Consider the following 42,617-nt stretch of genomic DNA (forward strand, 5'->3'; position numbering starts at 1 on the left):
CAGGAACCGCGCAAATCCTGGCGGATCTCATCGCCGGTCGCCAACCGGCGCATCCCTATCCCTCGCCGCGTTTGCGTTGAGATTCAGTAAGGAATTGGCGTCCAGTCAGGATGCTCGAAGCTTTTTCCGTAACGGTTGAGCGCCTGCACGGCCATCATGTAGCCCAGTCGGCGGGCGGGCAGGTGCGTGGCGTGCGTCATGATGTCGGCGCCATCACCCAGATCTTTCTTGATCTCTGAAAGCGCGATGGCGGCATTGCGGTCGGTATGTGTCGTCGGAAAGGTGGCGAGCCGCTTGAGCATCCAGTCGGCCAGCGCATCGTATTGCGCTTCGGTGCGCTGGTTCTGCTGCAAATCGTGGCCAACGGCGCGCAGCATTTGCGCCATTTCATCGATGGCAGCGCGGAGCGGCGCATCGCTCGTCCAATGGGCGGGGGCCTGGGCCGGCGTCACCGCCGCCGGGGCGTGCTGATCGGCAAGCGCGGGCGGGGCCGCGGCAAAGAGTGTGGCTGCAATCAGAGTGGAGGCAGCAAGAACAGGGCGCATGACGGGACTCTCCGGAAACGAAATATCTTCCACAAAGCCGAATTGTCGCAAAAAAACGGGCGCCGACGGCACCCGTTTTTGCATGGCTCACAGCAGGTTTGACGGTGTCAGTTAGCCGAGGCGACCAATGATTTGACCTTGTCATCCTTGCCGGCCTGCTTGTCGTAGTCACCACGGCCAACCTGAGCGGAATTGAGCGACTGCACGTCGCCAGAGACTTCGCCGCCTTCTTCGATCAGGATCTTGCCATAGCGGATCTTACCGCTGACCCGGCCCGTTGCATGAATGATCAATTGCTTGCGCGCCGTGAGTTCGCCGTCGAACTTGCCGTGGATTTCGGCCACATCGATACCGACCTTGCCGGAAAACGCGCCTTGCTCTGCAATGCGGATCACGCGGCTGTCCATGGTCGCTTCGACCCGGCCTTCGACCACCAGCGTGTCGCAGTCAAGAATCTCTGCACCCTTGAGCTTGACGTCAGGACCGACGATCAGGCGGCTGCCGCTGTCTTCGGTGGCATCGGTACGCGGTGTTTCTGCGGCCTCGGCCGTTGCCGGATTGGCGGTATCAGTCGGGGTCTCGGTCTGGCTACGCATGTGGGCTCCAAATGTTCCGGGTCTGGGGGACGGGCGGGTAGAGGCCGACGTCGGATTGGTCGGCGTGGATGAGTTGAAGGGGGCGGGCGTGGGCTCGGCGGCTTCACGCTTCGGGAACAGTCCGGGTTTGTTGAACATCTCATCTCCTTGACGATCGCGGCTGCGGGCACAACACCCGCTTGGCCCGACTCTTGCAAGTGGCATGCCACACACTGGAAGTCATTGAATCAACGTGGCTTGGCGCCGGTAGACAATGCACTCGATCGCCTGGCTTGTGTCGCACCTGTCGCCAATAACCGACACAGCTTTTGGTAACATTTCTTAAGCGACTGTTTGTGCAGATAATTTCAATGTCGCCGTTCGGCGACGCCGGCGCGCCCTGCGAGCGAGTCAAGGCATTGTCATAGGCGCTCATTTGCATTTGCTTACCGCATCCGAGGGGCGTGTCGCCTACAGTCGACACTGTCACCCAATCCTGTGGGCAGCCCCATGTTTTCCCGAATGTCATTCCGGCAGATGCTGCTCGCCGGCTTTGTACTCATCGCGCTGGTGTTGAGTGCCGCCGCCTTGCAGGGTCTTCGGGTGCTTGAATCCTTTGCGCAACAGAGTCGTGCCGGTGCGGATACCGCCGTGGGACTGACCTCGGCTGCCCAGCAGCTGGCGCAGCGCACCGTCGATATGGAGCGCAGCGCGCGCCAGTTCGTGGTGCTGAATGATCCTGCGCTGCGCAAGCGCTATCGCGACGCACGCGCCGATGCCGAAACCGCGCTGCTGGCCTTTTCCCGCGCCGAGCCGTCCACGCTGGGCGGCGTCGCCGATACCTGGCGCGCCGCCGCTGACGAGGCCGAGGTCGCGATCACCGGTACGCCCGACGATGTTGCCTTGCGCGACGCACTCGATCGGCTGCATCTGATCAATGAACGCTTGAGCATCGAAGCGCGCCAATGGATCGCGGTGCGCAACGCACGCTTGCTCGACACCCTCGAAGCGAACCGCTTGCGCCTCGCCTGGCAGGTGCTGCTTGCGCTGCTGGTCGCCGTGGCCTTGGCAGCCTTTTTTGGGTGGCAGCTGGCGCGGCCAGTCAAGCAGATCGAGGAGGGCATTGCTCGCCTCGGCGACAACCTGCTTGAGATTCCGGTGGATATCGAAGGGCCGGCAGACCTGCGCCAGGTGGGGCAGCGTCTGGACTGGCTTCGCCAGCGTCTGGGCGAGCTGGAATCTGATCGAGCGCGCATGTTGCGGCATGTCTCTCATGAGCTGAAAACCCCGCTGGCAGCGCTGCGCGAGGGTATCGCGCTGCTCGACGACGAAGTCACCGGCCCGCTCGCCGGCGGGCAGCGCGAGGTGGTCGATATCCTTCGCGACAATGCCCACCTGCTACAGGGGCGTATCGAAGATCTGCTCGACTTCAACGCCGCCGTGTTCGATGCGCGGCGCCTGCAACGCAGCACCGTTGAGGTCAAAGCGCTGCTGACCCAGGTGGCCGATGGCCAGCGCTTGCAGGCGAAGTCGCGCGATGTCGAGATCGAGCTCCAGGCCGACCCCGTTTCCGTCGATGGCGATATCGCCAAGCTGGGGGTTGCGGTCGGCAATCTGCTGGCCAATGCGATCTCCTTCAGTGCATCGGGCGGGGTGGTGAGCCTGCGTGCCGCGCGCAGCGCTGGCCATGTGCATATTGATTGCATCGACACCGGCCCAGGCATTGCCGAGGACGATGTTCCCCGTATTTTCGATCCCTTCTTTCAAGGGCGTCGCCAAGGAGCGACACCGCGCTGCGGCAGCGGTGTCGGCTTGTCGATCGTGCGTGAATATGTTCAGGCGCACGGCGGTCGGGTCGTGTTGCTCTCTGGCGAACGCGGCGCGCATTTTCGAATCGAACTCCCACTCGATAGCTGAGACTGATATTGATGATTTTCCGACTCTGCCGCCTGAGCGCACCGGCGTTTGTTCTGGGCCTGCTCGCGGGTTGCGCGCAATTTCCCGTGGCAGGCACCTTGCCCTCCGATGAACCCATCAAGACGGCCGTGCGTCACGACGACGTCACGCCGCGCGCCATTCTTGCCTATGGCCGACATGTGGCCGAGCTCGATGCCGCGGGTTTTGCCAAAGAACTGAAAGCGATCGAAGGGCAGGGGAGCGACCCCATGAGCCAGATGCGGCTGGCGCTATTGCATGCGCAGCCGCGGGCCGACGCCGATCTCGCGCGTGGCCTGGCGTTGCTCGACAAGTTGCTGGCCAATCGCAGCCCCGACGCGGCCAGCCTCCACCCGCTGGCGCGAATCGTGCATGTTCAGTTGGCCACCCGCGCCCGGTTGATGGCCCAGAACGAAGCCTTGCTGTCCGAACAGCAGGCCGGGCGCGAAGCGGTGGCCAACCTGCAACAAAAACTGGACGCGCTGACCGCGATCGAGCGCAGCCTGCCCGCGCCGGCACGCCGTCCTTCGGAGACTTCCCGATGAATCTCGCCCAGCGCGCTGATGTCGCCAACCGCGACGCGCCTGAATCACCCCGCCTGCTGCTGGTCGACGACGACCCCGACCTGCTGCGTCTCTTATCCATGCGGCTGCGCGCCAGCGGCTATCAGGTTGACGCCGTGAGTTCAGCCGAGGCGGCCCTGGCCCACCTTGCTGTGCGCCCGCCCGATCTGGTGCTCAGCGATGTGCGTTTGCCGGGCCGGGACGGCCTGGCCTTGTTTGACGAAATCCGCCGCACCCATCCCGGCCTGCCGGTCATTCTGCTGACCGCCCACGGCAGCATTCCAGACGCCGTCGATGCCACGGCTCGCGGCGTTTTTGGTTATCTGACCAAGCCCTTCGACAGCCGGGTCTTGCTCGACAAAGTCCGTCGGGCGCTTGATGTTTCGGCGCCGCGCGCGCTCAACGTTGGCGAAAACAGCCAAGCCTGGCGCGCCGAGATTGTCAGTCGCAGCGCCTGCATGAACGAGGTGCTCGAAGAAGCGCGCATGGTGGCGGCCGGGGATGCCAGCGTGCTCATTCGCGGCGCCAGCGGCAGCGGCAAGGAGTTGCTCGCGCGCGCGATCCACCGTGCCAGCGTGCGCGCCAACCAGCCCTTTGTGGCCATCAATTGCGGGGCGATCCCCGAAGCCCTGCTGGAGTCAGAACTCTTCGGCCATGTGAAAGGCGCGTTCACCGGCGCCAGCACGGCACATGACGGGCTGTTTCTCAGTGCCGACGGCGGCACGCTGTTTCTCGATGAAATTGGCGACATGCCGCTGCCGCTTCAGGTGAAGCTGCTGCGCGTGCTGCAGGAGCGCGCGGTGCGTCCGGTCGGGGCGACACGGGCGCGTCCGGTCGATGTGCGCATTATTTCGGCAACCCATCGCGACCTGGATGCGGCCATGCACGAAGGCAGCTTTCGCGAAGACCTGTATTACCGGCTCAACGTGGTGCGCCTGACGCTGCCCTCACTCGATGCGCGACGCGAAGACATCCCACTGCTGGCCGGTCATTTCATTCGCAGTCTCTCGGAGAAGTACGGCAAGACCATCCACGGATTTGCGCCCGAAGCGCTCGAAATGCTGGTGGCCGCGGCCTGGCCGGGCAATGTGCGCCAACTCTACAACGTGGTCGAGCAAGTCTGTGCGCTGACCACCACGCCGCTGATTGCCGCCACGCTGGTTCAGCGGGCCTTGCGCACGCCCGCCGTCGAAGTGCTGACCTATGCCGAGGCGCGCCAGCGTTTCGAGCGTGAGTACCTGACGCAGGTCCTGAAGCTGACGGGCGGCAACGTCACCGACGCGGCGCGCTTGGCGGATCGCAATCGCACCGAGTTTTACCGGCTTTTGCAGCGCCATACGCTCACCCCCGCCATGTTCCGGCTGGCCGATGACGCGGACGTTGTCGCAGCGACGGGACGGCCCTAAGCCCTGAGATGGCGGGAGATTGTGTCGAAGTCGCCGTTTTGCTGTTGTCATAAGGCGACAAATATCGGGGCCCGACTCGATGGTTGCGCGGCCGGGGGCTTGTTCTGTTCGCTAAGTCACTGATTTCAATTCGAAATATCAATCTGGCATGAACGCTGCTGTAAGCCCTGTGACGACCCATTCGGCGTCATCACGTGTCTTAAACAGGAGTGACATCATGAAACACGGATTTACCACAGCCAGCCTGATCGCCATCGCCGCCTTGTCCTTCGGTATCGTCCAGCCCGGTCATGCCGCCGACGCACCGGCCGGTGCGGCAAAGCCCGTCCTGAGCGTGTCGGCCGCCGACGCCGCCATCAAGGGCAAGGTTGAGGCCGCGCTGGCTGAAACCACCACGCTGCAAGACGCCAAGATTCGGGTGGATGTCAGCGACGGTGTCATCTTGCTGAGCGGGCAGGTCAGCTCGCCCGCGCAACGCGACGCAGCCGCACAACGCGCGGCCGGAGTGGCGGGTGTCAAGCGGGTGATCAACGAGTTGGCCCCGCCGACCGGCAGCTAACAGGCTGCGTGCCCGACACGTCATCCAGACCTTGTCTTGTCCAGAAAACGGCGTGCTCTCGAGCACGCCGTTTTTGGTTTTGCCGTGCTCAAAGCCGCGTCATCAAAGGCTTGCGACGATCTGTCGCAGCCAGTGTCAGGCGATTCTTGCGGTAGGTCAAACGTGCTAGATCACCATTTTCTTATGCTTCGCCCGGTCCAAATTCAGCTCACACCGCTTCCGGGAGTCCGCCATGACACGAATGAAAATCCTGCCCGCCGCCATCGGCCTGTTGCTCGCCCACGGCGCGCTTGCACAGGGCACTGACACCATCATGGACCATGTGGTGGTTACCGCGCCGGCGATGGCCGAAGCTCTGGTGGTGACGACGGACCCCAAGGCGGCGCGCCAGCCGATTCCAGCGCACGACGGCGCTGACCTGCTGAAGAATATTCCCGGCTTCTCGGTCATCCGCAAGGGCGGCACCGATGGCGATCCGGTGTTCCGTGGCATGGCTGCATCACGTCTGGGCATTCTGCTTGACGGCGAGATGGTGCTCGGTGGCTGCGGCATGCGCATGGACCCGCCCACGGCCTACGTGTTTCCGGAGGCCTACGACAAGGTCACCGTACTGAAGGGCCCGCAAAGCGTCAAATACGGTCCCGGCAACAGCGCAGGCGTGGTGTTGTTCGAGCGCCAGGCGCCGTCCTTCGAAACGGCCGCCGTCAAAGGCGACATGAGCCTGCTGATGGGCAGCGCCGACCGCAACGACCAGGTGCTTACCGGGCAGGCCGGCACGCCCGACTTCTATGCCGACGTTGCCGCCACACGCTCCGACGCCAACAACTACAAGGACGGCGCCGGCAACGAGGTGCACTCGGCCTACACCCGCTGGAGTACCAACCTCGCGTTGGGCTGGACGCCCGACCGCGATACGCGCCTGGAGCTCTCGCTGGCCAAGAGCGACGGCGAAGCGCGCTACGGCGATCGCAGCATGGATGGGGTGAAGTTTGACCGTGAAAACATCGGGCTCAAGTTCGAAAAGTCCAATATCTCGCCTGTCCTGGCCAAAATCGAAGCGCAGATCTATCGCAACTATGTTGACCACGTAATGGACAACTACTCGCTGCGCACCAATACCGGCATGAAATCCGTCAATAATCCTGACCGTGAAACCCAGGGCGGTCGCCTTGCGGCAACGCTTAACCTCAGCGATGCCACCGTGCTCGACGTGGGCGCCGAAGTGCAGAGCAATGAGCACACCCTGCGCAAGGCCAGCAGCATGACCGGCATCCCCAACTATGAGTCACTGTCGCGCACGGCCGACATGCGCTTCTACAGTTATGGCGTGTTCGGCGAGTTGCAGCACATGCTGGCCGACGGGCATCGCGTGATTGGCGGTTTGCGCATTGATCGCAGCCGCGCGGAAGACGAGCGCACGGGCAAAACCACATCGGGCGCAGAGGAAACCGACACGCTGAAAGCCGGGTTCTTGCGCTATGAGCATGACCTGGGCGGCGGCAAGACGCTGTACGCAGGCCTCGGTCATAGCGAACGCGCTGCCGACTACTGGGAGCGCAACAAGAATCCGGCGGCCACGTCGATGATGCTGACCGGCGCCGCCAGCACCTTCGACATCAAGCCTGAGAAGACCACGCAGCTCGACATCGGCGCGCTTCATAACGCCGGTCCGGTGCAGGCGTCGGTGTCGGCATTCTTCGCCAAGCACTCGGACTACATCCTGATCGAGACGCTGCCGGCAGTCAGTACCTGGGCCAGCAATGCCCGCAACGTCGACGCCACCACCTGGGGCGCTGAAGCCGATCTGCGTTATGACTTCACCAGCCACTGGGCCGGCACGGCCACGCTTGCCTGGGTTCGCGGCGAAAACGACACCGACGACACCGCGCTTGGCCAGATCCCGCCACTGGAAGGCCGGCTTGGCATCAACTACAAGGCAGACACCTGGTCGGCCGGGGCGCTGTGGCGTCTGGTATCGGGGCAGGACCGTGTCAGCGTCGGCACCGGTAATATTGTCGGTCAGGACATTGGCGAATCCGGCGGCTTCGGCGTGTTTTCGATCAATGCCAGCTACACGCCGAACAAGCGCACGCTGATCTCGGCGGGTATCGACAACCTGTTCGACAAAACCTACGCGGAGCATATCTCGCGCAGTGGTGCAAACATTTCGGGCTACGACACCACCGAGCGTATCAACGAGCCGGGACGTACACTTTGGCTCAAGCTGAGATTGGCGCTCGACTGAGCGGCACGACCCACAAACATGGGCGATCCGATGAGGGTCGCCCTTTTTTTGGTCGCGCCTGGACATGGCGATTGCAAGTGGTCAACAAAGGTAGTTTCGCGATTATCTCCATGTCATGCTTTCGCGTGACGAATGCATGTTGTATAACCACGGCTTTGATTGCGAAAGAGACCCCGATGGATATCGACGCCCTGATGCGACCACTGACCGGTGCCACCGCACCCTGCGGGCAGGACATGATGTTTTCCGCCGAGTTCGACACCATTCAGGAGGCGCGTCGTCACGACGATCCGTCCTTGGCGCAGGGCGAGTGGATTACCGATGTCAAAGAGGCTGACTGGCCGCGTGTCGTCCAGATCTGCGAAACGCTCCTGGCCAGGCAGACCAAGGACATTCGGGTCGCCGTCTGGCTGACCGAGGCGATGTGCCATACCCGCGGGCTCGATGGCCTGGCGGACGGCTACATCCTGCTGAGTCGAATGTGTGGCCAGTGGTGGGAGGCGCTTCATCCTTTGCCTGAAGACGATGACATGGGGCAACGTATCGGCAGCCTCGACTGGCTGGTCAATCGTTCCGCCCGATTGATTCGTGAATTGCCGCTCACTCAATCATCGAAAGGCCATTACTCGCTGCAAGACCTCGAATCGGCGCGGGCGACGGCATCGACCATGGAGCGCAACCCCGGCCTGGCGGATGAGCTCGCCCGCAAGGCACATCTGACCATGGCCCAGTTCGAGGCGGCCCGAAAAGACTCAGCACCGCAGCATTTTGTCAGCACCCTCGCGTCGGTCGAGCGGGCAAGAACCGCTATAGCGTCATTCAAGGCCGTTATCGATGCGGCACTCTCGGATGAGGCGCCGGCCTTTGGCGCGGTGTTTGATGCATTTGACGATCTCGACGCCCTGTGTCGCCGCTATGCCGCCGATGCCGGCGTTTGGTCAGGCAATACGCCGAAAGCCGACAGCCCGTCCGCTCAGGAGAAAAAGATGCCAACGCAGGATACGGTGCCCGTGGCTGCCGCACGGGAGAGGGGACCGGTTCAGACCCGCGACGAGGCCATTCGGCAACTCAACGACATTGCCGCCTTTTTCAAGCGCACCGAGCCGCACAGCCCGGTCGCCTATCTCGCTGAAAAAGCAGCGCGATGGGGCAACATGTCGCTCCACGAGTGGTTGCGCGCCGTCGTCAAGGACGACGCCGCCCTGTCTCAAATGGAAGATCTGCTCGGGGTTGTGCCGACACCGCACGAGACGAACGACGCCAACTACTGAACCTTGTTCAGCTGCCCGACACCACCGGCGCGTGCTCGCGTCGGCCGTGCGATGTCCTGACAGGGCGTCGTGACCGTGTCGGGCGATTGCGCTTGTTTGAACCTATAAACCGCAGTTGGCCGCTTGTGCCCATGAGCCAGGTATTGAACATGCGAAGCTTGTCGGCTTCGAGGCCGATCAGCCGGTGGGTGATCGCGCTACGCGCCCGATTGCGGTTTCCAAGTTGAAAGCCGTTTTACCACGGTGATCCTAGTTCGCCAGCCGGAACTCGATGCGCCGGTTCTTGGCGCGTCCTTCCTGTGTCTCGTTCGTCGCAATCGGGCGATCCGGCCCCGCGCCCAGGGCGCTCATCGAGGCCTCGGGCACACCTTTGGCGATCAGGTACTCGCGCACGCTATTGGCGCGCGACAGGCTCAACACCACATTGGACATCCGGTCGCCGCTGCTGTCGGTATGCCCGATGATCTGGATGCGGGGTGAGCCGAGTCGTTTGATAGCCGCTTCCATCTCGTCGACGATGGCGGTGCCGGTCGGGGTGAGTGTCGCGGAACTGACCTCGAACTCGATCACACGATTCGACAGGGTCTGGTCCAGCGTCGACTGGGCGCTGGTGCCAACCACCAAGGCGTTGTCGACGGTGTAGGTCGGATTGAGCGCCGTCGCCATGTCGCTCACGATCTTCTGCCGCTGGGCTTCATTGGATACCGTGCCCTTGAGCGCGATTTGCGTTCCATTGACCTGCAATTGGCCAGCGTGAATCTGTTTGAGGTTCGGACCGAGGAGCTTGGACATGTATTCCGTCCAGTTTGGCGGAGGCACGACCCCGCCCACCTCAAGCCGGTCAATGACGGCGTTTGCGCCGTAAACGTCGCGCAAACGGGTGAGTATGGCGCTGCGCGCAGCTTCATCGGGCACAACGCCCGAGGCGAGGACTTCTTTGATCGTATGTGGGGCGCCAATGGTGCTTTGCGCCACGGCGTAGGGGACAAACAGACAGAATGCGGTCAGGATACTGAAACGGAAAATCATGCTCATTCCCCAAGAAAAACTTCGCGAAACGTATTCACTGCAGACTCCAGCGTCGTTTCGCTCTGGTGAAGATAGGACGACAGTTTTGCGATGCCATAGTCATCGAGCAACATGTCGTGTTGTTCGATCCATTCCGGGTCGTCGAGAACAATGACGTGCTCCGGCATGCTCTGAGGAGACATCACGGTCAGCAGCGTACGGGACGATGCGCCATTGAAGCCGATCACCAGGCGCGCGCCGCGCGCATCGCGCGCGATCAGCACTTGCAGCTCGCAGCTCGTCTTTCGCAGGAACGCGGTGACCAGGTACAGCCAGAAACTGGCGGCGAGGTTGCGGTGTTGTTCGCTGTCGGGCAAGGGCAGTACGAGGGCTTTTTCGATGGGGCTTCCACCGCTGCCCAGTACCGGTCGCATCAATAAACCGATCGCCAGAATGATTCGTCGAACCGCATCGGGGGTGGTCTCCGCTGAGATCATTTCAGCAAAACGGGCGATGGAGGTGCCGCGCACGAAGTGCCCCAAGGGGTCAGCCGCCACGGCCACCGCGAAATCGTCGGCGCAGCTCAACGCGGCGAGTTCGGCGAGTGTTTGTGCCAGATCGGTACCGGACAAGGCGCCGCGCGCTACCGCACGAAGCTGACCAAAGGGACGCGACAAACCGGCCGGGCCGCAGCGGAACATGAGCAGATCGTCGCGCTCGATGGTGGCGACGGTCAGGAAGGGGAAGCGTCGCCCCGAGGCATCCTGACTGGGACGCAAGTGACCAATCACCGACAGACGACTGCGCGGGCCGACAAAGGCGAAATCGACCGCTGGTGCTTCGTCATAGGCGATTTTCCAGCGCGGGTCTTCAGAGAGCAGTTCCATGGCGGCGGAGAGCCACCGGTCAAGCATGCGGGTCAGGCTGTGCTGGTTGGGTCCCTTCACGAAATCCCCGCGGCTGGGCAGTTTGCCGAAGCAGGTGGCTGGTGCGGACGCGTGGGTCATTGCGCGGCTCCCGTGCTTGACATGGCCACGGCAGGCGTTGAGACCGGTTCATCGGCAGGCCGGCGGTGCTGTCCGGCGATTTCGGCTGGCAGTACCACACCGCCAAGGCCGCGCTGTGGCGCTTTGCCGTCGCTGGGCGCGGCTTGTGCCTGGGCACTGCTGATGACGCGCAGATCGACACTGACCTCGATGCCATCGCGAGACCACGACAAGCGGAAGCTGTTGTCGGGCTGCCTCTCGCGCTGGGCCGAGTTGATCATTTTCTCCAGGCCAAAGCGACCGGGGAAATTCACCAGTTCGATCGATCGGCCGTCGAAGGCTGTTGAGACGATTCGCGCGCCAGGAAGGCCGGCGGCATTGGGCCACACAAAGTTCGCCCACTGCGCTGGACCGTTGCGGTAGTCGAGTTTCTGACCATCGATCTCGATGACGTAGCCCGTCGCGCCGGGCACGGGCAGCGGTCGGAGCATGAAGACCGTCTGCGGCTGTGCGCTGCCGTCCGCTCCATTGGCGGCCGCGCCGTCAAGCGACGACACCCAGCGCGAGAAACCGGTCATGAAGTCGCTTTGCAAGGCGATGCCCAGATCGCCCCAGGTGCGCGGTGTCACGGTGTTGCCTCGGCGCACGACAAGCGCGCCCATGGTGGTATCCACATACTTGGCGATGGCGCCCTCAGGACCAAAGACCTGTGCAATTTCCTGCGGTGAGGCTTCAATGCCTGCCTTTGCGGAAAACGGGTATTTGATGGCCAGTTTTCGGTTGAAGGGTTCGTAAACCTGAATTCCCCAAGACTTGTTCAACTCGTGCTCGGCGGGTTGAATCACCGCTGAAAAGCTCTGCAACAGCGGGCGCAGCAGCAGTGGCCGTAGCACGGCGCGCTGCTTGTCCGGCATGCCGTTGAGCATCTGTTCATCAACAAATCGCAGGGTGTCGGCCAGTTCGGAGTCGCCGCCGTCGATGGTTTCGCGCAGTAGCTTGATCGCGCCCGGCCCGGGATCCCCCTGGTTTTTAAGTTGATTCAGCCGGGTGCGGACCTTGGACAATTGCTTGAGATAGGTACTCGAAAGCGGTTCGGCGCTGTCTCGCGAAATCATCAACCGACCGAAACCGGCAAACTCTTTTCCGATCGGCCCCATGGCCACCTCAACCGCCTTTGCGCTCATGTTGACGTCGACCTGGACCCGACTTGGCGCCATGCGCAGCACCGAACGTTTGAACCACTCGACAAAACCTTTCTGCGCACGCTCGATGCCCACATTGGCCATCGACGGGTTATCCCAGGAGGTCTGGTCGAAAATCACCTGGATCAAGGTGCCAATCGGTGATGTGGCCGGGTCGCCCAGGCGGTTCATGCCGGCGACCGCGGCAGGGAAGGACTCGAATGCGCTAACACTGATTCCCTGCACAAAGCGTGTCCATTCTTCGGCATAGTCCTGCTTGTACATGGCGACCAGCGATTTCTGAATCTGCTCAGGACTGCCTTCGAGCGTGAGATCGTCCTTGACCGAGGTTTTCAGCACCCAATCGGCGCTGTTGTGTTCGCTGGTGGCCGCTTCCTTGATGGCGCTCTGCACGTAGTCGCGCCATGCGTCGACCGTAAATGCGCCCGACACGACGTAGCTGCCAGAAACGAGATTCGCATTGTCGGCCCCGACAATATTGGACACCGTGAGGGGCGGGAAACGTGTCGATGCGCGCGCCTTGAGTTCGGCATACACGCGCTCTGCGGCAGGCATGCCACGCACAACGCGGCGCAACTTGTCCCGGGTCTGATCGACAATCGCCAGATTGTTGGTGAGCGTGGGCCACTCGGGATGATTGGCGTGTTCGAGGTGGAAGCTCAGAATGCGCTCGGCAGCGCGGATCATCTGTTCGCGGCTCATGGTGCCGCGATTCGCTTCGAGCCAACTGCGCCAGAAGCGGGTGATCTGGTCGGACAAATGCCCCACTTCGATATGATCGTGGCTGGCCAGCATCAGATAGGTCTTGAGCGCGTTGTACGCGTCGTCCACCTCGGTCGGCATGGCCTTCTGATACGCCCCACCCGCTGTGGGTGCGGCAGCGTTCTTGGCGGGCGTTTTCTCGGCTTGATTGTTCACCTCGATCAAAAACGCCTCAAGGCTCTGCTGCACGGGCTTGAGCATGAGGTTGTTGACGCCGGCAAAGTACTCGGTCCTCAGTTTGTCCGCGAGTTGTTCGCCCCGGTAGAGTCCGAACCCGAGTGAAATCGGATGCGTATCGTTGAAGCGTTCGAGTTGTCCGAGCCGGTCCTGAAGAATCGCCAAGGCTTCAAAACGCGATTGCAGATCGAGGCGCCCATCCTGAACGCGGACCGCCTGACGCAGGTCTTGCTCGACATTCATGAGCAATTCCCGATTGTTCAAGAATGACCAGCTCCAGCTCCCCAGCATCAGTCCAAACAGGCACAGGCTGCCGAAGACCGCCGCCTGGCGCCAGCGCATCCGTGATCGACTGGCATACTGACGAACCAGATTCCTGTCGGCAAAGACGACCTTCGAGAAAAGATCCTTCAGGAAGAAGCCATGATTCGATGTGGCCCGAACCGGCATGGGACCATCGCCGACCAGGCCGAATTTATGCGTGATTCGCTCGTTCGCCAGTGGCTTGGTCTCGCCATTCTGAAGTGCTGAGGTGATGTAGAAACCGCGGAATATCGGTTTGAACTGAAAGGGGTTTTCTTCAAACAGCGTGGCCAGAAAGGCTTTCAGCGCGGGTTTGATGCTGGCAAATTCAGACGGAAAGGTGAGTAGCCCCGGTGGCGAGCTTTCACCCAGGCTGCGCGACATCTGGGCGACACTCAGCGCCCTCAGGCCTTCGTAGAGTTCGTCGAATCGTTGATCGAACTGCGCGATGGCGTCTTCGTTCCCGGCGGGGTCGTAGGGGAGGGTGGCGCCCCACACGCGGTCCCGTTCATTCCAGTCGAGGTCATGAAAGAAATCATGAAAGCCCGGAATCAGGTCGGCCTTGCTGAACAGCACATACACCGGCGCAAAGACCGCGAGGTTTTCGGTCAGCTCCTGAACCCGCTGACGCAGATTCTTGGCCAGGGTCATCGCAAAGCTCGGTGAGTTGCCGAGAAGTTCGCCAATGCTGACCGTCACGATGATCCCGTTGATCGGCGCGCGCGGACGGTATTTTTTCAGCAGGCTCAAAAAGCCCAGCCATTCAGCGCGATCTTCTTCGTGAATGGAATACCGGCCGGCGGTATCGAGCAGGATGCCTTCCGTCGTAAAGAACCAGTCGCAGTTGCGCGTGCCGCCAATCCCTTTGATCACGCTGCTGCCACCGTCGTCAAACGGAAACGTCAAGCCAGAGTTGACGATGGCGGTGCTTTTTCCCGCGGCGGGGTTTCCGATGGTCATGTACCACGGCAACTCATACAAGGCGGCAGCGCCGGAGGTTTGACCGAGGCGCGAGCTCTTGATGGTTTTGACCGCCGCGTGCATGCGCTCCTGTAGTGCAGCAATGTCGGATTTGACGGCCTCGTTGGCCGCCGCCTTGGCGTGGTCACCCTGTTGTTCCAGCATGGCGCCAAGATCTTCGGCTGATCGTCGGGCGCGACGTCGGCGAACAAACCAGACGACAAGCCACAACGCAAGGAGCACGCCGCTGGCAATCGCAGCCCAGAACAAGGCAACTTTCAGTGTTTTTGCACCGAGAAAGAAGAAGGCCATGGCCGCGCCGATACCGATGAAGGCGAGAAGCCGGGAGTCGCTGAAAAGGGATCGAAGTCGTGACATGAGAGCGGAATATCGAGTCAAACGGCAGGGGGCATGCCACCAGCCACAAGCGGCATCGGGCGGAGGAGCACGGCTGAGCGCGCCGTGGGATGTTGCTGGCTAATGCAAAGGACAGGCTGTGCAAGCGACAGGGCGTGTTCATGTGCGCAAGCAAGGGCGAGCAGGGCGCCGAAGGGGGGCGTTGCGCCGCACGCGGCGCCGATGCAGGGGCAATCGGCCAGCGGATCGAGCTCGGTAAATGTCTCGCCCAGGGCGTCAAGCAGCTCCCCGACACGACTTTGCCGATGGTCTGCGTCGCTGACAACGGCCTTGATGTCGGCTGGCGCAATGCGGTGAACAGCGAGTAGTCCGGCGATCAGTTGCTCAATCAAGGCACCACTGATCCGGCCGCCGGCGTCGACTGATTTTTCGCGCTCGGCCGCGCTGACACGCGTCAGTTGGACTGGTGTGTCCGCGCTGTCGGGATGACCGAAGAGCAGGCATACCCCGCATTCGCCTGGGATTTGCCCGCTTTGACGGTCGGCCGAGAACAAGCCCTGGCGGCCAGACCATGCCGCTGCGGTGCGTGATCCGATGGATGATGCCGCGGCCAACACGATGGTGAGTTCGTCGTTTGAGGTGCCTGCCGCATCAAGAACCATTCGGTCGATGTGTGCCATGACGTCGGATTCATTGGACGCCGCTCGAAGGCTCAGTGCCCGTTGCGCGGGCTCGAACGCGGCCAGATAGTGTGATTCGAGCCAGGACTGCAAGCGCGGAAAAAGTGTCGGATCGAGACCCGGAGGGATAAGCCACACCAGATTCAGGCGAGATATGGCAGGGCACTGCGTCAGTGCCTCCTGTGCCTGGGCGAGCCCCGCGGGAAGAATCGAATCGACCAGTGCGAGCATTCGTAGATGTTCAGAGCGCCCGATGTCTTCGTTCAGTGAAGCGTCGTGCTGCGCAAGACTTTCGCCGATGCCCTCCATGTCGAGTGCGTCAATGCGCGCCGTAAAGATCGGAAATCCGGCGTCATCGAGAAGTGAATCGTCCGGCGTTGGCCGGACTCCCGCGGCCTGCGCCGCCAGCATGTCCGACGGGCCATCGCCGCTCCCGGAAATGGCGAACGCTCCGACGAGGTTGATCGTGTAGCCACGCTCAATTTCAGCAGTCTGTGTGGCGCCGTTCGCCAACGGGTCGACGCTGTCGCTTGGCGCCGATGTCTGAGAAACCGCCGGCGCTTTGAGATGTTCAATAAAGCCGCGCAGCAATGCATATCCACCGACAATCGCCAAGGGCAGGGCGCCCAAGTAGAGAAACAACTCGGTGGTGGATGGCGTGTGATCATTCCCTTGCCACCAGCCCAGCACCAACGCCCAGATGAGTGCAACAGCAAGAAGACTCGCACCGATTATTTTGAATGCCGACACAATCATGGGGGATGAACGCTGGCTCAATCGGTGGTCAGGGACTGGCTGGCAATCAGTGATGCACCGCAGGCGGTGAGATCGCCGTGGCGTGCTGCGGGCCGACCATCGATCAGCGCCGTCGGGTCACCCGTGGCGATGGTGGTCACGCGACCATGGCCTTTCTTTGGGCAGCTCACCTGGTCGCCGACGCGGGCGATTCCTCGACCACCGCAATCGCTGCTTCCAGACGCACTGATCACCGTTCCGCCGTGGCTGGTTTTGTCTCCCAGCAGAATAAAAGGGCGTGTCATCACAATCTCCACTGACTCAATAGGGGTTCAGGCACCGCGACCGTCAGGACGCTGTGCTGCCCAGCACACCGTCCCGCCGTAATTCCACATGGCCGAAATCACGCATTCGCCATCGACCACCCCAGGTAAGGCCCACGGATTCGGCCAACTCGCCGTAAAGCGCATACCCGCGCATCGCCCATGGATCGTTCTCTGAAATGATCAACTTCCCATCCCGGACAAACGCACAATCTGCCGCCAGTCCGTATTGGTGGTAGCTCATGTAGGCGACTGCCTGCGTTACGCGGGACCCCAATGCGGCCAAACGGGCCTGGCGCTCCGGGCTTCGGTACCCCTCAAGCAGCGCGATCTCATAGCCATGCCGTTCTCGCATGGACTGGATAACGAAGAGCAGGCGACGGGTGAAGTCATCGTCCAGCTGAGACCAGTTGCGGCTGGCATCCATCACATCAGGGCGAATCTGCTCAACCTCGCGCGTCGTAAACACGTCCGGCGGCAAAGGCGGTGGCGGAACCAATTGCTCACCCTGGAGTAGTGCGGCGATCTGGCGGTCGGGCACATAGGCGTTCTCAGAGAAATCAAAAACCGTCGGGCCGCGCAGAAATATTGCCGCAAGCGGTGGGGTAACAATCATCGCCGCGCCGAAGAGGACTGCGGCACGGTGTCGAATGGCCCAGGCAAAAGCGCTTTCAATCCGATCATGCAAGCTGTATCGGGTTGCATCGAACATTGATGCCGCAAGCTTCGACAATTGCCATAAACGCAGCCTCAGCGAGCCCGCTGACTGTCGCCAGCTTGATGCCGCGACAGCTCGCTGCTCAGGAAACATGAGCAGGACGACTGCGCCAAAAATGACGAAGAAATAGACCAGCAAACCCAGCAGGATCACGACGCGTGCTGCCATCCGTTCAAACGGGCGCTCGGCGAAAAATTTGTGCGAGTCGTTCTCAAAAGTTTTTCCGGCACTCAAAAAAGCGCTATCTTACGACATCCGGATATTTTGATTTCTATTTTTTACGACAATGTAATGTCAGAACATACGAAAACGACCTCATCGGCGGCGCCCCGACTCATCGGCGGCTCGCAGTCCAGCCAGTCACATGTCAGCATCCTGAAAGACCTCGATCCGACAAGTCGGGCGTCTCACGCGCCGTCGCGACGACCAGGGTTGCTGATCCCGATGCTTGCGCTTGCCGCAATTACCGGCGGCGTCGTGGCGTCGTTTGCGGCGGGACATTTTTCGTTCGGGAGTCGTTGGACAGACAGTCTCGCGACGGTTTCGCCTATCGTCGTGCAGCCAATGTCGCCCATTGCTGACGTCAAGCACGCCGATGAGATGACAGGTGACAGACCGTTGGTATTGCCTGGGTCATCTACGAACAACACTGCTGCAGTAATTGTTGAGACGCCTCAGCCGCAAACAGAGCCGCTCAGCCAAACGGTGGCGACTCAGGATGGCGAGATCGTGCCATCGAAGCACTCGGTGGCAGAGCCCGTAAGCGCGATTGCCAAATTGCCACCGGAAAATGCCACGGCGCAGATCAAACCACGCGCGAACCGAAAGCCGACCCGCGCCGACAAACGCCGTGCAACGAAATCGGTACGTCAATCCAGCGTGAGTCGTCGCGCGTCAAGCAAGGCCGAGGTCGTTCAAAAGGCCGCGGTTGAACGCGACGTCGATATCATTACAGCAATCGTGAAAGACGTTGGTCGATAGCGCAGAACGTGGCGAGACGTTGGACCCGGCATGACGTGTTCGATCGAAACGCCGTGACTCGGTTGTGGGCCATGGCGTATCGAAATTTTGCGCAATCTCTCACACGGGTAAAACCGCGATAATTTGTATTATGTCAACCGATCTGTGCGTGTTGAGATGCGTGTTTATCGTCACGTTCGGCAACGTGTTCCGAACCCAATGCCCGCTCCTGCGCTGTGGGCATTTCGAGCACGCTACGTCTAACTGCCAGGTTCGACGCAGTTGTCTGGCTGGTACACAATGAACGGTGTCATTTGTACTGGAATCAAACCCATGCATAAGGTTGGCTTGTCTGTCTGGCAGGGAGATATCACCACGCTGGCGCTTGATGCCATCGTGAATGCCGCCAACGAATCCTTGCTTGGCGGCGGTGGCGTTGACGGCGCGATTCATCGTGCTGCGGGGACTGAGCTGCTCGACTGCTGTCGCAAACTGGGCGGATGCCCCACTGGCGAAGCGAGGATTACGCCGGGTTTTCAATTACCGTCTCGGTGGATCATCCATACCGTGGGCCCGGTGTGGCACGGCGGCCAGCACGACGAAGAAGGGCGCTTGAGGGCGTGTTATCGGAATAGCCTGGCATTGGCGGCGCAAAACGGCGTGCAAAGTATCGCCTTCCCCGCCATCAGTTGCGGCGTGTACGGTTTTCCAGCCGAGCTGGCGGCTCGTCTCGCGGTCACGCAGTGCCATGCGGCATTGAAGGCACAAACGGGCCCTGAGCGAATTCTTCTGGTGGCGTTTGATACAAAAATGGCAGCGGTTCTCACGGCTGCCATTCTTGCTTCAAACGAACACTTCTGAACGCATCACGACGCCAGCGCACTCTCACCGCTGCAACGCATGCGGCACGAAACCAAACCTTTTCGCGGACGGAAGGACACACATTGGGTCTTTAGGGACACGTCTTCTGAGAGCTCCGCCTCCTCACCCAGTTCGTAGTGATCAATGTGCGCCAGTTCGAGAAAATGCTCAGCCGATTGGCGGCTGTGGAAAATCGTCAGGCTACCGTCACTGGAGCAGACCCAGCGTCCATTCAATGAGATAGCGTGGCAGGTGCAGTGATGCATGCAGACAGGATGAATCCGGATTGTTGAAGCTGCCCGTGACCAGATCGGTGCTGCCACAACCTCAAGCCATCCCGCCATGCGGTCGGTCGACGCAATCATCTCATTCTCCTCCGTCAATGTTTTCTGGCCAGTCAGGTGGCGCCCTGCGCTACCGAGCCTAGTTGGCCGCGTGGCTTTTTTATGCCACTTGAACTTTGTTTCTAGTCCCGAATTTGCACCGGGTCAACTTCTGACTGACGAGAAAGCCGGTCTTGCCGCCGGCCGTTGGGGTGGCTTGATATACTCGCGGTTTTCCTGACGTGTAGAGGGGCGCATCGATGAAACTTGAGACCTTGGCTGTCCATGGCGGCTATTCACCTGACCCGACAACCAACGCGGTGGCGGTGCCGATCTATCAGACCACGTCATACGCATTCAACGATACGCAGCATGGTGCCGACCTGTTCGACCTCAAGGTCGAGGGCAATATCTACACCCGCATCATGAATCCGACGCAGTCGGTGCTAGAGGCGCGGGTGGCGGCCATGGAAGGCGGCATTGCTGGCTTGGCGCTGGCGTCCGGCATGGCCGCAATTACTTACGCGATCCAGACCATCACCGAAGCGGGCGACAACATCGTTTCGGCATCGACGCTCTATGGCGGCACCTATAACCTCTTCGCACACACCCTGCCCCAGATGGGCATCAACGTTCGCTTTGCCGACTATCGGAATCCCGAGCAGTTCGAGAGTCTGATCGACGAACGGACCAAGGCCATTTTTTGCGAATCGGTCGGCAATCCGCTGGGCAACATCACCGACTTCGAGCGCCTGGTAGAAATTGCCCACCGAAACGGCATCCCCGTCATCGTCGACAACACCGTACCGACCCCTTACCTGTGCCGGCCAATCGAACATGGTGCCGACATTGTTGTGCACTCGCTCACCAAATACCTTGGCGGCCACGGCACCTCCATTGGCGGCATGATTGTTGATTCGGGCAAGTTTCCCTGGGCCGAGCACAAAACACGCTTCAAGCGTCTGAACGAGCCCGACCCGTCGTATCACGGCGTGGTCTACACCGAAGCACTTGGTGCGGCGGCGTTCATTGCGCGGGCACGCGTCGTGCCCCTGCGCAACATGGGCGCGGCGATCAGTCCGTTCAATGCTTTCCTGATTCTGCAAGGCATCGAAACGGTCGCGCTACGCATGGATCGGATCTGCGAAAACACGGTACGTGTTGCCGAGTTCCTGCAAGGCCATGACAAGGTCGAGTGGGTGAACTACGCGGGTTTGCCCAACCACAAAGACTTCGGTCTGGTCGAAAAATACATGGGCGGCCGCGCATCGGGCATCTTGTCGTTCGGCGTCAAAGGCGGCCTGGCGGCCGGCGGCCGTTTCCAGGATGCCCTCAAGCTGGTGACCCGCTTGGTTAACATCGGCGATGCAAAATCACTCGCCTGCCATCCTGCCAGCACGACGCATCGTCAGCTCTCGGCAGCCGAGCTCGAAAAGGCAGGCGTTTCGGAAGACATGGTGCGCTTGTCGATCGGCATCGAGCATATCGACGATATTCTTGCGGATCTGGCGCAAGCGCTCGAGGCGGTTTAAACCCCTGGGGCAGCAACGAAAAACCGGCGTTCGCGCCGGTTTTTTTATACGCCGACCCCTTCGAGCAATGTTCTTGCCCGATCCGCGTCAAGATGCGCGATCGCGTCGAGCGGTCGGCACATGGCGGCGGCAGACATATTCCGCTCGATGGCGACACTCTTTCGGCTGCGGCGATTCATCGACAAGGCGTTGGCGTAGGCAATCCGGATGCTTGGTGAGTCGGGGTCGAGGACAATTGCCCGCTCGAAATGCCGCAAGCCCAAGGCTCGGCTGGCGCCGTGGGTCAGACGCCCCACTACGCTACCGACTTTATCTACGACTTCAATATGGTAACCGCCCAGCGCGGCGTGCGCGGCTGCGTGGTCGGGCTCCAGCGCAATGGCAATCATCAGGCTCTGACGCACTTTGCCGCCCAGCCCCCGCCCCAGCGCCTTGACCACTGAAATCTGTTGGCTGTAGCGCGCAAGCGCAAGTGCATGGGTGTACCAGACATTCGCCCAGCCCGGATCAATCTGGCTCAGGCGCTCACAGTGGCTTGCGGTATCGCAGAGCAAGGTAAGTACACGTTCGGGGTCGCTCTCAAGATGCATGGCGTAGGCGATGGCGGCTCTGCCTGCCACGACTGCGCCGATGGGGCCAGCCGCCTGGCCTGTGGTCATCGCGGCACAAAAATCACCTGCGTGGTAGTCGCGCCAGGCAGATTGCAGCATCTCGGCCAGATTGTTGGGATCGGCGTCGGTTGACAAGCCCGGGCCGCAGCGTTCAAGTTGATCAGCCAAGCGCTGCGCGTCGGGAAATGCTTCGCGATCACCGCTGTGCAAAACGGACCAATGGGCTTCAAGCGACGAGCCCGTATAGCGATAAACGCGGTCCCCATAGGGGAACGCGCGCCATTCGATCTGCTTCATTTGCTCTCCCTGACGGCCGCTCCTTTCGGTCTGTTTTTTGTCGGAGCTCCCTGACTTCACGCCGTCTTTTCTGGGAGCTTACCACCAGGACGGCGCGCGTTCATGACGCAGCGCATCACATCGCAAGATCATTGATGAATCGCGCCATTACCATGTCTTTTTCCGACAAGCCGCCAGCGTCGTGCGTTGTCAGCGTGATATCGACGCGGTTGTAGACGTTTGACCAGTCAGGGTGGTGATCCAGACGCTCGGCCATCAGGGCAATCTGGCTCATGAAGCCGAACGCGGCGTTGAAATCCCGAAAACGGAAACTGCGGGAAATCGCTGTTTTGTCGGGGTTCAGTTGCCAGCCGTCGAGGCTGGCAAGATTTTGTCCTAATACGTTTTCCGTCAAGCGCTTGTTGCTCATGCGGCCTCCTGTCATCCCGTTGGCCGGTGCGGACATGTTGCGGACCAAGCGAACGAATGCGTGGATTCATCGACGGCTCACGGCGAAGCCTCCGTGCGCATACGCCATTAAGACACGCGGACTATCCGGCGACAAGCCCATCGTCGAAAGCGGTGGCCGCGGATTGCATCATGGGCGTCGCGTCGCTAAGCTTCGCCGCTTCCATCCTGACAAGGCGATATCCCGGTGAAACGCAGCTACGACGCCATCGTGATCGGCGCAGGTGCAGCAGGCATGATGTGCGCCGCGCGCGCTGCCCAGCGTGGCCGCCAAGTGCTCATCATCGATCACGCCACATCGCTGGCCGAGAAGATTCGAATCTCGGGGGGCGGACGCTGCAACTTTACCAATCGGGTGGTCGGCGCCAGCAATTTCCTCTCGCAGAATCCGCACTTTTGCCGCTCGGCGTTGGCGCGCTACAGCCCGCAGCATTTTATTGCGCTGGTTGAGCGCTACGGCATTCGCTATCACGAGAAGACGCTCGGGCAGTTGTTTTGCGATGACAGCAGCCAGCAGATCATCGACCTGCTGGTGCAAGAGTGTACGGACGGACAGGTCGATTGGGCGATGCCGGTCAAGGTCGATTCCGTCGGTCGTGCCGACAAGAATCGGTTTTTGGTGCGTACCGGTCATGGCGACTTCGACGCCGCAGCCCTGGTCGTGGCCACCGGCGGTCTCTCGATCCCGAAAATCGGCGCCACCGATCTGGGCTACCGCATCGCGACGCAGTTTGACCTCCCCGTGGTGTCGCCCCGCCCTGCCCTGGTGCCGCTGACGCTGGATTCGGAGACGCTGTCGGCACTCGCCCCGCTGGCGGGCGCCGCCTTCGATGTGGTCGCCCGTTGTGGTGATGGCGAATTTCGCGAGCGCGCCTTGATCACGCATCGCGGCCTCTCCGGCCCGGCAATTTTGCAGATCTCGAGCTACTGGCAATATGTTTGCGCCACCGGACACCCGGCGCCGGTTCGCCTCGATCTGCTCCCCGATGACGACGCCGTTGATTGGCTCGCCGAGCACGGCGACAGCAACGCACTGCTCGGAAATCTGCTGGGTGAGGTGCTACCCAAGCGTTTTGCCAAAGCCTGGTGCGAACTGCATGGCTGGGAGCGGCCCCTCAAGCAAATCGGGGCAAAAGAACGCAAGGCGATCGCCGAGGCGCTGGCCAACTGGTCTCTTGCCCCCTCGGGGACTCAAGGTTTCTCCAAGGCAGAGGTCACGCTAGGCGGCGTCGACACCCGCGCGCTGTCGTCGAAAACCCTGGGCGCACTGACGCAGCCTGGCCTCTACTTTATTGGTGAAGTGGTCGATGTCACCGGTCACCTTGGGGGGTACAACTTCCAGTGGGCGTGGTCATCGGCCGTTGCCGCAGGCGACGCGCTCTGAATTACTTGATCGCTTCGAGCACGCCCGCCATCTGCACCATTTCCACGTAGCGGCCAAGCATGACCACCGAGCCCGGGCGACGATTGTCGCCGGTGTCCGAGAACTCGAATCGATACACCCGCCTCAGTACCATCTGCCCGTTTGCGTTACGCGCAAAGCGTGTACGCTCGGTGGCGACGGTTTCATCCAGAAACTGAAAGCCTCGCAGTGAACACGCGGAGCGGGCGGACGTCAGCGCGGTCTCGCGTGCCTTTAGCGAATCCATCCAGTACCAGGCGACGCCACCCAATGCCAACAGCGGCAGAATGTCCCAAAGGGTGATCATTGCGCCCCCGCCGACAGCCGCGGCCGGCTTTCGCCTACAATCGACACATCATTTCGACAGGAGTGTTGCCTCATGCGTAACCTTGTTCTGACCGCTATCGGCGATGATCGCCCGGGTCTGGTTGAAGCCCTGTCCACCACCATCAGCGAGGCCGGCGGCAATTGGCTGGAATCATCGATGGCGCAACTTGCGGGCAAGTTTGCCGGAATTTTGCGTGTCACGGTCCCGGAAGACGCGGCCGATGGTTTGATTGCCGCGCTCACCGGCATGACCGCGCTCAAGGTCACGGTCACCAGTGCCACAGACACCCCCGCCGCTGAAACCGCGCGTCGTTTGCATCTGACCCTGGTTGGCCAGGATCGTCTTGGCATCGTACGCGAGGTGTCGCAAGTGCTCTTGCGACACGCCGTCAACGTTGAGGAGCTCAGCACGCTCACCTCGAGTGCGCCCATGTCGGGCGAGACCATGTTCCACGCCAAGGCGAGTCTGCAAGGCGGGCAGGATCTGGATGCCGCGGCATTGCAGTCGGACCTCGAAGCGTTGTCGAATGATTTGATCGTGGACATCACACTCGACGAAGTCGTCTGGGTCTGAATCTCGGCGCGGGGCCCGGACCAACGCGGCCCGGGCATTGGCTTTGGCTCATAGCTGGGTGTATTTATCGGCCCGGCCATGCGCCTTGTCGACCGGATAGCGCGACTCATTGATGGCCAGTTTGCGCTGCGCCGCATCGGCGAGATCGACCTCCAGCACGTCGGCGAGGCGCACCAGATACAGCAGCACATCCGCCAGTTCGAGCGCAACCTCCGCGCGATCAGCCGCCGGCAACGCCGCCGACGCTTCCGCGGTTCGCCACTGAAAATGCTCCACCACCTCCGCAGCCTCACCGATCAAGGCCATGGCGAGGTTTTTGGGTGTGTGAAACTGCCCCCAGTCGCGGGCCTCGGCAAAAGCACGAAGCGCGTCACGCAAGGCCAGTAGATCGCTGTGTTGAGCGGCGGCCATGTGATCTCCTCAGGTGCTGTGACTATCAAGCTGATACCGGGCAGGCGCGCCGGCACCCATGTGCTGACACAACCACGGCAAGGCTTCTGCTAATTGCTCAGCCAGTGTCCACGGTGGATTCAGAACAAACATACCGCTGCCGGTCATGCCCAGGCCATCGGCGGCGGGCGGTGCGACTTCAAGCGTCGCGTGCAGCCAGCTTTGTGTCGAGGCGCCCAGTTTGAGCAATTTCTTTGGCAGGCGGCGAGATTCGGGACGCCCGATAATCGGGTACCAGACCAGGAAGCACCCGGTTGGAAAGCGCTTGAGGCCGTCCTCCAGCGTCGCGATCAGCGTGTCGTAGTCCTGTTTGACTTCATAGGGCGGGTCGATCAGCACCACCGCTCGGCGCGTTGGCGGCGGCAGCAAGGCCTTGAGCGCGGCAAAGCCATCCGTCTTCTTTACCTGCGCCCGCCGGCCGACATGTGCAAAGTGCTTGTCAAGGGCGTCGAAGTCGGTCGGATGGAGTTCAAACAAGCGCAAACGATCGGTGTCGCGCAGCAGGCGTTGGGCAATGTCCGGCGAGCCTGGATAACTCGTCGGCAAACCGGTTTTGCCGAGGCATCCCACGGACTCAAGAAAACGCTGTACCGACTTCGGCCGCGGTTTGATCCCGGCAATTTTTCCAATACCGGTTTCAAACTCGCCCGTGCGCGCGGCAGGACCCTGGTCGAGCCGATAACTGCCGGGTCCGGCGTGGGTGTCGATGTACCAGTATGGTGCGGGTTTCTGGTTGAAGTAATCCAGCGTCAGCACCAGGGTCAAGTGCTTTAAGACGTCGGCATGATTGCCCGCATGGTACGCATGGCGATAACTGAGCATTGGCGCGCGATTCGCAAAAACCGGATGAGCCGGCATGCTATCACCGACACTGTCCAATCGCCTCTCAATGCCGCGTTTCAAACGGATTTTTCAGTTTGCAGTGCAGCATATGCTTGATATGATTGCCGTTTTTCTGACCGCCGAAAACCGGTCAACAGGCGCGCAGACGCCCGAGCAGAGAGGACGAAAAATGGCGATTTACGCACTGGATGATCGAATCCCGACCCTGGCTGCCGGCAGCTGGGTGGCCGACAATGCAACCGTGCTGGGTCGGGTCGTACTCGGCCGAAATGTCAGCATCTGGTACAACTCGGTGCTGCGCGGTGACAACGACCCCATCACCATCGGCGACAACTCCAATGTGCAGGATGGCTCGGTGCTGCATACCGACGACGGTGTGCCGCTGACCATCGGTGCCAATGTCACCATTGGCCACATGGCGATGTTGCATGGCTGTGAGATCGGGGACGGATCGTTGATCGGCATTAACGCCATCGTTCTCAATGGCGCCAAGATTGGTCGCGGTTGCCTGATTGGCGCCAACGCCCTGATCCCAGAAGGGCGCGAGATTCCGGATTATTCGCTGGTCGTTGGCTCGCCCGGGCGCATCATCCGCAGCCTCACCGAAGAAGAAGTGGCCGGATTGGTCGCCAGCGCGGAAAACTATGTACGCCACCTGTCCGAACACGCCAATGGCCTGCGCCGCATCGATACACCTTCCGCGGCCGGCCACGTTGCCTAAGGCGCCCGGGTTTAATCCAAGTCAAACCATCGGTTTTTGATTGCCTTTAAGGTTCAGGCGTCGGATGTCTCCGCGACATCCGCACTCCTCCAGGTAAGGGTTTTTTTAGCGCGCAGCGAAGTCTGCGCGCTTTTTTATTGGGCCGTCGAGCGAGGCACCGGCTGACCATAGCGCGCCAGCACAATAACCGCGGCGAGAATCACCATGCCGCCAACGACCTGAATACTGCTGATTTGCTCGCCCAGAAAAACCGCAGCCAGAACGGTGGTCACCACCGGTTCGAGCGTTGAGAGCGTAGCGGTATCCGCAGCGCCCAGACGCTGGATGCCGATGAACAGGCACACCATGGCAACCACAGTTGAAACACAGGCGATCGCCAGAATGGCCGCCCAACCCGACGTGCTCTGGGGAAGCTGCGGGCCATTGAAGGCCGCCATGACACAGAGCACCACCGCGGCCGAACTCATGACCACAGTGCTCGCCGCGACGGGGTCTTCCTGGCGCATCACGCGGTTTGCGGTCAGCAGATAGGCCGAATAGATCAGCGCTGCCGCTACGCCCAGCGCGATGCCCATGGGCTGCCCCGACACATCGGCGCCAATGACCAGGGCTGTCCCCACCAGCGCCGCAAGCACTGCCACTATCCGAACCTGCGTCAGCGCCTGTCCGAAAAAGACCGCGCTGAGTACGGTCACGATAAATGGATGCAGGTAGAGCAACAGCGCCACCAGGGCCGCGGACGCGAACTCGAGCGCTGAGAAAAAGCTGAAGGACTGTCCAACATAGCCGATGCCGCCCATGGCAGCGAGCAAGCCCAGGTTGAGCCCCCGCGGCCACACCCGGCGCTGCACGACAACCAGCGCAATCATGATCACGGCCGCGATCGAAAAGCGCAGGAGCAAGAGCGTCGCCACGTCCACGCCATCGAGGTAGGCGTACTTGGCGAAAATTGCCATGGCGCCGAAGCAAGTGGCCGACAGCGCCACGTAAAGGGCGCCCGCGCGATGAGGCGTCATGGGTTCTTCCATTGAGGTCAGGGCGCTGAATGATCCCGCGCCACCACACGGACGTCAATCGGTGTCCATGGGCTTGATTCACAATCGATTACACCCCCGCCCTGCCACTGCGCGCCCGCTTCCGGTATAAGGTGCCTACCCCTTACGGACGAGACTCTCATGACACGACCTGCTGCATGGATGCGCGCTGCCATGGCGCTGATCGCAATCGTCAGTCTGAACGCCCAGGCTGCCGAGCCGCTGCCGACGGTCGAGCTCTCGGCACAAGGCACGGCAACTGCCGCTAACGACCTTGCACGTGCCGATGCCTATTTCGAAGCCAGTGCCGATGATCCCGCTGCGGTCGCGCAAAAGGTGAATCAGGTCATGGCGGCGGCGCTGAAAACGGCCAAGCCCTACACCACGGTATCGGTCAAAACCGCGGGCACCTCGACCTGGCCGATCTACAGCAACGCCAGTGCAAGCAGCGCCGGCAAAGGCGGCCAGACCATCATCGGCTGGCGAATGCGCAGCAACCTGAGCCTCGAGAGCACCGACATCCCCGCACTGTCGCGCCTGATGGGCGAACTGCAAGCCACACTGGCCATCGGCAGTTTGCAGCTGATGCCCGCCCCCGCCACGGTGCTTGCGGCCAATGATGCCGCGACCCGGGATGCGCTCAAGGCGTTTGAAGCGCGCGCCAAGCTGGTCACTGACACCCTCGGTCGAAAGTACCGCCTCAAGTCACTGAATATCAACGATCACGGCGGCCCTGCCCCGGTGTATCGAGGCCGGGCCATGGCCTCGATGGCCGCCGCGCCCGCCCCTATTGAAGCCGGAGACAGCACCATCACGGTGCAAGTCAACGGCACCATTGAACTCATCGACTAAGCCTGACATGTCCTTCTCCATGCCACGAATTGCACTACTTCTTGTTGGGGTACTTACCCTCGGTTCCACCGCGGCCGGCATTGCTGGCTATGCCGACCTGGCAAACGCCGAGCGTCAGGCGCGTTTTGTCTGCCACGACGGTGAGCGTTTTTCGGTGGCCATTCATGACGACCACGTGCGCTTCCGCTCGGGGACCGGAATCTTCACGCTAATGCGAACCAGCGAGGGCGATTTTCAGAACCCCGATATCGCCCTGAGCATTCATCACGACCGCAGCCAACTCCGCCGCGCCGGCGAGGCAATCAAGACCTGTCAGCAGTCGCAAAACGCGGTGTGATCGCACTCATACAGCGTGTCACGCATGCCGAGGTCGTGGTTGAGGGCGAGTGCGTCGGCCGCATCGACGCCGGCCTGCTGGCGCTGATCGGCATCGAGCCCAAGGACGATTTGACGAACGTCGCGCGCATGGCTCAGCGGCTGCTCGGCTACCGTGTGTTCCAGGACGCCGACGATCGCATGAACCTCTCCGTTCGCGATGTGGATGGTGGTTTGCTGCTGGTGCCGCAATTCACCCTCGCCGCGGATACTCGAAAAGGCACACGACCCGGGTTCAGCACCGCCGCCCCGCCCGATCAGGCCGCGCGTTTGTTTGACGCGCTGGTGACCGAAGCCCGACGCCAGCACGCCGTGGTGGAAACCGGTCGCTTCGGTGCCGAAATGCATGTGAGCCTGACCAATCACGGACCGGTGACCTTCCGTCTGGACGCCTGAGCGAGCTTGCTCTAAGCTGGTGCCACCCCGTTGCCTGGAGGCGCCGTGAATCGTTCGGCCATATTTGCAGCAGTCGCCGCAGTGCTTGTGCTTCACGGCTGTTCGACCGTCGTTTCGACGCCGCCCACGGCGCGTACCGTGCCGGGGCAGATCATTGATCAAGCCCCGCAGGTACAACTCAACAACCCCGCCGATGCCGAGCAAATCGTCCTGTTTTCCTATGGATTGCTCGGGACCGGGTATCGATTCGGGGGCCGCAACCCCGAGGCGGGCCTCGACTGTAGCGGCATGGTCAGCTATGTCGTCGAACAAGTCAGCGGCGTACGCCTGCCGCACAACGCCGCGCGAATTGCCGCTCAGACCCGCGTCATTGCGACAGACAGCCTTCAGCCGGGCGATCTGGTGTTCTTCAATACGCAGAACCGGCCCTACTCGCACATGGGCATTTATCTTGGCGACGGCAAATTCATCCATGCCCCAAGCAGCAAGGGCAAGGTTCGGGTCGAAAAAATGAACAACCGCTACTTCGCGCAACGCTTTGACGGCGCCCGCAGTTTGTTTTCGGACGGATAACCCCCCACCCAAAGGAGCATCCCATGCCACAACGCAGCATTCAGCATGTCATCGCGGGACAACAGGTCGTGACGGCGTCAGAAGAAATGACGGTGACCGAAGCCGCTCAGATCATGTCAAAAGCCCGCATCGGCGCTATTCTGGTTGTCGAGAAAGGGGTACTGGTCGGCATTTTTACCGAGCGTGATGCGCTGAACCGCGTGCTTGCCAAGGGGCTGGATCCGACGGTGACGTCCTTGGCGCAGGTCATGACGGCCAAGCCCATGACCGTCAGCCCCGCGCTGCCGTTGGGGCACGCCTTGCACATGATGTACGACGGGGGGTTTCGGCATGTGCCGGTGGTCGACAAAGGGCGGCCGATCGGCGTGGTGTCCGCGCGCGACGCGCTGGGCGACGAGCAATGCAACTTTGAGCGCGAACTGCTTCAGCGCGAAGACATCAACGAAATTCTCTGACCCGGCGTCGAGCCGCGAGCGTTGCGGCTCAGCGCTTCTGCGGCACCTGAACAAAAATCTCGTCAGGCTTGGTCAGCCCAAGCTCGAAACGCGCACGTTCTTCAATGGCTTCAGTGCCGGTCTTCAGGTCGCGGATCTCCGCGTCCAGGCCGGCATTGCGTTGTTCAAGCTTATGGTTCAACGCCTGCTGCTCAGTCAGTTGCCGCTCCGCTTCCCAAACGCGAAACCACCCGCCCTTGCCAAACCATAGGGGGTACTGCAGTGCCAACATGAGTAGGAGCAGGATCAGGACAGGCCAGCGCATGGGATGGATATCGGGCCAGTCGCAAAACCGGCCCGATCATTCCTGTCTTACCGTTTACGCTGCCGAAGGCGGGCGCTCATCGGCGGATCAACGACGACGCAGGTTGTAGAACGCGCCGAGCCCCGGATAGGTCGCGGTATCGCCCAGATCCTCTTCGATCCGCAGCAGCTGGTTGTACTTGGAGATCCGATCGGAACGCGACAGCGAACCGGTCTTGATCTGCATGGCGTTCAGACCCACCGCGATATCGGCAATGGTGCTGTCTTCGGTTTCACCCGAGCGGTGCGAAATCACCGAGGTGTAGCCCGCACGCTTGGCCATTTCGACCGCCGCGAAGGTTTCGGACAGCGTACCGATCTGGTTGATCTTGATGAGGATGGAGTTGGCCACGCCTTCCTCGATGCCACGCGCCAGAATCTTGGTGTTGGTCACGAAGCAGTCGTCACCCACCAGTTGCACTTTCTTGCCCAGACGCTCGGTCAGCAGCTTCCAGCCGGCCCAGTCGTTCTCGGCCATGCCATCTTCGATGGACACGATCGGGAAACGATCCACCAGGGTGGCGAGGTAGTCGGTAAAGCCGTCGGCGCTGAGGGTCAGGCCCTCACCGGACAGCATGTACTGACCATCCTTGTAGAACTCGCTGGCGGCACAATCGAGCGCCAGCAGCACATCGGTGCCCGGCTCGTAGCCGGCGGCGGAGATGGCTTCCTGAATCAGGTTGAGCGCTTCTTCGGTGCCAGCAACGTTAGGCGCAAAACCGCCCTCGTCACCCACGGTGGTGGGGTAGCCGCGCTTGTCGGTGATCTTCTTCAGATGATGGAAGATCTCGGCACCACAGCGCAGCGCTTCGCGGAAGCTGCCCATGGACACCGGCATGATCATGCATTCCTGGATGTCCAGCGAATTGTTGGCATGCGCGCCACCGTTGATCACGTTCATCATCGGCACCGGCAGACTCATCGGGCCGGAGCCGCCGAAATAGCGATACAGCGGCAGGCCGGCTTCTTCAGCAGCGGCCTTGGCCACGGCCATCGACACGGCCAGCGTGGCGTTGGCGCCGAGGCGCGATTTGTTTTCGGTGCCGTCCAGGTCGATCAGGGTGCGATCGATAAATGCCTGCTCTTCGGCATCCAGGCCGATCAGCGCTTCGGAGATTTCGGTATTGACGTTCTCAACCGCCTGCAGCACGCCCTTGCCCAGATAGCGGGCGGCGTCGCCGTCACGCAGTTCGATGGCTTCGCGTGCGCCGGTCGAGGCGCCCGACGGCACCGCCGCGCGGCCCATGATGCCCGACTCAAGCAGCACATCGGCTTCAACGGTGGGGTTGCCGCGCGAATCCAGTACCTCGCGGGCGATGATGTCAACAATCGCACTCATAACAGTCCTCTCAAGCTTCAGATTTCTAGATCAATGGTTGTTCTTGGGTCAGGCCTGCTCAAGGAAGCCGGCCTTTTTCACCAGGGCGTCGATATCACGCAGCGTGGTGAGAAGCGCTTTCATCTTGGGCAGCGGCCAGGCATTGGGGCCGTCCGACATGGCGGTTTCAGGGGTGGGGTGCGTTTCCATGAACAGACCCGCGACACCTGTGGCCATCGCTGCACGTGCCAGCACGGGTACGAACTCGCGCTGACCGCCCGAGACCGTGCCCTGCCCGCCCGGCAACTGCACCGAATGCGTCGCGTCGTAAACCACCGGACAACCGGTCTCGCGCATGATCGCCAGCGAGCGCATGTCTGAGACGAGATTGTTGTAGCCAAAGGACGCGCCGCGTTCGCACACCATGATGGAGTCGGCACCGCCATTGGCGGCCTTGGCCTTGTCGACCACGTTCTTCATGTCGCCCGGCGCCAGAAACTGCCCCTTCTTGATGTTCACCGGCTTGCCGCAGGTGGCCACGGCTTCGATGAAATCGGTCTGGCGACACAGGAAGGCCGGCGTTTGCAGCACGTCGACCACAGCGGCGACGGCAGCGATCTCGTCGATGCTGTGCACATCGGTCAGCACCGGTACGCCAACGGTCTCGCGAACCTCGGCGAGAATCTCAAGGCCTTTTGCCATGCCCGGTCCGCGGAAGGATTTGCCCGAGCTGCGGTTGGCTTTGTCGAAGGACGACTTGTAGATGAACGGAATGCCGAGCTCGGCGCAGATGGCCTTGAGCTCGGTGGCCGTCTCCAGCGCCAGTTCACGCGACTCGATCACGCAGGGACCGGCAATCAGGAAAAACGGCCGGTCGATGCCGACTTCGAAATCACACAGTTTCATCAATCTTCTCCTTCGGCTCGCTGGCGGCCATGGCCGCTTGGACGAAGGCGGTGAACAGCGGGTGGCCGTGACGCGGATTGGAGGTGAACTCGGGGTGGAACTGGCAACCGACGAACCACGGATGATCCGGCAGCTCGATCATTTCGCACAGATCGGTGGCGGGGGCGCGTCCGGAGACTTTCAGACCCGCTTTTTCGAGCTTGCTCAACAAGGTGTTGTTCACCTCGTAGCGATGACGATGGCGCTCCATTACATCGGTGCGTCCATACACTTCACGCGCCAGCGAGCCTTCGGTCAGGTGGCACACCTGGCCGCCGAGGCGCATGGTGCCGCCCAGATCGGACGCGTTGTCGCGCCGCTCCATCTGGCCGCTGCGGTCGAGCCATTCGGTGATCAGTCCAATCACCGGGTGCTTGGTCTTGTCATCAAATTCGGTGCTGTGTGCGTCGTCCATACCGGCCACGTGGCGGGCGTATTCGACCACCGCCAACTGCATGCCCAGGCAGATGCCCAGATATGGCACCTTGTTCTCGCGGGCGTAACGAATCGCCAGAATTTTGCCTTCCGTGCCGCGCTTGCCGAAACCGCCGGGCACCAGAATGGCGTCCATCTTGGTCAGCACGCCGACGCCATCGGTTTCGATGATTTCGGAGTCGATGTAATGAATGTTGACCTTGCTGCGCGTGTGCAGGCCGGCGTGGTTGATCGCCTCGATCAGCGATTTGTACGACTCGGTGAGATCGACGTATTTGCCCACAAAGGCAATATCGACTTCGCGCTGAGGGTTTTCAAGCGCAAAAATCAGCCGCTCCCAAACCGACAGATCGGCTGCACGGGCCAGAATACCCAGCTTGTGGCAAACGATCTCGTCGAGCATCTGGTCGTGCAACAGACCCGGAATCTTGTAGATCGACGAGGCGTCGAGCGCTTCGATGACCGCTTCGGGCATCACATTGCAGAACAGCGCGATCTTGCGGCGCTCGTCGGCCGGGATAGAGCGGTCGGCGCGGCACAGCAGGATGTCGGGCTGAATGCCGATTTCGCGCAACTCCTTGACGGAGTGCTGCGTCGGTTTGGTTTTCAGCTCGCCGGCGGTCGGGATGTAAGGCAGCAACGTGAGATGGATGAAGCAGGTGCCGTTACGGCCCTCTTCGATGCCCATCTGGCGAATCGCCTCGAGAAATGGCAGGGACTCGATGTCACCGACTGTACCGCCGACCTCGATGATCGCCACGTCAGCGCCTTCGGCGCCGCGCTTGATGAAGGTTTTGATCTCATCGGTGATGTGCGGAATGACCTGCACCGTTTTGCCTAGGTACTCGCCACGACGCTCTTTCTTGATCACGGTCTCGTAGATCTGGCCCGTGGTGAAGTTGTTGCGCCTGGACATCTTGGCGCTGGTGAAGCGCTCATAGTGACCAAGATCAAGATCGGTTTCGGCCCCGTCTTCGGTCACGAACACTTCGCCGTGTTGAAACGGGCTCATGGTGCCGGGGTCGACGTTGATGTAGGGGTCGAGCTTAAGGTGGGTAACCTTGATGGAGCGGGACTCAAGGATGGCGCCCAGCGAGGCGGCAGCGATGCCTTTACCTAGCGAGGAAACGACACCGCCCGTTACGAAGACGTACTTTGTCATGGAAATAGCAACTGCGGGAAAGCGCAATGATAGCCGAAAAGGCGGCGTGCTCAAACCAGCCGTGCAGTGCTTTTTTCAGGTTTTGAAGTCGCCGATGGCGGGCCGGCCTCTGGCCGCCCCGTCCGCCGGGTTCAACGAATGAAATTCTGATTGATCGACCGAAAAACATCGGTGCCAGCGCGCTCCAGCCACTCGAAAGCGACCATCTCCCGCGAGACGATCTCGATGCCGTGCGAGCGCATGCGTGCAATGGCCAGCGCCTTGTCACGCGCCTGACGCGAGCCAACGCCCTCCTCCACCACAAACACCGCCTTGCCAGCCGCCTTCAGATCCAGAACGGTTTGCAGGACGCACACATGCGCCTCCGTGCCGCACACCACCACTTGCGGACGATCGGCCACGGCGGTGTCGGCCAGTCGGGATTCGCTGTGGCTGGAGAAGCAGATTTTTTCCACGCGCGGCACACCATCGGCCTCGGCCAGAATCTCCGGTGCGCTCGATCCAAGGCCACGCGGATACTGCTCGGTGATTACGGTGGGCACGCTCAGCTGGCGGGCAATCTGCATCAGCCAGACAGTGTGCGCCATGACTTCGGCGCCCTGATCAATGGCCGGCAACAAGCGCGCCTGCAGGTCGATGACCAACAAGGATGAACTCGCTGCCTGAATCCGCGGCGACGGGCTCATTGCTCGAGCTCCTTGCGGCCGCGGTAGAAGTTGAGCGCGTCGGGGTTGGCCAGCGCTTCGACGTTCTTGACCGGCCGACCATGAACCACGTTGCGCACGGCCAACTCGACGATCTTTCCGCTGCGTGTGCGCGGGATGTCATCGACCGCCACCACTTGAGCCGGCACATGGCGCGGCGTGGTGTTGGCGCGGATGGTCTGCTTGATCTTCTTGATGAGTGCTTCATCGAGCACGATGCCCTCGCGCAGTTTGACGAAGAGCACGACGCGCACGTCGTTCTCCCAGTCTTGCCCGATCACGATCGACTCGAGAATCTCGTCCAGTTTTTCGACCTGACGGTAGATCTCCGCGGTGCCGATTCGCACACCGCCGGGGTTCAGCGTGGCATCCGAGCGGCCGTGGATGATCAGGCCGCCGTGCTCGGTGACCTCGCAGAAATCGCCATGACACCAGATGTTGTCGAAGCGCTCGAAATAGGCCGCGTGGTACTTGGCATTGTCCGGGTCATTCCAGAAGCCGATCGGCATCACCGGGAAGGGCTTGGTGCACACCAGTTCGCCCTTGTCGCCGCGCACCGGCTTGCCCTCGTCGTCAAACACCTCGATCGCCATGCCGAGACCCTTGCACTGAATCTCGCCACGCCACACCGGCAGCACCGGATTGCCCAGCACAAAGCAGGAGAGGATGTCGGTGCCGCCCGAAATCGATGACAGGCACACATCGCTCTTGATGGCTTCGTATACATAGTCAAAACCCTCGGGCACCAGCGGGCTACCGGTCGACATGATGGCGCGTACGGTGTCGAGCTTGTGGGTGTCTTTCGGGCGACGACCCAGCTTGGCCAGATGGTCGATGAACTTGGCCGAGGTGCCAAAGTGCGTCATGTGCTCGGCGTCAGCGTAGTCGAACAGGATGTCGCCTTCGTCAACAAACGGCGAGCCATCAAACAGCAGCAGCGTTGCCTCCACCGCCAGGCCCGACACCAGCCAGTTCCACATCATCCAGCCGCAGGTGGTGAAGTAGAACACGCGGTCGCCGGGTTTCACGTCACTGTGCAGGCGATGCTCCTTGATGTGCTGGAGCAAGGCGCCACCAGCGCAATGCACGATGCACTTGGGCACGCCGGTGGTGCCGGACGAATACATGATGTACAGCGGGTGATCAAACGGCAGCTGGGCGAATTCGATCTCGGTGACGGCCAGATGCGGCTTCAGGAACGCGCCCCAACTGCGTGCGTGAGCGATGCCGTCAAGCACCGGCTCGGCCTTGAGATAGGGCACCACCACCACACGCTTGAGCGACGGCAGCCCGGCGACGATGGTCGCCACCTTGTCGTGGCAGTCGACCGCCTTGCCGTTGTAGTAATAGCCATCAACGGTAATCAGCACTTTCGGCTCGGTCTGACCGAAGCGATCGAGCACGCCTTGCTCGCCGAAGTCGGGGGAAGCGGAGGTAAAGATGGCGCCAATGCTCGACGCGGCGAGCATGGCCACGATGGTCTGGGGCATGTTGGGCATGTAGGCGGCCACACGGTCGCCCGGGGCAATGCCCATCTCACGCAAGGCGGCGGCAAAGTGGGCAACCTCGCGATACAGCTCGCCCCAGGTGTAGCGCAACTTGACCTTGTCTTCGCCCCAGAACACCAGCGCTTCGCCACCGTCACGACGGCGCAGCAGGTTCTGCGCGTAATTCAAGCGGGCCTCGGGAAACCAGCGCGCGCCGGGCATGCGGTCGCCATCCACCAGCACGGTGGCGCCCTGCTCGCCGACGACCTCGCCAAACGACCAGACGGATTGCCAGAACTGCTCCGGCTGATCCACCGACCACGCATGAAGCGCCTCGAAATTGCCTAGATTCAACCCCCAGCGCGCGTTGGCATGCGCGCGGAACGCCGTCATCTGGCTACCGGAAATTCGCTCGGCGCTCGGCGTCCACAAAGGTTGATCAAGGTTGCGCGCTTCACTCATGGCTGTCTCCTATGCTTATATTTAATGCGTTTGATTATAGTTAATTTTCAAACTGCTTTCGTAGACTCTCGGGGAGTGGTACCGATTTTCCAGTCAAATGGTTCATCCACACAACCTTTGCGCTGCCCTCGGCGTACACGGTGTCTTCCCCTTCGACGCTGATTTCATACCAGTTCATCAGGCTGCTTCGCCCCGGCGCACCCGCGTACAAACGAACAATCACCGTCGCCGGATATGTCACGGGGGTCATGAAGGTGCACGCGGCATTGATGATGACCGGCCCATCGCTCTGATCAAGCGACACCATGACCCCCCCCTGCTCCAGCCATTCGACCCGCGCCTGTTCGCAATAGCGAAAATAGATGGTGTTGTTGACATGACCATAGGCGTCCATGTCGCCCCAACGGACCGGGATGCGGCAGGTGTGCAGCAAAATGCGTTGTTCTGTCATAGGGCTCTCCTGTGGGTGTACTCTTCTCATTTGGCTGACGGATGGAGTAACATACGGCAGCGTATGTTCAAAACACCACGATTTTGCAAGAAAAACGCGTCCCTGCCTACCGGTAGTGCGTGAAACGAAAAACAAAGACTGACCATAGGAGAACGCAATGGAACGAGAATCCATGGAGTTCGACATTCTCGTCGTCGGCGGTGGGCCGGCCGGATTGTCGGCAGCCATCCGGCTCAAGCAACTGGCCACCGAGAGCGGCAAGGAAGTCTCTGTCTGCCTGATCGAAAAGGCGGCTGAAATTGGCGCGCACACGCTGTCTGGCGCCGTGCTCGATACGCGCGCGCTCGATGAATTGCTGCCCGACTGGAAAGCCATGGGCGCGCCGATCACCACCGAGGTGACCGAAGACCGCTTCATGATGCTGTCCGAATCCGGCGCCCGCCAACTGCCCAACGCCCTGCTGCCCGACTGCTTCCTCAATCATGGTAACTATATTGTCCGTTTGGGCAATGTCGTCAAGTGGATGGGCGAGCAAGCCGAAGCCCTGGGCGTTGAGGTTTATCCCGGCTTTGCTGGCGCCGAAATCCTGTATGACGAAAACGGTGCCGTCAAAGGCGTGGTGACTGGCGACATGGGCGTGGGCCGCGATGGCGAGCCCGGTCCGAACTATCAGCCCGGCATGGAACTGCATGCCAAGTACACCTTCTTTGCCGAAGGCGTTCGCGGCCACCTGGGCAAGGCCCTCGAGGCGCGTTTTGACCTGCGCAAAAACGCCGACCCGCAAACCTACGGCATCGGTATCAAAGAGCTATGGGAAATCGACCCGGCCAAGCACAAACCCGGCATGGTCATGCACACCGCCGGCTGGCCGCTCGACAACCACACCTACGGCGGCTCCTTCATGTATCACCTGGAGGACAACCTGGTCGCGGTCGGCTTCGTGGTGGGCCTCAACTACAGCAACCCGCACCTGTCGCCCTATGAAGAATTCCAGCGCTACAAGCTGCACCCGGATGTCCGCGGTTTCCTCGAGGGCGGCAAGCGTCTGTCCTATGGCGCCCGCGCCATAGCGGCCGGTGGCCTGCAGTCACTACCTGAGCTGGTCTTCCCGGGCGGCGCCCTGATCGGTTGCGACGCGGGCTTCCTGAATGCCGCCCGCATCAAGGGCACGCACAGCGCGATCAAGTCCGGCATGCTGGCGGCCGAAGCCGCCTTCGCGGCGCTGGGCACCGAACGCGAGCGCGACACGCTGACCGCCTACCCCGAGGCCTTCAAGGACAGCTGGCTCTACACCGAGCTGCGCAAGACCCGTAACTTCAAGGCCTACATGAGCAAGGGCCTGTGGATGGGCTCGATTCTGTTCGGCATCGATCAGCGCCTCTTCGGCGGCAAGACACCCTGGACCCTGCACAACACCGCAGACCACGGCAAGCTCAAGCCGGCTGCGGAGTGCACACCGATCAACTACCCGAAGCCCGATGGCGTTCTCACCTTTGATCGCCTGTCGTCCGTCTTCTTGTCGAACACCAACCACGAAGAAGAGCAGCCCTGTCATTTGCAACTGAAGGACCCGCGCGTCGCAATTGACACCAATCTCGCGATCTATGACGCGCCTGAGCAGCGTTATTGCCCGGCTGGTGTGTACGAAATCATTCGTGAAGGCGATACACCGCGACTGCAGATCAACGCGCAAAACTGCGTGCATTGCAAGACTTGCGATATCAAGGACCCGACCCAGAATATCAACTGGGTGACGCCGCAAGGCGGTGAAGGCCCTATCTACCAGGGTATGTAAGCGGTTTGAGCCGTAATAAAATGGGGCGCCCGACAGGCGCCCCATTTTATTGGTGCTGACAATACTGCCTTATGCCGCCACGGCGTGCGGATCCAGGTGCTTGGCGCGACGACGTTGAATCATCACGATCAGGCCCAGAATAATGAATGCGGGCAGGAATATCCATTCTTTGGCGGGCCGTTCATTCGGCAACTCCACCGCGGAAATCTTGAAGCCCTGCTCGATACCCAGCTTCTCGGCCTGAGATCCGAACTGGACACCGACAACCTGGATGTCCTCACCAAACGGAACCACTTGAACACCGGCTGCGGCAAAACGCGCCTTGGCGGTATCAGCCTTAGGCCCGAGGGGTAGCAGCACACCCTTCTTCACTTCGTCGCCGTCGATATTCATGCCCTCGATGAACAGTCGCAGACGACCGTTGTCAGGAACCGCGTTGACTGCTTCGACCGCTGCATTTCCGTGCAGGCGCTCGTAAGGCGGGAACACCTCATCCATGATGAAGCCCGGACGGAACAGCACGAAGGTCAGCGCGATCAGCACGCCAGACTCCCAGTACTTGCTGCGGGTCATGAACCATCCCTGCGTGGCAGCGGCAAATATCAGACTCGCCACCGTGGCACTGAACAAGGTCAGTATCAGGTGGAACGGGCCTTCAATATCGATCAACAACAACTGGGTGTTGAAGATGAACATGAAGGGCAGCACCGCGGTCCGGATCGAGTAGGTGAAAGCCGTGATACCCGTCTTGATCGGATCGGTCAGCGCGATACCTGCCGCCGCGTAGGACGCGAGCCCCACGGGTGGGGTCACGTCGGCCATCAGACCAAAATAGAACACGAACAAGTGCACCGCGATCAGCGGAACGAGGAGTCCGTTCTGCGCACCGACTTCAACAATCACCGGCGCCATCAGAGTGGACACGATGATGTAGTTGGCGGTCGTCGGCAGACCCATACCCAGAATCAGGCAGATGAAGGCCACCATGAACAGCATGATCACGATATTGCCGCCCGAGAGCGTCTCGACCAGTTCGGTCATCACCAAGCCCACGCCGGTGAGCGTCACCGTACCCACGATCACGCCTGCGGCTGCTGTCGCGATACCGATGCCGATCATGTTGCGTGCGCCGGTCACCAGACCATCGAGCAGGTCCTGAAAGCCACGGCGGACCTCTACGGCCGGACTGCTGACACCGCGGAAGAATGCGGTGATCGGGCGTTGCGTCACCAGAATGAAGCACAGGAACATCGTCGCCCAGAAGGCCGATAGCGCCGGCGAGAGCTGCTCGACCATGAGGTTCCAGATCAGCGCGGCTACCGGCAATAGATAGTGCAAGCCGGATTTGAGCGTCGGACCCACATCGGGAAGACTCTCGATCGGGTCGTTCGGGTCATCCATGTGCAGTTCGGGATACTTCGTCGCCAGTTTGAGCAGTGCTATGTAGGCGATGGACATCAGAATCGCGATGATGACGATCGACCCGTCCGGCGCCACGGTCTTGATCCAGCCCAGTCCCCAGTACACGATGCCGGCGAGAATCACCAACCCGGACATGGTCATGGTGAAGCTGATCAGACTTTGCTGCCATGGCTTCGGGTTCTGACGCGGAATCCCTTGCAGGTTCGCCTTCATCGCCTCCAGGTGTACGATGTAGAACAGTGCGATATACGAGATCAGCGCTGGCACGATGGCGTGCTTGAGCACCTGCACATAGGGAATGCCGACGTATTCCACCATCAGGAAGGCGGCGGCGCCCATCACTGGCGGCATGATCTGACCGTTGACCGAGCCGGCCACTTCCACGGCGGCCGCTTTGTCGGCGCGATAGCCGATGCGCTTCATCAGCGGGATCGTAAAGGTGCCGGTTGTCACCACGTTGGCAATGGACGAACCGGAAATCACGCCGGTTGCCGCCGAGGCCACCACCGCCGCTTTGGCGGGGCCGCCACGCAGGTGGCCGAGCAGGCCGACTGCGCTCTTGATGAAGTAGTTGCCCGCGCCGGCGGTTTCGAGCAATGCGCCAAACAACACAAAGAGAAAGATGAAGCCGGAGGAAACCCCGAGCGCCACACCAAACACACCCTCAGTCGTCAGCCACAAATGGCTCATGCCCTTGCCCAGCGACGCGCCCTTGTGCGCAATCATGTCGGGCATGTGCGGGCCGGCGAAGATGTAGATGATGAACACGATGGCGAGAATCACCATCGGCAAGCCGAGTGCGCGACGCGCCGCTTCGAGCAGCAGCACCATGCCTGTGACAGCGACCACCAGATCGTAATCCGTGGGGCTGCCCGGGCGCTCTGACAATTGCGAGTAGAACAAGAACAGGTAGGCCGCACAAAACGCGCCGACCGCCGCAAGCAGCCAGTCGACGGCGGGTATGAATTCCCGTGGCGACCGCTTGAATGCGGGATAAGCCATGAAGGCGAGGAACACCGAAAAGGCCAGGTGGATCGCGCGGGACTCCGTGTCGTTAAACACGAAAATGCCGAAAGTGAAGGGAAGCGGCGATGCGATCCACAACTGGAACAAAGACCACGCGAGCGCGATCAACATCATTGCCTGGGCAACGGCCCCGGTGGGTTTACGTCCGCCAGTATCGGCTTCAGCGACGATCTGCTTGAGTTCTTCGTCGGTGAGCTGGTGATGCTCTTGTGTCTTTTTGACGCCAGCCATGACCTCGTCTCCGTGCGTTTTTGCGGTTGATCGGGTAAGGGGGAGCCCTTATCGCACAAACGTATGTATTAGTACACCGCCAGGCCCGCTCCTGCAACGGTGTTAATCACGTCGGCCGGCATTGCACCGGCCGACGCGGGGCGGATTACATCCAGCCCTTTTCCTTGTAGTACTTGATGGCACCTTCATGCAGCGGAGCCGACAGACCGTTCTTGATCATCTGCTCCTGCTTCAGGTTGGCAAAGGCCGGGTGCAGCTTCTTGAAGTCGTCGAGGTTCTCGAACACCGACTTGACCAGTTCATACACCACCTCGGGCGAGGTCTTGGTCGAGCTCACGAAGCTGGCCACCACGCCGTAGGTCGGGGTCGGCTCGGGGTTGCCGGCATACAGGCCACCGGGGATTTCAACCTTGGCGTAGAACGGCGCGTCGGCCACCAGCTTGTCGATCGCCGGACCGGTCAGCGGCACCAGCTTGGCGCCGCAGGTGGTGGTC

The 42,617-nt window shown here is 61.1% G+C and carries 43 protein-coding genes (1 of these 43 only partly in view); 19 read left to right on the forward strand and 24 right to left on the reverse strand.

Annotated features, from left to right (window positions below; all coding sequences use genetic code 11):
• Positions 1 to 80, forward strand: partial view of a D-amino acid dehydrogenase gene (locus tag FHP89_RS09620; protein ID WP_144173598.1) — the 3' portion only. Its footprint begins 1,165 nt before the window's first position; the window shows 80 of its 1,245 coding nt (coding positions 1,166-1,245); the start codon falls outside the window, past its left edge; its stop codon occupies positions 78 to 80.
• 3 nt (positions 81 to 83) lie between these two features.
• On the opposite strand, the gene FHP89_RS09625 is transcribed toward FHP89_RS09620, so the two are convergent.
• Both FHP89_RS09625 and FHP89_RS09630 read right to left on the reverse strand, forming a co-directional pair.
• A complete protein-coding gene (locus FHP89_RS09625; RefSeq protein WP_144173600.1) occupies positions 84 to 629 on the reverse strand; it encodes a hypothetical protein in 546 nt (181 codons plus the stop codon).
• A 23-nt stretch (positions 630 to 652) separates the two neighbouring features.
• Positions 653 to 1,279, reverse strand: a complete 627-nt coding sequence (locus FHP89_RS09630; protein WP_246116316.1) for a bactofilin family protein — start codon at positions 1,277 to 1,279, stop codon at positions 653 to 655.
• 363 nt (positions 1,280 to 1,642) lie between these two features.
• Here FHP89_RS09630 and FHP89_RS09635 point away from each other — a divergent pair, with 363 nt between their 5' ends.
• The 6 genes from FHP89_RS09635 (at position 1,643) to tssA (ending at position 9,099) form a co-directional block, all read left to right on the forward strand.
• Positions 1,643 to 3,037 (forward strand): sensor histidine kinase, encoded by a 1,395-nt coding sequence (locus FHP89_RS09635; protein ID WP_222105346.1) that lies wholly within the window; start codon positions 1,643 to 1,645, stop codon positions 3,035 to 3,037.
• A gap of 11 nt (positions 3,038 to 3,048) precedes the next feature.
• Entirely contained in the window at positions 3,049 to 3,600 is a 552-nt protein-coding gene (locus FHP89_RS09640) for a hypothetical protein (protein WP_144173604.1), read from the forward strand.
• Positions 3,597 to 5,024, forward strand: a complete 1,428-nt coding sequence (locus FHP89_RS09645; protein WP_144173606.1) for a sigma 54-interacting transcriptional regulator — start codon at positions 3,597 to 3,599, stop codon at positions 5,022 to 5,024. Before FHP89_RS09640 ends, FHP89_RS09645 begins: the two co-directional genes overlap by 4 nt.
• A gap of 217 nt (positions 5,025 to 5,241) precedes the next feature.
• Positions 5,242 to 5,583 (forward strand): BON domain-containing protein, encoded by a 342-nt coding sequence (locus tag FHP89_RS09650; RefSeq protein ID WP_144173608.1) that lies wholly within the window; start codon positions 5,242 to 5,244, stop codon positions 5,581 to 5,583.
• A gap of 232 nt (positions 5,584 to 5,815) precedes the next feature.
• Positions 5,816 to 7,828 carry a TonB-dependent copper receptor gene (locus tag FHP89_RS09655; protein WP_260851544.1) on the forward strand — a complete coding sequence of 671 codons (2,013 nt, stop codon included), beginning with the start codon at positions 5,816 to 5,818 and terminating at the stop codon, positions 7,826 to 7,828.
• Between the two features lie 176 nt (positions 7,829 to 8,004).
• Positions 8,005 to 9,099 (forward strand): type VI secretion system protein TssA, encoded by a 1,095-nt coding sequence (tssA, locus tag FHP89_RS09660; protein WP_144173610.1) that lies wholly within the window; start codon positions 8,005 to 8,007, stop codon positions 9,097 to 9,099.
• A gap of 249 nt (positions 9,100 to 9,348) precedes the next feature.
• Here tssA and FHP89_RS09665 read toward each other — a convergent pair whose 3' ends face one another.
• From FHP89_RS09665 to FHP89_RS09690, 6 genes are read right to left on the reverse strand one after another with little or no spacing between them, the layout of a single operon-like run.
• A complete protein-coding gene (locus FHP89_RS09665; RefSeq protein ID WP_144173612.1) occupies positions 9,349 to 10,128 on the reverse strand; it encodes an OmpA family protein in 780 nt (259 codons plus the stop codon).
• Between the two features lie 2 nt (positions 10,129 to 10,130).
• Positions 10,131 to 11,114, reverse strand: coding sequence for a type VI secretion system-associated protein TagF (gene tagF / locus FHP89_RS09670; RefSeq protein ID WP_144173614.1), 984 nt, complete (start codon positions 11,112 to 11,114; stop codon positions 10,131 to 10,133).
• On the reverse strand, positions 11,111 to 14,875 hold the full coding sequence (tssM, locus tag FHP89_RS09675; RefSeq protein ID WP_144173616.1) for a type VI secretion system membrane subunit TssM: 3,765 nt from the start codon (positions 14,873 to 14,875) through the stop codon (positions 11,111 to 11,113). The genes tagF and tssM overlap by 4 nt, the downstream gene beginning before the upstream one ends.
• A 17-nt stretch (positions 14,876 to 14,892) precedes the next feature.
• On the reverse strand, positions 14,893 to 16,311 hold the full coding sequence (locus FHP89_RS09680; protein ID WP_144173618.1) for a hypothetical protein: 1,419 nt from the start codon (positions 16,309 to 16,311) through the stop codon (positions 14,893 to 14,895).
• Positions 16,308 to 16,574, reverse strand: a complete 267-nt coding sequence (locus FHP89_RS09685) for a PAAR domain-containing protein (RefSeq protein WP_144173619.1) — start codon at positions 16,572 to 16,574, stop codon at positions 16,308 to 16,310. Before FHP89_RS09685 ends, FHP89_RS09680 begins: the two co-directional genes overlap by 4 nt.
• Positions 16,575 to 16,617: 43 nt before the next feature.
• Positions 16,618 to 17,544 carry a M15 family metallopeptidase gene (locus tag FHP89_RS09690; protein ID WP_260851545.1) on the reverse strand — a complete coding sequence of 309 codons (927 nt, stop codon included), beginning with the start codon at positions 17,542 to 17,544 and terminating at the stop codon, positions 16,618 to 16,620.
• Here FHP89_RS09690 and FHP89_RS09695 point away from each other — a divergent pair.
• Both FHP89_RS09695 and FHP89_RS09700 read left to right on the forward strand, forming a co-directional pair.
• Positions 17,509 to 18,291: a hypothetical protein gene (locus FHP89_RS09695; protein ID WP_144173621.1), complete on the forward strand. Its 783-nt coding sequence runs from the start codon at positions 17,509 to 17,511 to the stop codon at positions 18,289 to 18,291. The genes FHP89_RS09690 and FHP89_RS09695 overlap by 36 nt on opposite strands.
• A gap of 312 nt (positions 18,292 to 18,603) precedes the next feature.
• Positions 18,604 to 19,131 carry an O-acetyl-ADP-ribose deacetylase gene (locus FHP89_RS09700; RefSeq protein ID WP_144173623.1) on the forward strand — a complete coding sequence of 176 codons (528 nt, stop codon included), beginning with the start codon at positions 18,604 to 18,606 and terminating at the stop codon, positions 19,129 to 19,131.
• 5 nt (positions 19,132 to 19,136) lie between these two features.
• Here the strand turns inward: FHP89_RS09700 and FHP89_RS09705 are convergent, their stop codons facing one another.
• A complete protein-coding gene (locus FHP89_RS09705; RefSeq protein ID WP_144173625.1) occupies positions 19,137 to 19,496 on the reverse strand; it encodes a hypothetical protein in 360 nt (119 codons plus the stop codon).
• 218 nt (positions 19,497 to 19,714) lie between these two features.
• Here FHP89_RS09705 and FHP89_RS09710 point away from each other — a divergent pair, with 218 nt between their 5' ends.
• Positions 19,715 to 20,986: an O-acetylhomoserine aminocarboxypropyltransferase/cysteine synthase family protein gene (locus FHP89_RS09710; RefSeq protein WP_144173627.1), complete on the forward strand. Its 1,272-nt coding sequence runs from the start codon at positions 19,715 to 19,717 to the stop codon at positions 20,984 to 20,986.
• Between the two features lie 44 nt (positions 20,987 to 21,030).
• Here FHP89_RS09710 and FHP89_RS09715 read toward each other — a convergent pair whose 3' ends face one another.
• Both FHP89_RS09715 and FHP89_RS09720 read right to left on the reverse strand, forming a co-directional pair.
• On the reverse strand, positions 21,031 to 21,894 hold the full coding sequence (locus FHP89_RS09715; RefSeq protein WP_222105347.1) for a hypothetical protein: 864 nt from the start codon (positions 21,892 to 21,894) through the stop codon (positions 21,031 to 21,033).
• Positions 21,895 to 22,009: 115 nt separating this feature from the next.
• Positions 22,010 to 22,303, reverse strand: coding sequence for a 4a-hydroxytetrahydrobiopterin dehydratase (locus tag FHP89_RS09720; protein WP_144173629.1), 294 nt, complete (start codon positions 22,301 to 22,303; stop codon positions 22,010 to 22,012).
• A gap of 225 nt (positions 22,304 to 22,528) precedes the next feature.
• Here FHP89_RS09720 and FHP89_RS09725 point away from each other — a divergent pair, with 225 nt between their 5' ends.
• The gene (locus FHP89_RS09725; RefSeq protein ID WP_260851546.1) at positions 22,529 to 23,725 is read left to right on the forward strand and encodes a BaiN/RdsA family NAD(P)/FAD-dependent oxidoreductase; all 1,197 of its coding nucleotides are present in this window, start codon (positions 22,529 to 22,531) and stop codon (positions 23,723 to 23,725) included.
• Between the two features lies 1 nt (position 23,726).
• On the opposite strand, the gene FHP89_RS09730 is transcribed toward FHP89_RS09725, so the two are convergent.
• Complete coding sequence (locus FHP89_RS09730; protein WP_144173631.1) at positions 23,727 to 24,050, reverse strand: DUF3301 domain-containing protein; 324 nt, start codon at positions 24,048 to 24,050, stop codon at positions 23,727 to 23,729.
• 72 nt (positions 24,051 to 24,122) lie between these two features.
• On the opposite strand from FHP89_RS09730, the gene FHP89_RS09735 reads away from it, so the two are divergent.
• A complete protein-coding gene (locus tag FHP89_RS09735; protein WP_144173633.1) occupies positions 24,123 to 24,644 on the forward strand; it encodes a glycine cleavage system protein R in 522 nt (173 codons plus the stop codon).
• A gap of 48 nt (positions 24,645 to 24,692) precedes the next feature.
• Here FHP89_RS09735 and FHP89_RS09740 read toward each other — a convergent pair whose 3' ends face one another.
• Both FHP89_RS09740 and FHP89_RS09745 read right to left on the reverse strand, forming a co-directional pair.
• Positions 24,693 to 25,055 (reverse strand): nucleotide pyrophosphohydrolase, encoded by a 363-nt coding sequence (locus FHP89_RS09740; protein WP_144173635.1) that lies wholly within the window; start codon positions 25,053 to 25,055, stop codon positions 24,693 to 24,695.
• Positions 25,056 to 25,064: 9 nt separating this feature from the next.
• Positions 25,065 to 25,997, reverse strand: a complete 933-nt coding sequence (locus tag FHP89_RS09745; RefSeq protein WP_313792162.1) for a 23S rRNA (adenine(2030)-N(6))-methyltransferase RlmJ — start codon at positions 25,995 to 25,997, stop codon at positions 25,065 to 25,067.
• A gap of 109 nt (positions 25,998 to 26,106) precedes the next feature.
• On the opposite strand from FHP89_RS09745, the gene FHP89_RS09750 reads away from it, so the two are divergent.
• Positions 26,107 to 26,658, forward strand: a complete 552-nt coding sequence (locus FHP89_RS09750; RefSeq protein ID WP_144173818.1) for a gamma carbonic anhydrase family protein — start codon at positions 26,107 to 26,109, stop codon at positions 26,656 to 26,658.
• A gap of 134 nt (positions 26,659 to 26,792) precedes the next feature.
• On the opposite strand, the gene FHP89_RS09755 is transcribed toward FHP89_RS09750, so the two are convergent.
• A complete protein-coding gene (locus FHP89_RS09755; protein ID WP_222105348.1) occupies positions 26,793 to 27,674 on the reverse strand; it encodes a DMT family transporter in 882 nt (293 codons plus the stop codon).
• 159 nt (positions 27,675 to 27,833) lie between these two features.
• Between FHP89_RS09755 and FHP89_RS09760 the strand changes: the two genes are divergently transcribed.
• From FHP89_RS09760 to FHP89_RS09780, 5 genes are all read left to right on the forward strand, one after another.
• Positions 27,834 to 28,544 carry an SIMPL domain-containing protein gene (locus FHP89_RS09760; RefSeq protein ID WP_144173639.1) on the forward strand — a complete coding sequence of 237 codons (711 nt, stop codon included), beginning with the start codon at positions 27,834 to 27,836 and terminating at the stop codon, positions 28,542 to 28,544.
• A gap of 19 nt (positions 28,545 to 28,563) precedes the next feature.
• Positions 28,564 to 28,881, forward strand: a complete 318-nt coding sequence (locus FHP89_RS09765; protein ID WP_144173641.1) for a hypothetical protein — start codon at positions 28,564 to 28,566, stop codon at positions 28,879 to 28,881.
• On the forward strand, positions 28,878 to 29,315 hold the full coding sequence (gene dtd, locus FHP89_RS09770; protein ID WP_144173643.1) for a D-aminoacyl-tRNA deacylase: 438 nt from the start codon (positions 28,878 to 28,880) through the stop codon (positions 29,313 to 29,315). The genes FHP89_RS09765 and dtd overlap by 4 nt, the downstream gene beginning before the upstream one ends.
• Before the next feature lie 81 nt (positions 29,316 to 29,396).
• A complete protein-coding gene (locus FHP89_RS09775; protein ID WP_260851548.1) occupies positions 29,397 to 29,888 on the forward strand; it encodes a C40 family peptidase in 492 nt (163 codons plus the stop codon).
• Positions 29,889 to 29,911: 23 nt separating this feature from the next.
• Complete coding sequence (locus FHP89_RS09780) at positions 29,912 to 30,343, forward strand: CBS domain-containing protein (protein ID WP_144173647.1); 432 nt, start codon at positions 29,912 to 29,914, stop codon at positions 30,341 to 30,343.
• 28 nt (positions 30,344 to 30,371) lie between these two features.
• Here FHP89_RS09780 and ftsB read toward each other — a convergent pair whose 3' ends face one another.
• The 7 genes from ftsB to FHP89_RS09815 all read right to left on the reverse strand — a co-directional run bounded on the left by ftsB (position 30,372) and on the right by FHP89_RS09815 (position 37,649).
• The gene (gene ftsB / locus FHP89_RS09785) at positions 30,372 to 30,647 is read right to left on the reverse strand and encodes a cell division protein FtsB (protein WP_144173649.1); all 276 of its coding nucleotides are present in this window, start codon (positions 30,645 to 30,647) and stop codon (positions 30,372 to 30,374) included.
• An 87-nt stretch (positions 30,648 to 30,734) separates the two neighbouring features.
• Positions 30,735 to 32,024, reverse strand: coding sequence for a phosphopyruvate hydratase (gene eno / locus FHP89_RS09790; RefSeq protein WP_144173651.1), 1,290 nt, complete (start codon positions 32,022 to 32,024; stop codon positions 30,735 to 30,737).
• A 48-nt stretch (positions 32,025 to 32,072) separates the two neighbouring features.
• Positions 32,073 to 32,909 carry a 3-deoxy-8-phosphooctulonate synthase gene (gene kdsA, locus FHP89_RS09795; protein WP_144173654.1) on the reverse strand — a complete coding sequence of 279 codons (837 nt, stop codon included), beginning with the start codon at positions 32,907 to 32,909 and terminating at the stop codon, positions 32,073 to 32,075.
• Positions 32,896 to 34,545, reverse strand: coding sequence for a CTP synthase (locus FHP89_RS09800; protein ID WP_144173656.1), 1,650 nt, complete (start codon positions 34,543 to 34,545; stop codon positions 32,896 to 32,898). Before FHP89_RS09800 ends, kdsA begins: the two co-directional genes overlap by 14 nt.
• Positions 34,546 to 34,676: 131 nt before the next feature.
• Positions 34,677 to 35,231, reverse strand: a complete 555-nt coding sequence (locus FHP89_RS09805; RefSeq protein WP_144173658.1) for an isochorismatase family protein — start codon at positions 35,229 to 35,231, stop codon at positions 34,677 to 34,679.
• Positions 35,228 to 37,198, reverse strand: coding sequence for an acetoacetate--CoA ligase (locus tag FHP89_RS09810; protein ID WP_144173660.1), 1,971 nt, complete (start codon positions 37,196 to 37,198; stop codon positions 35,228 to 35,230). The genes FHP89_RS09805 and FHP89_RS09810 overlap by 4 nt, the downstream gene beginning before the upstream one ends.
• Before the next feature lie 40 nt (positions 37,199 to 37,238).
• The gene (locus FHP89_RS09815; RefSeq protein ID WP_144173663.1) at positions 37,239 to 37,649 is read right to left on the reverse strand and encodes an acyl-CoA thioesterase; all 411 of its coding nucleotides are present in this window, start codon (positions 37,647 to 37,649) and stop codon (positions 37,239 to 37,241) included.
• A 157-nt stretch (positions 37,650 to 37,806) separates the two neighbouring features.
• On the opposite strand from FHP89_RS09815, the gene FHP89_RS09820 reads away from it, so the two are divergent.
• Positions 37,807 to 39,444 (forward strand): electron transfer flavoprotein-ubiquinone oxidoreductase, encoded by a 1,638-nt coding sequence (locus FHP89_RS09820; RefSeq protein WP_144173665.1) that lies wholly within the window; start codon positions 37,807 to 37,809, stop codon positions 39,442 to 39,444.
• 69 nt (positions 39,445 to 39,513) lie between these two features.
• Here the strand turns inward: FHP89_RS09820 and FHP89_RS09825 are convergent, their stop codons facing one another.
• Together FHP89_RS09825 and FHP89_RS09830 are read right to left on the reverse strand one after the other, a co-directional pair.
• Positions 39,514 to 42,123, reverse strand: a complete 2,610-nt coding sequence (locus tag FHP89_RS09825) for a TRAP transporter permease (RefSeq protein WP_144173667.1) — start codon at positions 42,121 to 42,123, stop codon at positions 39,514 to 39,516.
• Positions 42,124 to 42,268: 145 nt separating this feature from the next.
• A partial coding sequence (locus FHP89_RS09830) for a TAXI family TRAP transporter solute-binding subunit (RefSeq protein ID WP_144173670.1) occupies positions 42,269 to 42,617 on the reverse strand: 349 nt, incomplete at its 5' end.

This window comes from Denitromonas ohlonensis (assembly GCF_007625205.1).
Lineage (GTDB): Bacteria > Pseudomonadota > Gammaproteobacteria > Burkholderiales > Rhodocyclaceae > Nitrogeniibacter > Nitrogeniibacter ohlonensis.

Excerpts from the sequence above, each read along its gene's own strand:
- FHP89_RS09715 (WP_222105347.1), bottom strand. The coding sequence starts at position 21,894 with ATGAAGCAGATCGAATGGCGCGCGTTCCCCTATGGGGACCGCGTTTAT.
- FHP89_RS09765 (WP_144173641.1), top strand. The coding sequence starts at position 28,564 with ATGCCACGAATTGCACTACTTCTTGTTGGGGTACTTACCCTCGGTTCC.
- FHP89_RS09700 (WP_144173623.1), top strand. The coding sequence starts at position 18,604 with ATGCATAAGGTTGGCTTGTCTGTCTGGCAGGGAGATATCACCACGCTG.
- FHP89_RS09815 (WP_144173663.1), bottom strand. The coding sequence starts at position 37,649 with ATGACAGAACAACGCATTTTGCTGCACACCTGCCGCATCCCGGTCCGT.
- FHP89_RS09730 (WP_144173631.1), bottom strand. The coding sequence starts at position 24,050 with ATGATCACCCTTTGGGACATTCTGCCGCTGTTGGCATTGGGTGGCGTC.
- FHP89_RS09800 (WP_144173656.1), bottom strand. The coding sequence starts at position 34,545 with ATGACAAAGTACGTCTTCGTAACGGGCGGTGTCGTTTCCTCGCTAGGT.
- FHP89_RS09645 (WP_144173606.1), top strand. The coding sequence starts at position 3,597 with ATGAATCTCGCCCAGCGCGCTGATGTCGCCAACCGCGACGCGCCTGAA.
- FHP89_RS09710 (WP_144173627.1), top strand. The coding sequence starts at position 19,715 with ATGAAACTTGAGACCTTGGCTGTCCATGGCGGCTATTCACCTGACCCG.
- FHP89_RS09705 (WP_144173625.1), bottom strand. The coding sequence starts at position 19,496 with ATGATTGCGTCGACCGACCGCATGGCGGGATGGCTTGAGGTTGTGGCA.
- FHP89_RS09665 (WP_144173612.1), bottom strand. The coding sequence starts at position 10,128 with ATGATTTTCCGTTTCAGTATCCTGACCGCATTCTGTCTGTTTGTCCCC.
- FHP89_RS09760 (WP_144173639.1), top strand. The coding sequence starts at position 27,834 with ATGACACGACCTGCTGCATGGATGCGCGCTGCCATGGCGCTGATCGCA.
- FHP89_RS09625 (WP_144173600.1), bottom strand. The coding sequence starts at position 629 with ATGCAAAAACGGGTGCCGTCGGCGCCCGTTTTTTTGCGACAATTCGGC.
- FHP89_RS09825 (WP_144173667.1), bottom strand. The coding sequence starts at position 42,123 with ATGGCTGGCGTCAAAAAGACACAAGAGCATCACCAGCTCACCGACGAA.
- FHP89_RS09650 (WP_144173608.1), top strand. The coding sequence starts at position 5,242 with ATGAAACACGGATTTACCACAGCCAGCCTGATCGCCATCGCCGCCTTG.
- tagF (WP_144173614.1), bottom strand. The coding sequence starts at position 11,114 with ATGACCCACGCGTCCGCACCAGCCACCTGCTTCGGCAAACTGCCCAGC.
- kdsA (WP_144173654.1), bottom strand. The coding sequence starts at position 32,909 with ATGAAACTGTGTGATTTCGAAGTCGGCATCGACCGGCCGTTTTTCCTG.
- FHP89_RS09720 (WP_144173629.1), bottom strand. The coding sequence starts at position 22,303 with ATGAGCAACAAGCGCTTGACGGAAAACGTATTAGGACAAAATCTTGCC.
- FHP89_RS09820 (WP_144173665.1), top strand. The coding sequence starts at position 37,807 with ATGGAACGAGAATCCATGGAGTTCGACATTCTCGTCGTCGGCGGTGGG.
- ftsB (WP_144173649.1), bottom strand. The coding sequence starts at position 30,647 with ATGCGCTGGCCTGTCCTGATCCTGCTCCTACTCATGTTGGCACTGCAG.
- FHP89_RS09750 (WP_144173818.1), top strand. The coding sequence starts at position 26,107 with ATGGCGATTTACGCACTGGATGATCGAATCCCGACCCTGGCTGCCGGC.
- FHP89_RS09740 (WP_144173635.1), bottom strand. The coding sequence starts at position 25,055 with ATGGCCGCCGCTCAACACAGCGATCTACTGGCCTTGCGTGACGCGCTT.
- FHP89_RS09805 (WP_144173658.1), bottom strand. The coding sequence starts at position 35,231 with ATGAGCCCGTCGCCGCGGATTCAGGCAGCGAGTTCATCCTTGTTGGTC.
- tssA (WP_144173610.1), top strand. The coding sequence starts at position 8,005 with ATGGATATCGACGCCCTGATGCGACCACTGACCGGTGCCACCGCACCC.
- tssM (WP_144173616.1), bottom strand. The coding sequence starts at position 14,875 with ATGTCACGACTTCGATCCCTTTTCAGCGACTCCCGGCTTCTCGCCTTC.
- FHP89_RS09640 (WP_144173604.1), top strand. The coding sequence starts at position 3,049 with ATGATTTTCCGACTCTGCCGCCTGAGCGCACCGGCGTTTGTTCTGGGC.
- FHP89_RS09755 (WP_222105348.1), bottom strand. The coding sequence starts at position 27,674 with ATGACGCCTCATCGCGCGGGCGCCCTTTACGTGGCGCTGTCGGCCACT.
- eno (WP_144173651.1), bottom strand. The coding sequence starts at position 32,024 with ATGAGTGCGATTGTTGACATCATCGCCCGCGAGGTACTGGATTCGCGC.
- FHP89_RS09630 (WP_246116316.1), bottom strand. The coding sequence starts at position 1,279 with ATGTTCAACAAACCCGGACTGTTCCCGAAGCGTGAAGCCGCCGAGCCC.
- FHP89_RS09655 (WP_260851544.1), top strand. The coding sequence starts at position 5,816 with ATGACACGAATGAAAATCCTGCCCGCCGCCATCGGCCTGTTGCTCGCC.
- FHP89_RS09810 (WP_144173660.1), bottom strand. The coding sequence starts at position 37,198 with ATGAGTGAAGCGCGCAACCTTGATCAACCTTTGTGGACGCCGAGCGCC.
- FHP89_RS09635 (WP_222105346.1), top strand. The coding sequence starts at position 1,643 with ATGTCATTCCGGCAGATGCTGCTCGCCGGCTTTGTACTCATCGCGCTG.
- FHP89_RS09685 (WP_144173619.1), bottom strand. The coding sequence starts at position 16,574 with ATGACACGCCCTTTTATTCTGCTGGGAGACAAAACCAGCCACGGCGGA.
- FHP89_RS09735 (WP_144173633.1), top strand. The coding sequence starts at position 24,123 with ATGCGTAACCTTGTTCTGACCGCTATCGGCGATGATCGCCCGGGTCTG.
- FHP89_RS09780 (WP_144173647.1), top strand. The coding sequence starts at position 29,912 with ATGCCACAACGCAGCATTCAGCATGTCATCGCGGGACAACAGGTCGTG.